This is a genomic window from Modicisalibacter tunisiensis (assembly GCF_020148005.1).
Lineage (GTDB): Bacteria > Pseudomonadota > Gammaproteobacteria > Pseudomonadales > Halomonadaceae > Modicisalibacter > Modicisalibacter tunisiensis.
In genome coordinates, this window is the sequence record NZ_JAGXFD010000001.1 from 671,552 (window position 1) to 726,123 (window position 54,572).

Annotated in this window: 58 protein-coding genes and 1 other RNA gene (1 of these 59 cut by a window edge); 29 read left to right on the forward strand and 30 right to left on the reverse strand. The window is 68.0% G+C overall.

The features are described 5' to 3' along the window. The 8 genes from KGQ91_RS03090 to KGQ91_RS03125 form a co-directional block, all read left to right on the forward strand. On the forward strand, positions 1 to 287 hold a 287-nt coding region (locus KGQ91_RS03090), incomplete at its 5' end, for a 3'(2'),5'-bisphosphate nucleotidase CysQ family protein (protein WP_318010235.1). Positions 288 to 317: 30 nt separating this feature from the next. Beyond that, on the forward strand, positions 318 to 1,577 hold the full coding sequence (locus KGQ91_RS03095) for a dTDP-glucose 4,6-dehydratase (protein ID WP_163649704.1): 1,260 nt from the start codon (positions 318 to 320) through the stop codon (positions 1,575 to 1,577). Positions 1,578 to 1,627: 50 nt separating this feature from the next. Next, the gene (locus tag KGQ91_RS03100) at positions 1,628 to 1,981 is read left to right on the forward strand and encodes a four helix bundle protein (protein ID WP_163649703.1); all 354 of its coding nucleotides are present in this window, start codon (positions 1,628 to 1,630) and stop codon (positions 1,979 to 1,981) included. Between the two features lie 80 nt (positions 1,982 to 2,061). Then, a complete protein-coding gene (gene rfbD / locus KGQ91_RS03105; protein WP_224420233.1) occupies positions 2,062 to 2,979 on the forward strand; it encodes a dTDP-4-dehydrorhamnose reductase in 918 nt (305 codons plus the stop codon). Positions 2,980 to 3,030: 51 nt separating this feature from the next. Continuing rightward, positions 3,031 to 3,606, forward strand: coding sequence for a dTDP-4-dehydrorhamnose 3,5-epimerase (gene rfbC / locus KGQ91_RS03110; RefSeq protein ID WP_163649701.1), 576 nt, complete (start codon positions 3,031 to 3,033; stop codon positions 3,604 to 3,606). Further along, positions 3,603 to 4,478 (forward strand): glucose-1-phosphate thymidylyltransferase RfbA, encoded by an 876-nt coding sequence (gene rfbA, locus KGQ91_RS03115; RefSeq protein ID WP_163649700.1) that lies wholly within the window; start codon positions 3,603 to 3,605, stop codon positions 4,476 to 4,478. The genes rfbC and rfbA overlap by 4 nt, the downstream gene beginning before the upstream one ends. Positions 4,479 to 4,531: 53 nt before the next feature. After that, positions 4,532 to 4,678, forward strand: coding sequence for a hypothetical protein (locus KGQ91_RS03120; RefSeq protein WP_163649699.1), 147 nt, complete (start codon positions 4,532 to 4,534; stop codon positions 4,676 to 4,678). A 39-nt stretch (positions 4,679 to 4,717) separates the two neighbouring features. Beyond that, on the forward strand, positions 4,718 to 5,938 hold the full coding sequence (locus tag KGQ91_RS03125) for a glycosyltransferase (RefSeq protein ID WP_163649698.1): 1,221 nt from the start codon (positions 4,718 to 4,720) through the stop codon (positions 5,936 to 5,938). Between the two features lie 91 nt (positions 5,939 to 6,029). Here KGQ91_RS03125 and KGQ91_RS03130 read toward each other — a convergent pair whose 3' ends face one another. The 4 genes from KGQ91_RS03130 to KGQ91_RS03145 form a co-directional block, all read right to left on the reverse strand. After that, a complete protein-coding gene (locus tag KGQ91_RS03130; RefSeq protein WP_163649697.1) occupies positions 6,030 to 6,884 on the reverse strand; it encodes a glycine betaine ABC transporter substrate-binding protein in 855 nt (284 codons plus the stop codon). A 37-nt stretch (positions 6,885 to 6,921) separates the two neighbouring features. Next, positions 6,922 to 8,199: a M24 family metallopeptidase gene (locus KGQ91_RS03135; protein WP_163649696.1), complete on the reverse strand. Its 1,278-nt coding sequence runs from the start codon at positions 8,197 to 8,199 to the stop codon at positions 6,922 to 6,924. A 211-nt stretch (positions 8,200 to 8,410) separates the two neighbouring features. Beyond that, complete coding sequence (locus KGQ91_RS03140) at positions 8,411 to 9,310, reverse strand: HalD/BesD family halogenase (protein WP_224416320.1); 900 nt, start codon at positions 9,308 to 9,310, stop codon at positions 8,411 to 8,413. Between the two features lie 144 nt (positions 9,311 to 9,454). Then, a complete protein-coding gene (locus KGQ91_RS03145; protein WP_224420234.1) occupies positions 9,455 to 10,339 on the reverse strand; it encodes a LysR family transcriptional regulator in 885 nt (294 codons plus the stop codon). A gap of 189 nt (positions 10,340 to 10,528) precedes the next feature. Here KGQ91_RS03145 and KGQ91_RS03150 point away from each other — a divergent pair, with 189 nt between their 5' ends. The 3 genes from KGQ91_RS03150 (at position 10,529) to KGQ91_RS03160 (ending at position 12,349) form a co-directional block, all read left to right on the forward strand. Then, positions 10,529 to 10,990, forward strand: a complete 462-nt coding sequence (locus KGQ91_RS03150) for a hypothetical protein (protein WP_224420235.1) — start codon at positions 10,529 to 10,531, stop codon at positions 10,988 to 10,990. A 343-nt stretch (positions 10,991 to 11,333) separates the two neighbouring features. Next, a complete protein-coding gene (locus KGQ91_RS03155; protein WP_224420236.1) occupies positions 11,334 to 11,786 on the forward strand; it encodes a helix-turn-helix domain-containing protein in 453 nt (150 codons plus the stop codon). Continuing rightward, positions 11,786 to 12,349 carry a PIN domain-containing protein gene (locus KGQ91_RS03160; protein ID WP_224420237.1) on the forward strand — a complete coding sequence of 188 codons (564 nt, stop codon included), beginning with the start codon at positions 11,786 to 11,788 and terminating at the stop codon, positions 12,347 to 12,349. Before KGQ91_RS03155 ends, KGQ91_RS03160 begins: the two co-directional genes overlap by 1 nt. Positions 12,350 to 12,652: 303 nt before the next feature. Here KGQ91_RS03160 and ssrA read toward each other — a convergent pair. Continuing rightward, positions 12,653 to 13,031, reverse strand: a transfer-messenger RNA (tmRNA) gene (gene ssrA, locus KGQ91_RS03165). 58 nt (positions 13,032 to 13,089) lie between these two features. Further along, positions 13,090 to 13,569 (reverse strand): SsrA-binding protein SmpB, encoded by a 480-nt coding sequence (gene smpB / locus KGQ91_RS03170; RefSeq protein ID WP_224416315.1) that lies wholly within the window; start codon positions 13,567 to 13,569, stop codon positions 13,090 to 13,092. A gap of 288 nt (positions 13,570 to 13,857) precedes the next feature. On the opposite strand from smpB, the gene KGQ91_RS03175 reads away from it, so the two are divergent. Next, positions 13,858 to 14,295 (forward strand): type II toxin-antitoxin system RatA family toxin, encoded by a 438-nt coding sequence (locus KGQ91_RS03175; RefSeq protein WP_163649690.1) that lies wholly within the window; start codon positions 13,858 to 13,860, stop codon positions 14,293 to 14,295. After that, positions 14,288 to 14,587, forward strand: a complete 300-nt coding sequence (locus KGQ91_RS03180) for an RnfH family protein (protein WP_224416314.1) — start codon at positions 14,288 to 14,290, stop codon at positions 14,585 to 14,587. Before KGQ91_RS03175 ends, KGQ91_RS03180 begins: the two co-directional genes overlap by 8 nt. A gap of 1 nt (position 14,588) precedes the next feature. Here the strand turns inward: KGQ91_RS03180 and KGQ91_RS03185 are convergent, their stop codons facing one another. Next, entirely contained in the window at positions 14,589 to 15,065 is a 477-nt protein-coding gene (locus tag KGQ91_RS03185) for an outer membrane protein assembly factor BamE (RefSeq protein ID WP_224416313.1), read from the reverse strand. A 72-nt stretch (positions 15,066 to 15,137) separates the two neighbouring features. Between KGQ91_RS03185 and fur the strand changes: the two genes are divergently transcribed. After that, a complete protein-coding gene (gene fur / locus KGQ91_RS03190; protein ID WP_224416312.1) occupies positions 15,138 to 15,569 on the forward strand; it encodes a ferric iron uptake transcriptional regulator in 432 nt (143 codons plus the stop codon). 46 nt (positions 15,570 to 15,615) lie between these two features. Here fur and KGQ91_RS03195 read toward each other — a convergent pair whose 3' ends face one another. Together KGQ91_RS03195 and KGQ91_RS03200 are read right to left on the reverse strand one after the other, a co-directional pair. Next, on the reverse strand, positions 15,616 to 16,371 hold the full coding sequence (locus KGQ91_RS03195; protein ID WP_224416311.1) for an SDR family oxidoreductase: 756 nt from the start codon (positions 16,369 to 16,371) through the stop codon (positions 15,616 to 15,618). A gap of 82 nt (positions 16,372 to 16,453) precedes the next feature. After that, positions 16,454 to 16,648, reverse strand: a complete 195-nt coding sequence (locus KGQ91_RS03200) for a hypothetical protein (protein ID WP_163649685.1) — start codon at positions 16,646 to 16,648, stop codon at positions 16,454 to 16,456. Between the two features lie 251 nt (positions 16,649 to 16,899). Between KGQ91_RS03200 and KGQ91_RS03205 the strand changes: the two genes are divergently transcribed. After that, the gene (locus KGQ91_RS03205; protein WP_224420238.1) at positions 16,900 to 17,112 is read left to right on the forward strand and encodes an RNA-binding protein; all 213 of its coding nucleotides are present in this window, start codon (positions 16,900 to 16,902) and stop codon (positions 17,110 to 17,112) included. 47 nt (positions 17,113 to 17,159) lie between these two features. Here KGQ91_RS03205 and KGQ91_RS03210 read toward each other — a convergent pair whose 3' ends face one another. Then, complete coding sequence (locus tag KGQ91_RS03210) at positions 17,160 to 17,357, reverse strand: hypothetical protein (protein ID WP_224420239.1); 198 nt, start codon at positions 17,355 to 17,357, stop codon at positions 17,160 to 17,162. Between the two features lie 297 nt (positions 17,358 to 17,654). Here KGQ91_RS03210 and ybiO point away from each other — a divergent pair, with 297 nt between their 5' ends. Next, a complete protein-coding gene (gene ybiO, locus KGQ91_RS03215) occupies positions 17,655 to 20,012 on the forward strand; it encodes a mechanosensitive channel protein (protein ID WP_224420240.1) in 2,358 nt (785 codons plus the stop codon). Positions 20,013 to 20,106: 94 nt separating this feature from the next. On the opposite strand, the gene KGQ91_RS03220 is transcribed toward ybiO, so the two are convergent. From KGQ91_RS03220 to hemC, 5 genes are all read right to left on the reverse strand, one after another. Next, a complete protein-coding gene (locus tag KGQ91_RS03220) occupies positions 20,107 to 21,474 on the reverse strand; it encodes an NCS2 family permease (protein ID WP_224416309.1) in 1,368 nt (455 codons plus the stop codon). Positions 21,475 to 21,687: 213 nt separating this feature from the next. Continuing rightward, on the reverse strand, positions 21,688 to 22,911 hold the full coding sequence (locus KGQ91_RS03225) for a heme biosynthesis HemY N-terminal domain-containing protein (RefSeq protein WP_224420241.1): 1,224 nt from the start codon (positions 22,909 to 22,911) through the stop codon (positions 21,688 to 21,690). Next, positions 22,908 to 24,323 (reverse strand): uroporphyrinogen-III C-methyltransferase, encoded by a 1,416-nt coding sequence (locus KGQ91_RS03230; RefSeq protein WP_224420242.1) that lies wholly within the window; start codon positions 24,321 to 24,323, stop codon positions 22,908 to 22,910. The genes KGQ91_RS03225 and KGQ91_RS03230 overlap by 4 nt, the downstream gene beginning before the upstream one ends. Before the next feature lie 6 nt (positions 24,324 to 24,329). Beyond that, a complete protein-coding gene (locus KGQ91_RS03235) occupies positions 24,330 to 25,118 on the reverse strand; it encodes a uroporphyrinogen-III synthase (RefSeq protein ID WP_224420243.1) in 789 nt (262 codons plus the stop codon). Continuing rightward, on the reverse strand, positions 25,118 to 26,089 hold the full coding sequence (gene hemC, locus KGQ91_RS03240) for a hydroxymethylbilane synthase (RefSeq protein WP_263478936.1): 972 nt from the start codon (positions 26,087 to 26,089) through the stop codon (positions 25,118 to 25,120). Before hemC ends, KGQ91_RS03235 begins: the two co-directional genes overlap by 1 nt. A 292-nt stretch (positions 26,090 to 26,381) precedes the next feature. Between hemC and argH the strand changes: the two genes are divergently transcribed. The 7 genes from argH to KGQ91_RS03275 are packed head-to-tail and all read left to right on the forward strand — an operon-like array spanning position 26,382 to position 32,523. Then, complete coding sequence (gene argH, locus KGQ91_RS03245; RefSeq protein WP_224420244.1) at positions 26,382 to 27,788, forward strand: argininosuccinate lyase; 1,407 nt, start codon at positions 26,382 to 26,384, stop codon at positions 27,786 to 27,788. Then, positions 27,785 to 28,000: an LPS translocon maturation chaperone LptM gene (gene lptM, locus KGQ91_RS03250; protein ID WP_163649676.1), complete on the forward strand. Its 216-nt coding sequence runs from the start codon at positions 27,785 to 27,787 to the stop codon at positions 27,998 to 28,000. The genes argH and lptM overlap by 4 nt, the downstream gene beginning before the upstream one ends. Positions 28,001 to 28,005: 5 nt before the next feature. Next, on the forward strand, positions 28,006 to 29,274 hold the full coding sequence (lysA, locus tag KGQ91_RS03255) for a diaminopimelate decarboxylase (protein ID WP_163649675.1): 1,269 nt from the start codon (positions 28,006 to 28,008) through the stop codon (positions 29,272 to 29,274). After that, positions 29,274 to 30,110: a diaminopimelate epimerase gene (gene dapF / locus KGQ91_RS03260; protein ID WP_224416304.1), complete on the forward strand. Its 837-nt coding sequence runs from the start codon at positions 29,274 to 29,276 to the stop codon at positions 30,108 to 30,110. The genes lysA and dapF overlap by 1 nt, the downstream gene beginning before the upstream one ends. 56 nt (positions 30,111 to 30,166) lie before the next feature. Next, positions 30,167 to 30,886, forward strand: coding sequence for a DUF484 family protein (locus tag KGQ91_RS03265; protein ID WP_224416303.1), 720 nt, complete (start codon positions 30,167 to 30,169; stop codon positions 30,884 to 30,886). Continuing rightward, the gene (locus KGQ91_RS03270; protein WP_224420245.1) at positions 30,870 to 31,790 is read left to right on the forward strand and encodes a tyrosine recombinase XerC; all 921 of its coding nucleotides are present in this window, start codon (positions 30,870 to 30,872) and stop codon (positions 31,788 to 31,790) included. The genes KGQ91_RS03265 and KGQ91_RS03270 overlap by 17 nt, the downstream gene beginning before the upstream one ends. Before the next feature lie 28 nt (positions 31,791 to 31,818). Next, entirely contained in the window at positions 31,819 to 32,523 is a 705-nt protein-coding gene (locus KGQ91_RS03275) for an HAD family hydrolase (protein ID WP_224420246.1), read from the forward strand. Between the two features lie 42 nt (positions 32,524 to 32,565). Here KGQ91_RS03275 and yihA read toward each other — a convergent pair whose 3' ends face one another. Beyond that, on the reverse strand, positions 32,566 to 33,150 hold the full coding sequence (gene yihA / locus KGQ91_RS03280; protein WP_224421368.1) for a ribosome biogenesis GTP-binding protein YihA/YsxC: 585 nt from the start codon (positions 33,148 to 33,150) through the stop codon (positions 32,566 to 32,568). 389 nt (positions 33,151 to 33,539) lie between these two features. Here yihA and KGQ91_RS03285 point away from each other — a divergent pair, with 389 nt between their 5' ends. The 4 genes from KGQ91_RS03285 (at position 33,540) to KGQ91_RS03300 (ending at position 37,184) form a co-directional block, all read left to right on the forward strand. Next, positions 33,540 to 34,172: a thiol:disulfide interchange protein DsbA/DsbL gene (locus tag KGQ91_RS03285; protein ID WP_224416299.1), complete on the forward strand. Its 633-nt coding sequence runs from the start codon at positions 33,540 to 33,542 to the stop codon at positions 34,170 to 34,172. An 80-nt stretch (positions 34,173 to 34,252) separates the two neighbouring features. Beyond that, a complete protein-coding gene (locus KGQ91_RS03290; protein WP_224416298.1) occupies positions 34,253 to 35,062 on the forward strand; it encodes an endonuclease/exonuclease/phosphatase family protein in 810 nt (269 codons plus the stop codon). A gap of 158 nt (positions 35,063 to 35,220) precedes the next feature. Further along, positions 35,221 to 35,778, forward strand: a complete 558-nt coding sequence (locus tag KGQ91_RS03295) for a TRAP transporter small permease subunit (protein WP_224416297.1) — start codon at positions 35,221 to 35,223, stop codon at positions 35,776 to 35,778. After that, a complete protein-coding gene (locus KGQ91_RS03300) occupies positions 35,778 to 37,184 on the forward strand; it encodes a TRAP transporter large permease (protein WP_224416296.1) in 1,407 nt (468 codons plus the stop codon). The genes KGQ91_RS03295 and KGQ91_RS03300 overlap by 1 nt, the downstream gene beginning before the upstream one ends. Positions 37,185 to 37,264: 80 nt before the next feature. On the opposite strand, the gene nuoN is transcribed toward KGQ91_RS03300, so the two are convergent. The 14 genes from nuoN to KGQ91_RS03370 all read right to left on the reverse strand — a co-directional run bounded on the left by nuoN (position 37,265) and on the right by KGQ91_RS03370 (position 52,887). After that, a complete protein-coding gene (gene nuoN / locus KGQ91_RS03305; protein ID WP_224416295.1) occupies positions 37,265 to 38,713 on the reverse strand; it encodes an NADH-quinone oxidoreductase subunit NuoN in 1,449 nt (482 codons plus the stop codon). Further along, on the reverse strand, positions 38,710 to 40,257 hold the full coding sequence (gene nuoM, locus KGQ91_RS03310) for an NADH-quinone oxidoreductase subunit M (protein WP_224416294.1): 1,548 nt from the start codon (positions 40,255 to 40,257) through the stop codon (positions 38,710 to 38,712). Before nuoM ends, nuoN begins: the two co-directional genes overlap by 4 nt. Before the next feature lie 67 nt (positions 40,258 to 40,324). Next, the gene (nuoL, locus tag KGQ91_RS03315; protein ID WP_224416293.1) at positions 40,325 to 42,184 is read right to left on the reverse strand and encodes an NADH-quinone oxidoreductase subunit L; all 1,860 of its coding nucleotides are present in this window, start codon (positions 42,182 to 42,184) and stop codon (positions 40,325 to 40,327) included. 10 nt (positions 42,185 to 42,194) lie between these two features. Continuing rightward, positions 42,195 to 42,503, reverse strand: coding sequence for an NADH-quinone oxidoreductase subunit NuoK (nuoK, locus tag KGQ91_RS03320; protein ID WP_163649662.1), 309 nt, complete (start codon positions 42,501 to 42,503; stop codon positions 42,195 to 42,197). Beyond that, entirely contained in the window at positions 42,500 to 43,045 is a 546-nt protein-coding gene (gene nuoJ / locus KGQ91_RS03325; protein ID WP_224416292.1) for an NADH-quinone oxidoreductase subunit J, read from the reverse strand. The genes nuoK and nuoJ overlap by 4 nt, the downstream gene beginning before the upstream one ends. A gap of 21 nt (positions 43,046 to 43,066) precedes the next feature. Next, a complete protein-coding gene (gene nuoI, locus KGQ91_RS03330) occupies positions 43,067 to 43,606 on the reverse strand; it encodes an NADH-quinone oxidoreductase subunit NuoI (RefSeq protein WP_224416291.1) in 540 nt (179 codons plus the stop codon). A 16-nt stretch (positions 43,607 to 43,622) separates the two neighbouring features. Next, on the reverse strand, positions 43,623 to 44,603 hold the full coding sequence (gene nuoH, locus KGQ91_RS03335) for an NADH-quinone oxidoreductase subunit NuoH (protein ID WP_163649659.1): 981 nt from the start codon (positions 44,601 to 44,603) through the stop codon (positions 43,623 to 43,625). Then, positions 44,600 to 47,347: an NADH-quinone oxidoreductase subunit NuoG gene (nuoG, locus tag KGQ91_RS03340; protein ID WP_224420247.1), complete on the reverse strand. Its 2,748-nt coding sequence runs from the start codon at positions 47,345 to 47,347 to the stop codon at positions 44,600 to 44,602. The genes nuoH and nuoG overlap by 4 nt, the downstream gene beginning before the upstream one ends. 45 nt (positions 47,348 to 47,392) lie before the next feature. After that, positions 47,393 to 48,751 carry an NADH-quinone oxidoreductase subunit NuoF gene (gene nuoF / locus KGQ91_RS03345; protein WP_224420248.1) on the reverse strand — a complete coding sequence of 453 codons (1,359 nt, stop codon included), beginning with the start codon at positions 48,749 to 48,751 and terminating at the stop codon, positions 47,393 to 47,395. Next, positions 48,748 to 49,251, reverse strand: coding sequence for an NADH-quinone oxidoreductase subunit NuoE (gene nuoE / locus KGQ91_RS03350; protein ID WP_224420249.1), 504 nt, complete (start codon positions 49,249 to 49,251; stop codon positions 48,748 to 48,750). Before nuoE ends, nuoF begins: the two co-directional genes overlap by 4 nt. A gap of 2 nt (positions 49,252 to 49,253) precedes the next feature. Continuing rightward, the gene (gene nuoC / locus KGQ91_RS03355) at positions 49,254 to 51,032 is read right to left on the reverse strand and encodes an NADH-quinone oxidoreductase subunit C/D (RefSeq protein WP_224420250.1); all 1,779 of its coding nucleotides are present in this window, start codon (positions 51,030 to 51,032) and stop codon (positions 49,254 to 49,256) included. Positions 51,033 to 51,076: 44 nt separating this feature from the next. Next, positions 51,077 to 51,757: a NuoB/complex I 20 kDa subunit family protein gene (locus KGQ91_RS03360; protein WP_224420251.1), complete on the reverse strand. Its 681-nt coding sequence runs from the start codon at positions 51,755 to 51,757 to the stop codon at positions 51,077 to 51,079. An 87-nt stretch (positions 51,758 to 51,844) separates the two neighbouring features. Beyond that, a complete protein-coding gene (ndhC, locus tag KGQ91_RS03365) occupies positions 51,845 to 52,252 on the reverse strand; it encodes an NADH-quinone oxidoreductase subunit A (protein ID WP_224420252.1) in 408 nt (135 codons plus the stop codon). A 203-nt stretch (positions 52,253 to 52,455) separates the two neighbouring features. Then, positions 52,456 to 52,887, reverse strand: a complete 432-nt coding sequence (locus tag KGQ91_RS03370; protein ID WP_163649652.1) for a YqaA family protein — start codon at positions 52,885 to 52,887, stop codon at positions 52,456 to 52,458. Between the two features lie 63 nt (positions 52,888 to 52,950). Between KGQ91_RS03370 and thiD the strand changes: the two genes are divergently transcribed. Together thiD and KGQ91_RS03380 are read left to right on the forward strand one after the other, a co-directional pair. Beyond that, on the forward strand, positions 52,951 to 53,763 hold the full coding sequence (gene thiD, locus KGQ91_RS03375; protein ID WP_224420253.1) for a bifunctional hydroxymethylpyrimidine kinase/phosphomethylpyrimidine kinase: 813 nt from the start codon (positions 52,951 to 52,953) through the stop codon (positions 53,761 to 53,763). 329 nt (positions 53,764 to 54,092) lie between these two features. Beyond that, positions 54,093 to 54,572: the 5' portion of a universal stress protein gene (locus KGQ91_RS03380; protein ID WP_224420254.1), read on the forward strand. Its footprint extends 366 nt past the window's final position; 480 of the gene's 846 nt are visible here — the first part of the coding sequence; the start codon lies at positions 54,093 to 54,095; the stop codon falls past the right edge of the window.

The window sequence follows — 54,572 nt, forward strand, 5'->3', positions numbered from 1 at the left end:
CGAGCGCCGAGACGACCGCCTGGCTGGACAGGCTCGGCCCGCACGAGATGGTGGCGATGGGCAGTTCGCTGAAGCTCTGCCTGGTCGCCGAGGGCGCCGCCGACGTCTACCCGCGGCTGGGCCCCACCTGCCTGTGGGATACCGGCGCCGCCCAGGCCGTGGTCGAGCAGGCCGGCGGCCGCGTGGAAACCCTGCAGGGCGAACCGCTGCGCTACGCGAATCCCGAAGAAACGCGCAACCCCCACTTCGTCGTGTGGGGTGGCGCGAGACGGCCAGATGCACCATAAGAAAACCATGCCGCTTAACGGGAGGTCTCGATGAACATCCTTGTCACCGGCGGTGCCGGTTTCATCGGCTCCGCCGTGGTGCGCGAGCTGATCCACCATACGTCGCATCACGTCACCAACGTCGACAAGCTCACCTACGCCGGCAACCTGGAATCGCTGGCCGCGATCGAGGACAGCCCGCGCTATCGTTTCGTGCAGGCGGATATCGTCGATGCCGAGGCCATGCACCGCGTGTTTCGGGAATGCCAGCCGGACGTGGTGATGCACCTGGCCGCGGAAAGCCATGTGGACCGCTCCATCGATGGCCCGGCCACCTTCATCCAGACCAATGTGGTGGGCACCTCGGTATTGCTGGAAACCGCCCGGGCGTACTGGCAGGCGCTCAAGCAGGATGACCCGACGAAGGCGGCCGGCTTCCGCTTCCATCATGTGTCCACCGACGAGGTGTATGGGGACCTGGGGGAGAGTGAGGCGTCAGGCGTGAGGGGTGAGGGGAGAAGCGGTGAGGCGTTAGGCGTGAGGGGTGGGGGGAGAAACGGTGAGGCGTTAGGCGTGAGGGGTGAGGAGCCTCCCCTCACCAGCGAAGCGCTCACTCCTCACCCCTCACCGGCGAAGCCGCTTTTCACTGAAACCACCCCCTATTCGCCCAGTTCGCCGTATTCCGCCAGCAAGGCGGGCTCGGACCACCTGGTCCGCGCCTGGCAGCGCACCTTCGGCCTGCCGACGCTGGTCACCAACTGCTCCAACAACTACGGGCCGTATCACTTTCCCGAGAAGCTGATCCCGCTGATGATCCTCAACGCCCTGGCCGGCAAGCCGCTGCCGGTGTATGGCGATGGCGGCCAGATCCGCGACTGGCTCTATGTGGAAGATCACGCCCGCGCGCTGGTCCAGGTCGCGACCCGGGGCACGATCGGCGAGACCTACAACATCGGCGGCCACAACGAGAAGACCAACCTGGAAGTGGTCGAGGCGATCTGCGAGATCCTGGACGAGCTGGTCCCGGCTGAGGAGAGAGGGGTGAGGGGTGAGGCACATATCCCCTCACAAGCGAAGCGCTCCCCCCTCACCCCTCACAAGGAACTCATCACCTTTGTCACCGATCGCCCCGGCCACGACCGGCGCTACGCCATCGACGCCTCGAAGATCAAGCGCGAGCTGGGCTGGCACCCGCAGGAAACCTTCGAGACCGGCCTGCGCAAGACGGTGGCGTGGTACCTGGAAAACCGGGAATGGTGGCAGCGGGTGCAGGACGGCAGCTACCAGGGGGAACGGCTGGGTGTGGTGTGAGGAGGAGTGAGGAGTGAGGAGTGAGGAGTGAGGAGTGAGGAGGAGAGCCTATGCGCAAGCACCAGCAGCTGCGAGCGTGGCAGGAATCGATGGAACTGGTTTCGACGATTTATGCTCTGACAGCCACCTTTCCTGCTGAAGAGCGATTCGGCCTGTCCAGTCAGATGCAGCGCGCCGCTGTGTCCGTACCCAGCAATATCGCGGAAGGAGCGGCGCGTGGAAGCAAGGCCGACTTTCTCCGGTTTCTCTACATCGCCAGAGGATCGCTCAGTGAAGTCGAAACCCAGCTGCTGATCGCCCAGCGCCTGGGCTATCTCAATGACCTATCGACCACCGGCCCCCAGCTTGACTCCGTGTTCAATTTACTGGGCGGTCTTATCAAACACCTCAAGTTGACCTCATGACCTACAACGCCTCATCACTTTCTAGCGAAGCACCTGCCCCTCACCCCTCACCAGCGAAGCGCTTACCCCTCACGATCCTCGTGACCGGAAGTACCGGCCAGGTCGGTTTCGAACTGCAGCGCCAGCTTTGCCTGCTGGGCACGGTGCTGGCGCCGACGCGTCGGGAGCTCGACCTGGCGGATGCCGACGCCGTGGCGCAGTGGCTGGAAACCCACCAGCCGGACGTGATCGTCAACGCGGCAGCCTACACCGCCGTGGACAAGGCCGAGGACGATCCCGAGCTGGCCCGGCGGCTCAACGCCGAGCTGCCGGCGCAGTTGGCCGAGTACAGTGCCGAACGTGGCCAGTGGCTGGTGCATTACTCCAGCGATTACGTCTACCCCGGCAGTGGCGATGCCCCCTGGCAGGAACAGGATGCCACCGGTCCGCTCAGCGTGTACGGCCGCACCAAGCTGGCCGGCGACGAGGCGGTGCAGGCCAGCGGCTGCCGGCACCTGATCTTTCGGACCAGCTGGGTGTACAGTGCGCGCGGGCACAACTTCCTGAAGACCATGCTGCGCCTGGGCCACGAGCGCGAGGCTCTGAACGTGGTGGACGACCAGATCGGCGCGCCCACCCCGGCCCGCTTGATCGCCCAGGTCACGGCCTTGGCCCTTCACGCCTCACTCGTCACGCCGCACGCCTCACCCCTCACCAGCGAAGCACTCACCCCTCACCCGGCGTTAGCCGGTACCTACCATCTGGCCCCGCGCGGCGAGACCAGCTGGTGCGGCTTCGCCCGCGAGATCTTTCGCCAGGCCGCGGCCGCCGGGGTCCCCCTGGCGACCACGCCCGAGCGCGTCGCGGCCATTCCCACGGCGGACTACCCGACGCCCGCGACTCGGCCGCTCAACTCCCGGCTGGCGGTCGACAAGCTGGAAGAGACGCTGGGCGTGCGCTTCCCGGACTGGCGCACAGGGCTGGCGTTGACGCTGCAGGAAGTCATGGACCGCGGGTGAACCGCCGATACTGAAGCAAGGACTGGGATAAAAAGGAGTGGAATACCGATCATGGGCCTTTCCATCGAGACGCTGGCCATACCCGAGGTCAAGATCATCACGCCGGCTCGCCATGGCGATGAACGCGGCTTCTTCTCGGAGAGCTGGAGCCGCCCCAGATGGCACGAGGCGGGCATAACCCTCGACTTCGTTCAGGACAACCATGCCTATTCGGCGCAAGCAGGCACGCTGCGCGGGCTGCATTTTCAGGTTCCGCCCTTTGCCCAGGCCAAGCTGGTGCGCGTGGTCCGCGGCGCCATCCTGGACGTGGCCGTGGACCTGCGCCAGGGCTCGCCGACGTTTGGCCAGCATGTCAGTGCCGAAATCTCCGCGCGCCAGGGCAACCAGATCTTGATTCCCGAAGGGTTCGCCCATGGCCTGCTGACCCTGGAACCGGATACCGAAGTGCTCTACAAGGTCACCCAGGTCTATTCCCCGGCGCACGACAAGGGCCTGCGCTGGAACGACCCCGACCTGGCGATCGACTGGCCGATCACCCGCCCGGTGTTATCCGAAAAGGATCGGCAGCAACCCTGGCTGCGGGACCTTCCACGCTATTTCGAATTACCCACCAGCGAGGCGCCATGATCTCCAAGGGCATCATCCTGGCCGGCGGTTCGGGAACCCGGCTCTATCCCATCACCCGTGCCATTTCCAAGCAGCTGCTGCCGGTCTACGACAAGCCGATGATCTATTACCCGCTGAGCACGCTGATGCTGGCGGGGATTCGCGACATCCTGATCATCACCACACCCCATGATGCGGAAGGCTTCACTCGCCTGCTGGGCGATGGCAGTCAATGGGGGCTGTCGTTGCGCTATGCCGTTCAGGCCTCCCCTGGTGGTCTGGCCGAGGCGTTCATCATCGGGCACAACTTCATCGGTTCGGACGGCTGCGCCCTGGTACTGGGCGACAACATCTTCTTCGGCCACGGCCTCACGAGCACCTTGCAGCAGGCGGCGAGGCGCGACTCCGGCGCGACGGTGTTCGGCTATCAGGTCCGCGATGCCCAGCGCTATGGCGTGGTCGAATTCGATGCGCAGGGCACGGCGCTGTCCATCGAGGAAAAGCCGTCGCGTCCGCGCTCCAACTGGGCCGTCACCGGGCTCTATTTCTACGACAACGCGGTGGTCGATATCGCCCGAGGCCTCCAGCCCAGCCCCCGCGGCGAGCTCGAGATCACCGACGTCAATAACCACTATCTGCAGCATGGCGCCTTGCAGGTGGAACGACTCGGTCGCGGCTTCGCCTGGTTCGATACCGGCACCCATGACAGCCTGCTCGAGGCCAGCAGCTTCGTGCAGACGGTCGAGAATCGCCAGGGCCAGCATATTGCCGTTCCCGAGGAGATTGCCTTCCACCAGGGGTGGATCGACCGCGAACACCTGGCGCGCCTGGCGGCGGGATTGAGCAAGAACGCCTATGGCACCTACCTGGCCGAGCTGGCCGGGGACACCTGATGCGCCGGCCTCGCGTGCCGCACCCACGGTGGCTCTTTTACCGGGCCACCGTCATGATCAGCGCCTATGTGATCGCCGAGATCGCGCCGGGCCTGGCCGCTCCGTGGCAGTGGCCGGCTTACGCCTTGGCGAGCCTGCTGCTGGCTTGGGCGCTGTCCGGCATGATTGCCCATGCCCGGCGGCATTGGCGGCGTCGCTGAGCCGGATACTGTTTTTCTTTTCTGTCGGGAGCCGTCGCGGTGAAGCCCAATAGCCGAATCCTCTTTCTACATGTCAACTTCCCCGGGCAGTTTCGCCACCTGGCTCCGGCCCTTCACCAGGCCGGCCATGACGTACGCGCCGTTACCCTGAACGCGCCCCCCGAGAGCGCGTTTCCCGTCACCCGGGCGACGCTGCCACGCGGCAACCCGCCGGACATCGACCCGCTCCTGCGCCAGCTGGACAGCAAGATCATTCGCGGGCGTGCCACCCAGGCCGTGCTGCAAGCCTGGCGCGACGAGGGCTGGGTACCGGACCTGGTCATCGGCCACGCCGGCTGGGGCGACATGATGACGGTGCGCGAGCTCTTTCCGGACAGTCGCTGCCTGGGGTGGTTCGAGTTCTATTACCAGGCCACGGGGCTGGATGCGGACTTCGATGCGGAATTCCCCGTAAGCGAGGAGGCGCGTCTGCGGATTCGCCTGAAGAACCTGTGGCCGCTCTGGATGCTGGAGCACGTCGATGCGGGGATCTGCTCGACCCACTTTCAGAAGGCCACCCATCCACAGGCCTATCACGACAGGCTGCATGTCATCCATGAAGGGATCGATACCCAACGCTTTCGGCCCAACGACAAGGTCAGGGTCTCGCTGGGGGACCGGCTGACCCTGACGCGCGACACGCCGGTGGTCACGTTCGTCAATCGCGACCTGGAACCCTATCGCGGCTATCACGTCTTCATGCGGGCACTGCCCGAGATCCTGACACGCAACCCTGACGCCCACGTGTTGATCGTGGGGGGCGATGGGGTGAGCTACGGCTCGGCACCCGGGGATGGCCGCCGCTGGAAGACGGTCTTTCTCGAGGAGGTCGCCGCCGGGCTCGACGAGCGCCGGGTGCATTTCCTGGGCAGGGTGCCGCACGACACCCTGACGGCACTGATGCAGCTGTCCCGGGCGCATGTCTACCTGACCTACCCGTTCGTGCTTTCCTGGTCGCTGCTGGAGGCGATGAGTTGTGCGGCGCCGATCATCGGCTCCGACACGGCCCCGGTTCGCGAAGTCATCACCTCGGGCGAGAACGGGTATCTGGTGGATTTCTTCGATCGCCAGGCGCTGGTCGATGCCGTCAGCGAGGCCCTGGCGCATCCCGAGGCGATGGCCCCGTTACGCGACCGGGCGCGTCGCACCATCCTCGATCACTACGACCTGCACACCCAGTGCCTGCCCCAACAGCTGGCCTTGATCGACAGCCTGCTGTGAGGGGGCCTCCCGCGCACGGGCCCGCCGAATCCCGGCGGGCCCGCTGACGAGCGACACGGCGCGGGCGTGCCCCGCGCCTGCTGTCAGGCCGTCACTTGGCCGCCAGCCATGTCTCGACCAGCTCGCGGTTGGCCGCCAGCCAGGCCTCGACGCCCTTGTCGGGATCGCCGGCGTCCTCGATGCTCAGCATCAGCTCGGCCAGCTGGGCGTGGCTCATGTGCCAGGCGTCGAGCATGGCGGTGACATCCGGGTGGGCATCGCCGAAGTCCTTGCGCGACATCCACTTGATGTCATCGCCGCCGCCGTAGGCCTGCTTCGGGTCCTTCAGGGGCTTGAGGTCGTACTGGGCGTAGGCCCAGTGGGGCTGCCAGAGCGTGACGGCGATCGGCGCCTCCTTGCGGTAGGCCTCGTCGAGCGCGGCGATCATCGCCGGGCCGGAGCTGTTCAGCTGGCGGAACGGCAGGTCGTAGGCCTCGATCGCGTCGTCGGTCTCGCCGGCGATCGCCGCGCCGGACTCGATGCCGATGACCGTCGGCTGGCCCTGATAGTCGAAGCGCTCGGCCGCGGCCTTGAGGTCCGCGATGGTGTTGATGTCGTCCAGATAGGCCGGCACCACCAGCTCGTCCTGCGCGCCCTCGTACCAGCTGTCGTGGACGTCGATGCGGTCCTTGTAGGGCCTGAGGTACTGGGCGTCGCCGTTGGGCAGCCAGACCTCCAGCGAGACGTCGATGTCGTCCTGCGCCAGGCCGCTGAAGATCACGCTCTTGCCGGTGGAGGTCAGCTCGACGTCGTAGCCCTGCTGCTCGAGCAGCTGCTGCCACAGGTGCGAGACGGCGATGTTCTCCGACCAGTTGTTGGTGCCGATGGTGATCGTGTCGGCCGCGGCAGCCGTGCCGGCGGCACCGGCCAGGGCCAGGGCGAGACAGGTGGTCTTGAGTGCGTTCATGGGCTTCCTTCAGTGGGAGTGAACGGGAGGGACGGGATCAGTCCAGCAGGTCGTCAGCGTAGCCGTAGGTCGAGAGCCGGTCGATGCCGCTTTCGGTGATCAGCACCTGCTCCTCGAGCTTGACGCCCTCGCTGCCGTCGCGGTGGCCGATGTAGGCCTCGACGCACAGCGTCATGCCCGGCTCGATGGCGCCGTCGTAGCCGACGTCGTCCCAGTCCATGTCGTGGGCGATCAGCGGCCATTCGCCGGTCATGCCGCAGCCGTGGACGATATCCAGATAACGGTTCTCGCGGTAGCCCTCGGGGATCGGCCAGGCGCGCCGCGAGTACTCGCGAAAGCTCATGCCCGGCCCGAGCAGGGCGATGTTGCTCTCCAGCTGGTCGGCGGCCATGCGATACAGCGCCTTCTGGGCCGCGCTCGGCGCGCCGGCGCCGGGAACATGGAAGGTCCGCGAGAAGTCGGTGTAGTAGCCGAAGCAGCCGACGATGTCGGTATCGAAGGCGACCAGCTCGCCGGGCGCGATGACCTTGTCGGAGCACTCCTGAAACCACGGGTTGGTGCGCGCGCCGGACGTCAGCAGGCGCGTCTCGGCGTATTCGCCGCCGGTCGCCAGCACGTGCTGGTTGAAGATCGCCCACAGCTCGTTTTCGGTCATGCCGGGACGCAGGGCCGCCTCCATGCGCGTCATCGCGGCTTCGGTCAGCGTCACCGAGCGGTGGATCAGCGCCAGTTCGTCGAGGCTCTTGACCGATTTGGCGCCCTCCATGATGACGGCCGCGTCGGACACCGCGAAGCCGGCCTCACTCAACGCGGCGAACGCCCCGGTGGGGGCCGACTCGACGCCGAGCCGTCGCCCCTGAGTGGCGGACTGCGCGAACAGCGCGCGGATGTCGTCGACGAACGCCGCGGTATGGCGGGCACAGTGCGGGCCACTGTACTGCGGCATCACCGCCCGCGCCGGGCGCACGTCGTCGAGCAGCGCGAGATCGCGGGCCAGGTGCAGGCAGGCGCTGAACTCGAACAGCACCACCGGCCCCTCGGCGGCCACGTAGAGATAGCGCGCCGGGTTGCGCTGGGAATAGACCTGCATGTTGCGGGAACCGCAGGCGTAACGGATGTTGATCGGGTCGAACAGGATCACGGCATCGAGGCCGTGGTGGCGCATCTGCTGGCGCAGCCGTTCGAGCCGATAGCGCTCGACACGTTCGATCAGGGCCGCGTCGATCGCGCGTTCGCGAAAGGCGCCGCTGGCGTAGCCATCGGCATCCAGGGTGTGGCCGGCGGGTTCGCCGGCCAGGGCAACGATCTGGGACATGGAGTTCGCTCGGTCGCTTGCAAAAAGTCGGGAATCGCTTTACCCCCACAAATCGCCACTTGGGCGCTCTCACCGTGGGAGCGAATTCATTCGTGATGAACCAGCCCTGCGGCCCCGCCATCGGGGATAAATCCCCTCCCACAAGTAGCCCATCGAGCCACTTTCCTGTGGGAGCGAATTCATTCGCGAGGCATCGCCGCCAACCGGGGCGTCAGCCCATCAGCCGGTCATGACGGCGCTGGTTGTCGGCGTCGATGTGCTGCTGGGTCACCCGGCCATAGATCTTCCGGGTGTGCTCCAGGCTGCCCATCATGTCCGGGGCTTTCGCATAGCCGAGCAGCGTGCACAGCCGCTGCCCCTTGGCGGCGGCGACGCGGTGCATCGAGTAGCGGCCCTTGAACAGCTGCAGGTCGCCGGTGTTCAGCGTCAGCGAGCGGACCTCGTCGTGATCGCCCTCGAGCACACGCTGCACGCCGGCGAAGTTCTCGTCGCCGGGGCGGCGAATGTCCGGGCAGTACTGGAACTCGCCGCCGCTTTCCGGCCGCCGGGTCATCAGGCTGACGATGAATTCGTTGGTGTCGAAGTGCCAGGGCAGCTCGGTGTCCTCGGGCATGACATTGATCACCAGCCCGGCGATGGGGTCGGCGAACTCGTGGATCACCGGCTCCTCGAGGCAGTCGGCGATGAAGCGCTGGAAGGTCGCGTTGCGGTAGAGCCGCTTGACGATCGCCTGGTCCGGGATCAGGTCCTTGGCGACGAAGCCGTTGGTGTAGTGCTGGAAGCAGCGCACCGGGTGATCCTCGGGCAGGTCGGGATCGTCCGGGGTGACATAGGGATTGACGCTGTTGTCGGAAAAGAATGCCTGGGGCGAAAGCGCCTCGCTCTCCTCGCGCAGCGCCGCGAGCCGGTCCTCGCGAATGAAGCGCGCGAGCAGCGCACAGCCGTCATCATGGAGCTGGGAACGGACACGGGCGACGGCCTCGCGGTAGGCGTCGCTGCCCGGCTGATCGAGCGGGTAGCGCTCGAGATCGATCAGGTCGGCCAGGGCGTCGTCGACGGGGGTGGCGGCGGTACCGGATTCGGGGCGGACGGAAGATGGGGACAGGGACATGAAGACCTCTCGTGCTCCTCGGTTGGATGGCCACGTGACTGGCGCCATAACCTACGCGGCGCACCGCCCCGGGCTCCAATCGGAAATTCGCCGCCGATGTCACGAGATTTTTATCAATTGCCTTCCTCCGCACCGTCAGTCACCTCAATCCGCGTCCGAATACAGCGCGCGCAGTGTGGCGGCCAGCGGCTCGGCGACTTCGCGCACCCGCGGCTCGTCGGCAAACGCCAGGTACCAGGGAACCTGCGGCATCGCCACGTCCAGTGGCCGCATCACCACACGGCCGTCACGGGCGGCATCGCGAACCGCCCAGCGCGAGAGAATGCTCACCCCCTTGCCCGCCGCGACCAGCTCGAGAATCAGCGACACCGACTCGATCTGCACCATGTGCGAGGGATAGACGCCGGCCGGCTGGAAGAAATATTCGAACTCGTGACCCGCCTCGGGAATCACGCTGTAGGTGAAGTGCCGCCCCCCATCGAACACCTCGGGCGGTACCGCCGATGCGTGCGCCGCCGGATGCCCGGGCGGCAGCACCGCCACGGGCGGCGCCTCGAACAGACGCTCGCAGGCCAGGCCGCGCTGCGTCGGCACCTCGATCATCACGGTCATGTCGACACGTCTCGACAGCAGCGCCGCGGTCATCTCGTCCAGGGGCAGGCGCACCAGGTCGATGTCCCGGTCATGGTGTTCATAGAGAAACGGCAGCGCCTTCGAGAAGGTGTCGTAGGGGCCGATGCCCAGGCGCAGCGCCGGCTCGCCGTGACGCGCCAGCTGCCAGGCCTCGAGCTCGGCACTGCGCACCCGGGGCAGGATCTCGCGCGCGGTTTCAACGAGCCGCTCGCCGGAGGCGGTCAGCACCAGCCGCCGCCCCTCGCGGGCGAACAGCGACACCCCGAGGCGGCGCTCCATCTCGCGGATGCGGTGGGTCGCGGCGGGCTGGGTCAGGCCGATCGCGGCGGCGGCGTCGTGAACGGTGCCGTGCGTGGCGATGGCATCGATCAGCACATAGAACTTGATATCGAGCATGGCGTGTTGAAGCGGCGGAAAACGGAGGTGGGATGATAACAGGCCCTCCCGGCACCACGCCGAAGCAATCCGATGGCTCGACTTAACACAGGTTCAGGCGTAGCAGGCTATGCAGGGCTATGCTGCGGGCGTTGCCGGTGAGTGACCCTTCACACCCGGCACCTTCCGAGTTGCGATAAGGAGATCATGATGACTCAGGAACATGGTTACTTCGGCCCGCAGTCTCGCCAGGTGGAACCCGGCGAGCTGCGCGCCTTCGGCGTGACGATCAACAGCCGGCACGGCCGTGCCGGTGAGCTCTGCGAGATGCTGCGCTTCGTGCAGGATGCCGCCACGCTGGGAGCGGCGGAGCACCTCCGGCGCGTCCACTTTGATTCCGACAGCGGTGTCTGCCATATCGATGTCGATGATCGGGCACCCCTGCATGGCAGTGTCGAGCACCGTCTCAATCAGGCGGCCCGCAAGCACCTGTCGCGCTTCACGCTGTGCGGTGCCAACGAGCTGGGCGAGGTGCTCGGCCGCCAGCTGGTGCCGCAGCCCGCACCGGAGGACTGGAACGCCCCGGCGGACGTGGCGACGGATGCCGCCACGACAGGCGACAGCGACGCAGTATCGGCGACGGCCGCCGGCGAGGCACCGGAATTGCGCTGAGTGCCCTATCCCGACACCCTGCTGCGCACAGGGTGTCAGAGATCGACCAGGCACCATTCAGCCGATGAGCAGCCCATATTCGGTCCACCGCTCTCGTGTTTACCCGATGGAGCTGATGGCTGCCTCCCCTGGAGGGAGAAGATTCCCAACTTACCGAGGACCGGACAGGGAGACTTGCCCAGGCCGTGGCCTCCTGTGTGAATTCACTTCCCCGAGCATGCCAGCCAGGCGGCCAATCGCTCGTTTCGGATATTGCGAATTTTGTTTATTTCGAATAGCCTGGCAAGTAACGCTAGAACACGAAACGGCAGCCAGCAGTAGCGGGCTGCGTGGAGGTCATGCCATGAACACCGCCACCCAAGATACAGTGCCCGACAACCTCGAGCTCACCCGCCTGGCCAGGGCCAGCGCCACCGAGCTCAGCCAGCTGCTCCGCGAGCGTCCCGAGAGCGACCGGGCGCATATCAAGCTGGATGGGGCAGACCTGGTGCTGCCCCGTCAGGCGTTGGTGCTGCTGCGTGACCTGCTGACCGAGATGGCCCAAGGCAATGCCGTGACCATCCTCCCGACCCACGCCGAGGTGACCACCCAGGAAGCCGCCAACATGCTCAATGTCTCGCGGCCGCATCTGGTCAAGCTGCTCGAGGAGGGCGTGATACCCTTTACCCGGGTGGGCACGCATCGGCGGATTCGCCTGCAGGATCTGCTGGCCTACAAGCGCCAGCAGGAGGAGGCCTCCGAGGTCGCCCTGCAGGAACTGGCCGACCAGGCCCAGGATCTGGGCATGGGCTACTGATGCGCTTCGTGGTCGTCTACGACGCCTGCGTGCTCTATCCCGCGCCCTTGCGGGACCTGCTGATGCGCCTGGCCACCACGGGGCTGTTCGCCGCACGCTGGACCGAGCAGATCCACGATGAGTGGACGCGCAACCTGCTCAAGAAGCGCCCCGAACTGGCGGAGGCGCTGCCGCGCACCGTCGAACTCATGGAGCGTGCGGTGCCGGACGCCCTGGTCACCGGGCACGAGCCACTGATCCCGGCGCTCGAGCTGCCCGATCCCGATGACCGCCACGTGCTGGCTGCGGCCATTCGCGCCGGAGCGCAACTAATCGTCACCTTCAACCTGAAGGACTTTCCCACCAACACCCTGGCCGATTTCGGGATTGAGGCCGTCCATCCCGATACCTTCCTGGAGCAGCAGTTCGAGCTGAGCGAGGGGCTGGTGCTCAGGACCGTCCATCGTCACCGCGCCAGCCTGCGCAAGCCGCCGAGAAGCGTCGATGAGTATCTCGATACCCTGGCCGCCTGTGGCCTGATCGTCACCGCAGACAGGCTGCGGGAATTCACCGATGTCCTGTAACGGATAGGGAAGCGCTGATCAATTGGCTAAAGTGCTCAGAGTGGCGCAATCATCGCGTCAGCGATCACATTCTGACCACCCCAGGTTGAAGTGGTCCAATTGAAGCCACGGCCCCGGCTGGCGCGGTTTCTGACGGAGTTGGGGGCATCAGGGTATCGACTTCGACGTTGTGCCCCCAGATATGCCCCCTTGGATGGGGGCATGTTAAGAAATGCTATGAAACGTCCAGACACAAGAAAGGGGCCCGGAGGCCCCTTCTCATGCGGTTTCTGAAGTGTTGTGGCACCTTCTGAAACCCTTGTTTGGTGGAGGCGGCGGGAATTGAACCCGCGTCCGCCGGCACTCGCCCATTGGCTCTACATGCTTAGTTCCGTCTTTTGTTTTAGCGTTACTGGCTCCGACGGGCAGGATCCAGCAACGCGAGCCTTCTTAAGTTTGACGATTGACGTGAAGGCGCCGCCAATCGCGATCCCATTACTTTGCGCTCATCTCCCGTCCACGATGAATGGGCACATCGCTTCGGGGCCAGGCTAACACCAGCAGGTTTTACGCTGCCAGTGCGCCCTGAGCGTAGTTTTCGTCGTTTGCGACTATTTAATCGTGATGTTGGATTTACGAGATACATCACGCTCTCGGCATGCACCGCAGGGATTGCAACCGGCGTCGAAGCCATGTCGCCCCCGTTGAACTCTCGTACTCTAGCAGATGGGGACCCGGTCGCGCCAGTTCAAGGGGCGCGATCAGTTGTTTTCACGCATGATCCGCGCCTTCTGGCGGTTCCAGTCGCGCTGCTTCTCGGTGGCGCGCTTGTCGTGGAGCTTCTTGCCCTGCACCAGCGCCAGCTCGCACTTGACGAGGTTCTTCTTCCAGTACAGCTTGAGGGGCACGCAGGTGTGGCCCTTGTCCTGGGTGCGCGAGAAGATCCTGGCGATCTCCTTGCGATGCAGCAGCAGCTTGCGGGTCCGCGTCGGGTCGGCCAGCACGTGGGTGCTGGCGGTGTTGAGCGGCGTGAAGTGGCTGCCCAGCAGCCAGGCCTCGCCATCCTTGATCAGGATGTAGGTATCGGTCAGCTGGGCCTTGCCGGCACGCAGACTCTTGACCTCCCAGCCAGCCAAGGCCAGGCCGGCCTCGAAGGTCTCTTCGATGTGATACTCGAAGCGTGCCTTCTTGTTCAGGGCGATGGTGTTGCCGCCCGGCTTGTTGGCTTTTTTCTTGGCCATGGGTCCTCTGTGTTCGCTACGCTCTGCCTGAAAAATGCCTGCGCTCGCCCATACGGCGTTAAAAATTGACTCGGGCGCGAGTCCGATCAAAATGCTCGCTTAAGCCTTGTAAACTCCGCTTTTTCGTCAATTTTTGCCTTGTCTGGCCATCGCTCGTCGATTCTTCAGGCAGCGCTTGGGTCCTGTCGACAGCCCTCCAACATGGGGCAAGGCGTGTTACCATTCAAGGGCTTGGCGTGATGATTCCCATGATACGCGCAAGCCCGAGTCAAGTCAGCGGAGAGGTGCATGCCCACGGTCAATCGGTCCGCACTGGTGCGACATTCCGCCCAGGCCATGTTCGATCTGGTCAACGATTTCGAGCGTTACCCGGAGTTTCTGCCCGGCTGCCGCCGCGCGCGGCTGATCGAGTACGACCAGGAACACCTGGTCGGCGAGCTGACCCTGGCCAAGGCCGGTGTCGAGCAGAGCTTCACCACCCGCAACGACCTGTACGCGCCCGAGCGCATCGAGCTGTCGCTGGTCAGCGGCCCGTTCCGGCGCCTGCAGGGCCAGTGGCTGTTCATGCCCATGGGCGAACAGGCCTGCAAGGTGGCGCTGGAGATGAACTTCGAGTTTTCCAATCGCCTGCTCGGCATGGCCTTCGGCAAGCTGTTCAGCCAGATGGCCGGGCAACTGGTGGAGGCATTCACGCGCCGGGCCGACGAGGTCTACGGGCGTGGCTGACGCCGTGCGGGTCGAGGTGGCCTTCGCCCTGCCGCAGCGCCAGGTGATCGTGCCGCTGAGCCTGCCGCCGGGCACCTCGGCACGCGAGGCGGTGCGACGGGCGCATCTGGAACGCCATTTCCCCGACCTGCCCGCCGAGACGTTCGCGGAGTCCGAACTGGGCATTTTCGGAAAGCGCCTCGACGCCCCCGAGCAGTACACGCTGGCGGACGGCGATCGCGTCGAGCTCTATCGCCCGCTGCGCATCGATCCCAAGCAGGCGCGCCGCCTGCGCGCCGCCCGCAAGCGCTGACTCACTGGGCGGGCGTGGCGCCCTCGACCGCCCCGGTCGCCGGCTCGCCGCCATGCGGCGCGCGGTTGGGCGTGGTGTCGAGCAGGTTGCCGGGCAGCGCGTCTTCCTCGATGGCCGGTCCCGCACTGGCATCCACCTTGAGGTCCACCTTCTTGTCGATGTCGCCGCTGGTGCGCATGTCGACCAGCCGATCGTCGGCGAAGGTCAGGGTCAGGCGCTTGTAGACCGTGCCGCCATAGGCCTTGTCGAGCAGGAAGACATAGTCCCACTGACTGGCGTCGAAGGGTGTCTCGAGCAGCGGGCTGCCCATCACGTACTGGACCTGCTTGCGGGTCATGCCCGGCTTGAGCTGGGCCAGCATTTCCTGAGTAATGAGGTTGCCCTGCGGCAGGTCGCGCTTGTAGACGCCGAAGTAGCTGCAGCCGGCCAGCAGCCCCAGGGCGAGCGAAAAGATGACTATTTTGATCAGGTTTTGCATTTGGCCCCGTTCTTCACTATCGTTGCTCTGGCCGATCATACCCGACCCACCACGATACTGCGAAGAGTTACCATGGCCGATCAGAACCATGAACTGCGCCGTGCAGGCCTGAAGGTCACCCTGCCGCGCGTGAAGATCCTGCAGATTCTCGAGCGATCGAAGGACATGGAAACCCACCTCAGCGCCGAGGACGTCTACAAGGCGCTGCTCGATGCCGGTGAGGATGTGGGTCTGGCCACGGTATACCGCGTACTGACCCAGTTCGAGGCCGCCGGCCTGGTGGTGCGCCACCACTTCGACGGCGGCCACGCCCTGTTCGAGGTCTCCCAGGAGGAACACCACGACCACATGGTGTGCCTGGAAAGCGGCAAGATCGTCGAGTTCTTCGACGAGGCCATCGAGCGCCGCCAGCAGGAGATCGCCGAGGAACACGGCTACGAGCTGGTCGACCACGCCCTGGTGCTGTACGTGCGTCCCAAGGACGCCGAGGCCCCCCGCCAGTAGGCCGGCCCATCCCCCGGCAGGACGGGCCGGCGCTGGAGCGCCCGCTTCAGGACCTGCCGGGATAGTTCTCGGAATGCCGCCCCACCCGATTGACCGATTCCCCGCCATCGACGAACAACACCTGCCCGGTGGCAAAGCGATTGTCGAGCAGATAGTCCAGCGCCTGCCCCAGCTCTTCCACCTCGCCCTGGCGCGCCAGCGGGATGCCCGCGTAGCGCCAGGCCAGGTAGTCGCTGGTGCGCTGCGCGGCCGGCAGGATGACGCCGGGGGCAATGGCGTTGACGCGGATGGCCGGCGCCAGCTCGATCGCCGCCATGCGCGTCAATTCGGCCAGCGACTTCTTCGCCAGCAGGTAGGCGGCATAGGCGTGCTGTTCGAAGGCGATCTTGTTGTCGACGATATTGATGATCTCGCCGGCATCCACCCGCCGGCCGAACGCCCGGGTGAGCAGGAAGGGCGCGAAGAGGTTGACCCCGAACTGGGTCTCGAGCTGCTCGCGGGCCGTCTCGCGAATGTCGCCGGGTGCATAGGTCGAGGCGCTGTTGACCAGCAGCGCCAGGGCAGGAAAGCGTGCGATAACCCGCTCGATCAGCCCCTCCACGTCGCCCGTGCGGAAGTCGCAGGCGAACGTCTCGCAGTCACGTCCCTGATGTCGAATCGTCGCCGCGGTTTCCCCGGCCGCCGCCGCGGAATGGTGGTAGTGCAACGCAATATCATAGCCGCGCCGGGCCAGATGCAGGGCGAAGAAGCGGCCGACGCGCGTGGCGCCGCCGGTAACGAGAGCGGCCTGGCGATCGGTCACGAGCAGGACCTCCTGGATGACGGCAAGAGACGGGAGACACCGCGCGTCGGCGGCGGTCCGCCACCAACATACGCAGCCGCCGTCAGCGCGACAAGTCCACGCCCAGCAGATGACCCAGCGCCTGAGTGGCGTAGGTCGCATGCGGTACCGTCACGCTCTCGAGATCCCCGGCCCGGCAGCGCGGGCAGGGCTGCACGCCTCGCGCGCCTCGGCGCTCCACATAGACCAGCGCCTGGCAGTGACGACATAGAAACAACGCACGGCGTGACTCGGCCATGACACCCCTCCCCTGACACCATCCCTTGCTCGTGCCGGTCTCGGCCGGCTTGATGTCTTCAGTGTGTCAGGGCCCACGCGGGCGTCTAGATGAAAACCATGACGCCGGCAGCATGAACCGAACCGGCCTCTCGCCTGTCGCAGGACTGAGAAAGGTGGCGCCGGCGGCACGATGGCGAGTCGCCCGGCATTCAACCACCCTCGAGGGATATGCCACACTGATCCTGAACCGTCACGCAAGGAGCCTGCCTCATGATCAAGCAGACCATTACCTGGCGCGAGGTGCCGGGCGAAGGCGACAACGGACCGCGCTACGAGGTCTACGACAGCGATACCGGCACCGTCATCGGCACCTATGACAGCCGCGAGGCCGCTCAGGAAGAAGTGGATGCCATGAACCGGTCCGACGTGGAAGGCCGCGGGAGCGGCCATCGCAAGCAGGAAGCCGATCCCGCCGGCGGTTGACGGCGGTCAGGCGGTCTCTTCGTATCTCACGACACGTCACGGCGCGATCAACAGGCGGCACGCTCCGCCCGGTCGCGCCAGGAGTTTCCGGCCGCCGCCATGAGCCTTTCCAGGTCATCGCCATGGCACTTGAAGGCCCGGCAGTCGGCACAGTGAATCGCCTGCTCGCTGTCCGCGGGCATCGGCAGCAGAAAGCGCTCCCCGCCGCACACGTGGCATTGCAGTTCCAGCGTTACCGTCAGCATGGTCGTCCCTTTCCGTTGTTTGCTCCGCACTCCCGGCCTCGGACGGCCCGGCCGTGCTCCCCCTGCGGGAGGCCCATGGCGTGCCGGGTTGATCTCGGCACTCTTGTGTACAAGAATTGTACACTATATAGCTATCCGGGCCCCTGCGCCATCGCCGGCATTATTCCGCCACGCCGTGACAGGGTCGTGAAAGCCACCACGACGCGCGGCTCGGGCCGCGAAGGCGGCGATGTTATCATCAGGGCCTGCTAATTCCACAAGAATGGCGAGACGCGCCACATCACATGGAGGTTCGACGTGCTGAAACCATCCCCGCGCTCCTGGCTGGGGTACGGCCTATGGCTGGCCCTGGTCCTGTTCACGCTGCCGGCGCTGGCTCAGCCGTCGGCGTCGGCATCCCCCGATGCCGATTCCGGCCCGGCCTACGCCACGCTGGCCGATCTGCTCGAGAACGACGCCTCGCGCCACCAGCTGATCGAGGAGCTGCGCCGCCTCGCCGACACCACCGGCACCGCCGGCCAGGCCGCGGACACGTCAGCCCCCGCCGCCCCGGCGCCCGAGAACATCAGCCTGGCCCGACACATCGCCGAGATGACCAGCGACATCGCCAGCGACGCCGGCACCCAGCTCCACAACCTGGGCCGGGCGCTGATGGGCATCGTCTCGCCGCAGGATCACGCCGGCCCGGGGATCGACCTGGCGGCATTGAGCAGCGCGGCGATCAACCTGACCCTGGTGATCGTCGCCACCTTCGTGGTGTTCTTCCTGCTGCGCCGGCTGATGCACCCGCTGTTCGTGCGCATCAGTCACTGGTCCCGCCAGGGCGAGACGCGCAGCGCCCTGCTGCGCCTGGTGGTGGCCGTCGCCATCGCGGCGCTGATCGACGTGGTGGTGATCGCCCTGGCCTATGTCGGCGGCAACCTGATCGCCACCTTCGCCATCGGCGAGAGCGGCAGCCTCTCCACCCAGGCCTCGCTGTTCCTCAATGCCTTCCTGGTCATCGAACTGGTCAAGGCGGCCCTGCGCATGCTGCTGTCGTCGCACTATGACGGCCTGCGGCTGATTCCCACCGATGCCGCCAACGCCGCGCACTGGAACCGCTGGCTGGCCACACTGACCGGCTTCGTCGGCTACGGCATGCTGGTGCTGGTGCCGATCGTCAACTTCAACCTGTCGCCGGCGCTGGGCAAGGGCATCGGCCTGCTGGTCATGATCCTGGCCTTCATCTATGCCACCACCATGGTGCTGCGCAATCGTCAGGCGGTGCGCGAGGCGCTCGACGCCAAGGCCGAACAGGCCACCATGAGTCCCAGCCGGGTCGGCCTGCGGCTGCTCGGCCGCGTCTGGCACTGGCTGGCCATCGCCTACTGCCTGATGGTGCTGCTGGTGAGCATCGTGCGCCCCGAGTCCGCCCTGCCCGACGTCGCCGTCGCGACGCTGCAGTCGCTGATCATCGTCGGCGTGGGCATGCTGCTTTCGGGCAGCCTGACCCAGATCATCGGCCGGCGCATCACCCTCTCCGACGAGCTGCGCCGCCGGCTGCCGCTGCTCGAGGTCCGCCTCAACGCCTACATCCCCACCTTCCTCAAGGTGATCCGCACGATCATCCTGGTCGTGGTGGCCATGCTGGTGCTCAACGCCTGGGGCGCCTTCGACCTGGCCGCCTGGTACGCCACCGCGGCGGGCCGCGACATCGTCAGCAAGGTCATCGACGTCATCGTCATCCTCGCCGTCGCCGCGGCGGTGTGGATCGCCCTGGCCAGCCTGATCGAGCACCGCCTCAATCCGGAAACCGGCAGCGGCGAGCCCTCGGCCCGCGCCAAGACCCTGCTCAGCCTGTTCCGCAACGCCCTGGCCATCGCTCTGGTGACCATGACCGCGATGATCGTGCTCTCCGAGATCGGCATCAACATCGGTCCGCTGATCGCCGGCGCCGGGGTGATCGGCCTGGCCATCGGTTTCGGTGCCCAGAAGCTGGTGCAGGACATCATCACCGGGGTGTTCATCCAGGTGGAGAACGCCATGAATACCGGCGACGTGGTCACCGTGGGCGGGGTGACCGGCACCGCCGAGCGCCTGAGCATCCGCTCGGTGGGCATCCGCGACCTGGCCGGCACCTATCACATCGTGCCCTTCTCCAGCGTCGACACCGTCTCCAACTACATGCGCGAGTTCGGCAACCACGTCGGCGAGTACGGCATCGCCTACCGCGAGAGCATCGACGACGCCATCGCCCAGCTGGAGCTGGCCTTCGAGGACCTCAAGGCCGGCGAGCACGGCCACAAGCTGCTGGCGCCGCTCACCGTGGCCGGCGTGACCGCCCTGGCCGACAGCTCGGTGAACATCCGCGTGGTGATCAAGACCACCCCGGGCGACCAGTGGGGCGTGGGCCGGGCCTACAACCGCCTGGTCAAGCTGCGCTTCGATGCCGCCGGCATCGAGATCCCCTTCCCGCATACCACGCTGTACTTCGGCGAGGACAAGGACGGCAGCGCCCCGGCGGCCAACATCCGCCTGGTCGAGAATCGTCGCCAGGCCGCGGACACCACCCGCAGCGAGCCCGTGGCCGACGGCGAGGCCCCGGTCTACCGGGTCAGCGATCCCTCGCACAGGAAGCCCGACGAGGACGACGTCGACGCGCCGCAGGAGCGCTGACACACGTCTCGGTCATTTCCCGACCGACGCAAAAAGGGGCTGCCTGCGGGCAGCCCCTTTTGCGTCGTACCCCAGTCAGTCGCGGCTCGCGGGGTTATTGCGTGGTCACCAGCATCACCGCGCTGAGAATCGCGGTGACCCACATCGCCGGCCGGATCGCCTCCAGCCGCCCGGTGCACAGCTTGATGATCACGAAGCTCAGGAAGCCGAAGGCGATCCCCAGGGTGATCGAGTAGGTCAGCGGCATCAGGATGATCGCCAGGAAGGCGGGGAAGGCCTGGTCGAACTTTTCCCACTCGATCTGGCGCACCGGCGCCATCATGAACAGCCCGACCATTACCAGCGCCGGCGCGGTGGCGACCGCCGGCACCAGCGACAGCAGCGGCGAGAGGAACAGGAACGGCAGGAACAGCAGGCCGATGACCACCGCCACCAGCCCGGTGCGCCCGCCCTGGGCCACGCCGGCGCCGGACTCGATGAAGGTCTGGGCGGCGCTGGTGCCCAGCGGCGCGGCGATCATCGAGGCGAAGGCATCGACGGTCATCGAGCGCTTGAGGTTGCGCGGATTGCCGTCCGCGTCCTTGAGATCGGCGGACTCCGCCAGCGCCAGGAAGCACGACAGCGAATCGAAGAAGTTGGTGAACAGCATGACGAAGATGAACGGCAGGTAGGCCACCTTCAGTGCGCCCCAGACATCGACCTGCAGCACCGCGCTGAAGTCCGGCAACGATGCCAGGCCGTTCCACTGCACGACGACCTCGTCGCCCCACAGCCGCCCCATCGGCAGCGCCAGCAGGGTGGTGAAGGCGATGCCCAGGATCAGCGCGCCGTTGAGGCGCAGGATGGTGAAGATCGCCGTGGCCATCATGCCCAGGAAGAAGGTGATCAGCGCCGGATCGAGATCCCCCAACGAGACCAGCGTCGCCGGGTTGGCGACCACGAAGCCGGCGTTCTTGAAGCCGATGAAGGTGATGAACAGCCCGATGCCGCAGGTGATGGCGAAGCGCAGCGAGTCGGGGATCGCCTCGATGATCGCCTTGCGCACATTGAACATCGCCAGCACCGCAAACATCACTCCCGACCAGAACACGCAGCCCAGCGCGGTCTGCCAGGGCAGCCCCGCGCCCTGCACCAGGGTGTAGGTGAACAGCGCGTTCATGCCCATTCCCGGCGCGACGAGGATCGGGTTGCGGGCATAGAGCCCCATCGCCAGGCTGCTCATGAAGCTGATCATCACGGTGGCGGACAGCGCCGCCGAGAAGGGAATCCCGGCATCGCTGAGGATCGCCGGGTTGACGACGATGATGTACATCCCCGCCAGGAAGGTCGCCAGGCCGGCCAGCAGCTCGGTCCTGAGCGTCGAGCCGCGACGCTCGATGTTGAAGTAGCGCACCAGCCAGGGCGTGCGCGGCGAGTCGGAGGGACGAGACGCCTCGAGGGACGCCGAAGTGCCTTGTTGCATGGGTCGGGTTCCATTGTTGTTGTCGATCGGATGCAAGAGCGCCTTACAGCGTATGCGATATTTGACCATTTGGACAAACAAAGACGACAGACTTTCGTATACAAACCCTGGAACCCACGCCGTGGCGACGAGGCGGCATGTCGCCCGGAGAACCCGGCCATCATAAAAAAGGGCGCCCATGTGGGCGCCCAGGAGAGCAAATCGCGTGTCGCGTCAGGGGTTCTGGTCGCTGGGCTGCGGCAGTGCCGGCAGCGACTTGTCGAGCAGCTCGACGCTCTGGCGATAGTAGAGCTGGCTCTTGTCGTGGTCGCCGAGGTTGGCGTAGAGCCGCGCCAGTTCGGCGCACACCACGCCGCTGGGGCGCTGGCGCTGGCTGGCCTCGAAGTACTCCTGCGCCTTGCCCCAGTAGGCGTTGCGCAGCGACAGGCGACCCAGGGTCAGCAGCAGGTCGGGGTCGTTGGGCCGCTCCTGCAGCCATTTCTCGGCATAGGCCAGCTGGCGGCCGGCATCGACGTTGAGCAGGCCGTAGCGCAACACCAGGCGGCTGTCCCAGTGCTCCTTGAGGGTCTGGCGCAGCAGGCGCTCGGCGACGCCCTCTTCCTTGCCGCGAACCAGCGCCTCGGCATACAGGCCGACCAGCTCCACGTCGCCGCGCAGGTAGTCGGGCATCTCCGCCCACAGGTTGCGCACCCGCTCGACATCGCCGGGCCGCCGCGCCGTCTGCAGGATCAGCTCGCGATAGGCGCGCTGCTCCAGGTCGCGGCGCTCGTCGTCGCCAATCAGCTGCTGGCGCGCCAGGCGCGGCATCAGCCGGCGGATGCCGTCCCAGTCGTTGACGCTCAGGTAGGCCTGCTTGAGCAGCTTGAGCACCTGCGGGTGATCGGGCAGCTGCTTCTCCAGGCGCGTCAGGGTGGCCAGCGCCTCCTCGAACTGCTGGCGGTCGAGCCTCAGTTGCGCCTGCACCAGCCCCACGGCGGCATCCGAGCCTTCGGTACTGAAATGGGCCCGCTTGAGCAGGGCATCGGCCTGGTCGTGGCGCCCCTGGTAGTGAGCCGCCAGGGCCGCCGAGAGGTAGTTGACCAGCGGCGTACTGGAGTCGTCGGCGGCCTTGGTCAGGGCCTTTTCGGCGCGCTTCCAGCGGCCCTCGGCGAGCGCCACCAGGCCGCGCACGGTACGACGCATGGCGTTGCGCTGGCGGGTGCGGGTGTTCCACACCTTGAGCCGGCTGACCGGACGCCGCAGGCGCATCAGCAGGCGCAGCACGAAATGCAGCACCACGAACACGGCGAACAGCAGCACCAGGCCGAACCAGAACGAGGTCTGGAAGGAGGTATCACCCACGCGCACCAGCCAGTAGCCGGGCACCGACTGCATCAGCTGGCCGAACAGCGCACCGATCGCCAGGCCGAAGACGACGACGAGAATCAGTTTCCTCATGCCGCGCCGCTCCCGGCGTCATGACGACGCTCCATGAAATCGCGCAGCTTCTGCAGCGAGGCGCTGATGTCCGGCAGTTCCGGGCGAATGGTCTTGTCGCCGAGCGAGCCGAGCTGATCCAGCGCGCTGCTCACGCCCTGGTTGCCGGTGTCGTAGTAGCCCTGAATCAGCGAGCGCGCCTTGTCCAGGCTGGCGCGGTACAGCTTGGGATCGCTCTGCAGCAGGGCCAGCTGGGCCTGCTCGAGCTGGAGACGCACGTTCTGGCGCAGGTAGGACTCCTGCTCCGGCGTGATCAGCGCCTCGAGTGCCTGATCGTGCTTGCGCACCACCACCAGGTCCTTGAGCTCCTTGCCGAAGTGCACCAGTTGCTGCTGCCAGCCGCCCTTCACCGGCGAGGTGTCGCCGGCCTGAGCCGCCTGCTGCTGGATATCCTGTTCCAGCGGCAGCTTGGCCAGCTGCTCCTGCAGCGCCATCAGCGTCAGGTAGACACCGGTGCGGTCGATCTGCGGCACCGAGTTCAGTTCACCGAGCTCCGACTGGATGGCGCGACGCACCGGGGTCAGCGCCGGATTGTCGAGCTGGGCGAGGCGCTTGTCGGCGGTCTGCAGCAGCGAGACGGCGCCCTTCACGTCACGCTCGAGCTGCAGGCGCTGATTGGCCAGGCCCAGCAGGTATTCCACCTCGGCGAAGCGCCACTCGCTGGCGTCGGTCTGCTGCTTGCTGGCCAGCTGGGCCAGCACCTTGTCGAGGGTGGCGTTCATTTCCTGACGGTACTGCTGGAAGTCGTCGCGGATCGCCTGCACGGCCTGGCCGCGCTGGCTGTCGCGCTGCTCGAGCTGGCTGCGCAGATCATCGAGCCCCTGGCGGTTCTGCGACACCTGGTCGAGCGCACTCAGACGCTGCTGCTGTTGCTGAAGCTGCTGCCAGCCCCACCAGCCGCCGACGCCCACACCGGCCGCCAGCACCACCACCAGCGCCAGGGCGATGCCGCCGGCCTTGCCGCCGCTTCCGCCGCCCGAAGACCGCGCAGTACCGCCATTGCCGGTAGGCGGCGGCGTAGCCTTGCCGTTGCCGGCGGTCTTGCCGCTCTCGCCCTTCGCCGGGGTCTGTTTCGCGCCCTGCGATGAGCCGCTGGACTTGCCGCCCGATGCCTTGTCCGCGGCGGCTTTTCCGTTCGAGGCGCTCTTGGCGTTGTTCGTCTTGCCCGCGGCAGACGTGTTCGTCGAGGCCGGCTTCGTCGACGACGACGCGGCGGCCTTGTCGCGACCACGGTCGGACGAGGCCCGCTCGGCCTTGCCATTGCCCGGCGCGGCGGACGTGTCGCCGGACGGCTGGTCACCGCCGGCCGCCGTGTCCTTGCCCCCGCCGGACGGCGAACGCGGTTCGTCCTGATCGTGTTCTTGCTTGCTCATCTGTCGCTAGCCCTTTTCAAGATCATCATGATCGGCGCCATTGAGGTTGCAGACGTCGGCCACGGCGGCTGCCAGCGCGGCCGGCGAGGCGCCTTTCGCCATCACGGGGCGCAGGAAACCCAGGTTGTCGGCCAGTGTAGCCAAACGTCGACTGGAAACGATTAGCGGTTGGTTCAACGCTGCCTTGTGACACCATCCTGCCAGATGTTCGAGCAGTTCGCCGCTGGTCACAACCAGCGCCGCGAAATCCCCCTCGCGCAGTCGTGCCTGCATCGCCGGCTCGGGCGGCCGTAACTCGCGGCGATACAGCGCCAGCCGGGTGACCCGCGCCCCGCGCTGCGACAAGGTGTCGCCCAGGGTGGGCCGACCGCCCTCCCCGGCCGCCAGCAGCACCCGCTGGCCCTCGAGAGAAGCCAGCGAGGGCAGCGCCAGCAGTGCCTCACTGGTAGTGCCCGCCGCGGCCGGCGGCAGGTGGACGCGCACCCCGAGCTCGCGATGCAACACCTCGGCACTGCCGGCGCCGAGGGCATAGAAGCGCGGCCCCAGCGGCAGCTGCGGCCAGTAGCGGTCGAGCCCCTCGGCCAGGCAGCGGGCGGCGAAGGGGCTGACCACGATCACCCGGTCCAAGTTGTCGAAATCGAGCCAGGCCTGGCGGATCGCCGGCGACTCGGGCAACGGCTCCAGGCGCATCGCCTCGAGCTCGAGCGGCTCGGCCCCCCGCGCCTCGAGCGCTCGCGCCAGCGGCACCGCGCGCTCCCCCGGGCGGGTGATCAGCACACGCGGGCGCGCCGCCATCAGGAATCGGCGTCGCCGTAGACCTGGGCCAGGATCTCGCCGGCGCCCAGGTCGAGCAGTTCCTCGGCGATGCGAATGCCCAGGGTCTCGGGCTCGGCGGCCGCGCCACGCCCCTCGGCACGCAGCACCCGGGTGCCGTCCGGCGTGCCCACCAGGGCGCGCAGCCACAGGGTACGGCCGTCATCCTCGAGCACCGCGTGACCGGCGATGGGCACCTGGCAGCCGCCCTCGAGGCGAGTGTTCATGGCCCGCTCGGCGCGCACCCGGGTGGCCGTCTCGGCATGGTCGAGCGGCGTCAGCAGCGCCAGCAGGTCCGGGTCGTTGGTGCGGCATTCGATGCCCAGCGCCCCCTGGCCGCAGGCCGGCAGGCTCACCTCGGGGGGCAGCTCGCGGGTGATCCGCTCGCCGAGCCCCAGCCGACGCAGCCCGGAAGTGGCGAGGATGATGGCGTCGAACTCGCCGGCATCCAGCTTGCCCAGGCGCGTCTGCACATTGCCGCGCAGGTTGTGGATCTCGAGATCGGGACGCGCCTCGCGGACCTGCAGGCCGCGCCGCAGGCTGGAGGTCCCCACGCGGGCGCCCTCGGGCAGGGCGTCGAGGTCGGCATGGTCGTTGGAGACGAAGGCGTCGGTGGGCTCGGCGCCCTCGAGGATCACCGACAGCCCCAGCCCCTCGGGGAAGTGCATCGGCACATCCTTCATCGAGTGCACGGCGATGTCGGCGCGGCCGTCGAGCATGGCGTCTTCCAGTTCCTTGACGAACAGCCCCTTGCCGCCGACCTTGGCCAGCGGCGCGTCGAGGATCTTGTCGCCCCGGGTGGTCATCGCCACCAGCTCGACGTCGAGCCCCGGGTGCAGCGCCTGGAGCCGATCGCGCACATGCTCGGCCTGCCACAGGGCCAACCGGCTCTGGCGTGTGGCGATGCGAAGGGTCTGGATGGCGGGCACGGTGATCTCCCTGAAAGTCGGCATGATTCGGTGGGCAATCCGGCGGTCACGGCGGCACGATCGGGGCCATGCCGCCACCTCGGCCTTGGGTGTCATCATAAAGCAGTCGCGAGACAAGGAAAAATGCGCCGTGGCGAGCGGCCCGTCAACGCCCGCCTATCGCGGCCGAGCAGTCGGGGCGATCGCGGCTGTCGCCAGGCCAGCCCCGAGTCCTGCCTGCCATCCTCGACAGCCCGCGGGGCGCGCTCGCCAGGCGCGCTGACTCTGGTACACTCGGTGCCAGACTTTCACGCAATCAAGCAGGATCGCATCCCCGATGAGTCAGCAGACCAATCAATCCTGGGGGGGGCGCTTCAGCGAACCCACCGACGCCTTCGTCGAGCAGTTCACCGCCTCGGTGAACTTCGATCGCCGCCTCTTCCATCACGACATTCGCGGCTCGATCGCCCACGCGACCATGCTCGCGCGGGTCGGCGTGCTGACCCTCGACGAACGCGACGCGATCATCCAGGGCCTCGGCGAGATCGAGCGCGAGATCGAGGAGGGCGCCTTCCCCTGGTCGGTGGCGCTCGAGGACGTGCACATGAACATCGAGGCACGCCTGACCGAGAAGATCGGCATCACCGGCAAGAAGCTGCACACCGGGCGCTCGCGCAACGACCAGATCGCCACCGACATCCGCCTCTACCTGCGCGACGAGATCGACGCCATCGATGCCGAGCTGGCGCGCCTGCGTGACGGGCTGATCGAGCTGGCCACCCGCGAGGCGGACACCATCATGCCCGGCTTCACCCACCTGCAGACCGCCCAGCCGGTGACCTTCGGCCACCACCTGCTCGCCTGGCAGGAGATGGTGGCCCGCGACCACGAGCGCCTGCGCGACTGCCGCAAGCGGGTCAACGTCATGCCGCTGGGTGCCGCGGCACTGGCCGGCACCACCTACCCCATCGACCGCCACGTCACCGCCGAACTGCTGGGCTTCGAGCGTCCGGCCGAGAATTCGCTGGATGCGGTCTCGGATCGCGACTTCGCCATCGAGTTCGCCGCGCTGGCCAGCCTGCTGCTGATGCACCTGTCGCGGATGAGCGAGGAGCTGGTGCTGTGGACCAGTGCCCAGTTCGACTTCATCGACCTGCCGGATCGCTTCTGCACCGGCAGCTCGATCATGCCGCAGAAGAAGAACCCCGACGTGCCCGAACTGGTACGCGGCAAGAGCGGCCGGGTCTACGGCCACCTGATGAGCCTGCTGACGCTGATGAAGTCGCAGCCGCTGGCCTACAACAAGGACAATCAGGAGGACAAGGAGCCGCTGTTCGACACCCTCGACACCGTCAAGGGCTGCCTGCGCGCCTTCGCCGACATGATTCCGGCGATCGAGGCCCGGGCCGACAGCATGTACGAGGCGGCTCGCCGCGGCTTCTCCACCGCCACCGACCTGGCGGACTACCTGGTGCGCGCCGGCGTGGCCTTCCGCGACGCCCACGAGATCGTCGGCCAGTCGGTGGCCTACGGCATCGAGCAGGGCAAGGACCTCTCCGAGATGACCCTCGACGAGCTGCGCCAGTTCTCGGCGGCGATCGACGAGGATGTCTTCGAGGTGCTGACGCTGGAAGGCTCGGTGGCCGCGCGCAACCACATCGGCGGCACCGCGCCGGATCAGGTGCGTGCCGCCGCCCAGCGCGCCCGCGACGCCCTGAGCGCGCTCATGGAGGCGCGGGCGTGACGGCCCGTCGCCGGCCCGGGGCGCTGCCGGCGCTGCTGCTGGCCGCCGGGGTGCTGGCAGGCTGCGGCCAGAAGGGGCCGCTGTACCACCCCGGCGACGAGCAGGCCGCCCGGCAGTACGACCCGGCGGATGCCTACACCCCGGACGACGCGACCCAGACGCCGGACGCCGCGCCGGACTCCGATGCACCGAGCGAACACAGCGGGACATAAGCAGCATGGATCATTTCGACTACCGTGACGGCCAGCTTCATGGCGAGGACGTGCCGCTGGCGACGATCGCCCAGCGCTTCGGCACGCCCTGCTACGTCTATTCCCGGGCCACGCTGGAGCGCCACTTCCGCGCCTACAGCGAGGCGCTGGCCGGGCACCCGCACCTGATCTGCTACGCGGTGAAGGCCAACTCCAACCTGGCGGTACTCGACGTGCTGGCACGGCTCGGCGCCGGTTTCGACATCGTCTCGGTGGGCGAGCTGGAGCGGGTGCTGGCCGCCGGCGGCGACCCGGCCCGGGTGGTGTTCTCCGGCGTCGCCAAGGAACGCCACGAGATGGCCCGCGCGCTGGAAGTGGGCATCAAGTGCTTCAACGTCGAGTCGCTGCCCGAGCTGGAGCGTCTCGACGAGGTCGCCGGCGAGTGCGGCGCGATCGCGCCGGTGTCGCTGCGCGTCAATCCCGATGTCGACGCCCGCACCCATCCGTACATCTCCACCGGGCTCAAGGCCAACAAGTTCGGCATCCCCGTCGACGACGCGCCGGCGGTCTACGCCCGCGCCGCCGAGCTGCCCAACCTGCGGGTGGTGGGGCTGGACTGCCACATCGGCTCGCAGCTCACCGAGCTCGCCCCCTTCCTCGACGCCCTCGACCGGCTGCTGGTGCTGCTCGAGCGGCTCGAGGCCCAGGGCATCACCATCGAGCATCTCGACCTGGGCGGCGGCCTGGGCGTCCCCTACCAGGGTGAGCAGCCCCCGGCCCCGTTCGACTATGCCCGTGCCCTGCTCGAGCGCCTGGCCACCTGGAAGGAAGGCCGGGACCTGACCCTGCTGTTCGAGCCGGGGCGCTCCATCGCCGCCAACGCCGGCGTGCTGCTGACCCGCATCGAGTACCTCAAGCCCGGCGAGACCAAGCATTTCGCGATCGTCGACGCCGGCATGAACGACCTGATCCGCCCGGCGCTGTACCAGGCCTGGCAGGCGATCCTGCCGGTGGATACCCGGCAGCCGCGCGAGACGGCCATCTACGACGTGGTCGGCCCGGTCTGCGAGACCGGCGACTTCCTGGGCAAGGACCGCGAGCTCGCCGTGGCCCCGGGCGACCTGCTGGCGGTACGCTCCGCCGGGGCCTATGGCTTCGTCATGGCCTCCAACTACAACAGCCGCCCGCGCCCGCCCGAGGTCATGGTCGACGGCGACCGGAGCTATCTGGTGCGGCGCCGCGAGACCCTCGAGGAGCTGTGGGCGGGCGAGGCACGACTGCCGGAGAATCGCTGATGCGGGTGTACTTCACCAAGATGCACGGCCTGGGCAATGACTTCATGGTGGTCGACCTGGTCACCCAGCGGGCACGCTTCGACGCCGAGCAGATCCGCCGGCTCGCCGACCGCCACTTCGGCATCGGCTTCGACCAGCTGCTGCTGGTCGAGCCGCCGCGCAATCCGGAGATGGACTTCCGCTACCGGATCTACAACGCCGACGGCAGCGAGGTGGAGAACTGCGGCAACGGCGCGCGCTGCTTCGCCCGCTTCGTGCGCGACCAGCAGCTGACCCACAAGCACAAGATCCGCGTCGAGACCCTCGGCGGTCCGCTGACGCTGCTGGTCACCGAGGACGAGCGCGTGCAGGTCGACATGGGCGCCCCGCGCTTCGCCCCCGAGGCGCTGCCCTTCACGGCCGACGCCGACCGGGTGCTGCATGCCCTCGAGGTGGACGGCGAGCGTCTCGAGATCGGCGCGGTCTCCATGGGCAATCCCCACGCCGTGCTGCGGGTCGATGACGTCGACAGCGCACCGGTGGCCCGCCTGGGGCCCCGGATCGAGCATCACCCGCACTTCCCGCGCCAGGTCAACGTCGGCTTCATGCAGGTGGCCTCGCGCCACGAGATCCGCCTGCGCGTGCATGAGCGCGGCGCCGGCGAGACCCTGGCCTGTGGCACCGGCGCCTGTGCCGCCGTGGCCAGCGGCATCCGCCAGGGCCTGCTGGAGAGCCCCGTGACGGTACACCTGCCGGGCGGATCGCTGACCATCGAATGGACCGGCGACGAAGCGGCGCCGCTGCTGATGACCGGGCCCGCCGAACGGGTGTTCGACGGCCGCGTGAACCTGCGCTGATCCTGCGCGGCGCACGCCACGCCCTGATTTCCGCGTAACTGACGAGGACGCCACCCATGCCTCCCGCGAAAGCGCCCGAACCCCGGCAGACCCTCGACCCCGAGATGGTGGCGCAGTGGCTGGCCCGCCATCCCGACTTCTTCATCGGCCGCGAGGGCCTGCTGCAGCAGCTCAAGGTGCCGCACCCGGACGCCCGTCACGGCGCCGTCTCGCTGCTCCAGCGGCTGGTGCACGACCTGCGCGAGCGGGCCGAGGGTGCCGAGCGCCATCTCGAGCAGCTGCTCGACTCGGCCCGCCACAACGAGTCGCAGTACCGGCGGACCCGCGAGCTGATCCTGGCGCTGCTCGAGGCCGAGGACAGCGATGCCCTGGGCGAGACCCTGGCCACCCAGCTGGCCGAGCGCTTCCGCACCCAGGCCGTGGCGCTGTGGTGCGCCCCCTCGCTCACCGACTGTGACCCCGCACCGCCGCAGCCGCCGCGCTTCGTGCTCGACGAGGCCAGCGGCGCCCGCCTGGCGGCGCTGCTCGACGGACGGGCCAGCCGCTGCCGGCGCCTCTCGCGCACCGACTGGAAGCGCCTGCTGCCGCACGTCGACCCGCCCTCGCAGGCCGGCTCCTGTGCCGTCACCCGGCTGACGCTGGGCGAGCCGCAGGGCTACCTGATCCTCGCCAGCCATGATGCCGAGCACTTCCGCGCCAGCCTGGACACCCTGTTCACCGAGTACCTCGGCGAGGTCGTCACACGCCTGATGGTGACCCATGCCCGCCCCGACTGACCGCCTGGACGCCGCCGTCGAGGCCTTCCTGCAGACCCTGGCCCAGGAGGCCAGCCCGGCCACGGTGGATGCCTATCGGCGCGACCTGGCGGCGCTGACCGCCTGCGTCCGCGAGGCCGGGCTCGCCGACTGGGCCGAACTGGACCGCGAGCAGGTCCGCCGCTTCCTGGGCCGCGAGCGCGCCCGCGGCCTGGCACCGCGCAGCCTGGCCCGGCGCCGCGCGGCGCTGTCGCGCTTCACCCGCGCCCTGCACGACCAGGGCGTGCTGCACCACGACCCGGTGCGCCTGACGCGCACGCCCCGCGCCCCCGCGTCGCTGCCCCGGCCGCTGGACGTCGACCAGCTGGCGCGGTTTCTCGATACCCCGCACGACGGCTCGCCGCTGGCGTGTCGCGACCAGGCGATGTGCGAGCTGTTCTACTCCAGCGGCCTGCGCCTGGCCGAGCTGGCCGGCCTCGACCTCGACCACCTCGCCGCGCACCGGGTGCGCGTGATCGGCAAGGGCGCCAAGCCCCGCCAGGTCCCGGTGGGCCAGCGCGCCAGCCAGACCCTCGACGCCTGGCTGGCGGCCCGCCCGTCCCTGGCGGCGAGCGGGGAGCCGGCGCTGTTCGTCGGTCGCCGCGGCACCCGCCTGGGCCACCGTGCCATCCAGCAGCGCCTGGCGCGGCTCGCCGTCGAGCGCGGCCTGCCGGAACACCTGCACCCGCATCGCCTGCGCCACTCGTTCGCCAGCCACCTGCTGGAATCCAGCCAGGACCTGCGCGCCGTCCAGGAACTGCTCGGCCACGTCAACCTGTCGACCACCCAGATCTACACCCGGCTGGACTGGCAGCACCTGGCGGGCGTCTACGATGCCGCCCATCCCCGGGCGCGCCGCCGCACGCCGGATACCGACGACTCATAGCCGGACCGCCCCCCAAGGAGCCCCACCGATGCGCCCCATCACCGCTTTGACCTTCGACCTGGACGACACCTTCTGGGACAACGCGCCGGTCATGGCGCGCACCGAGACCGGCCACTACGACTGGCTCCACGAGCGCGTCGGCCATGCCGAGCACTTTCCGCTGGAGGAGTATCAGCGTCGCCGGCTGGCCTTCGCCGCCCGCCACCCCGTGCGCCGCGGCGACTTCACCTGGGTGCGTCGCGAGACGCTGCGCGAGATGCTCGTCGAGTTCGGCCTGGAGGCGGCCGACGCGGCGCACTGGGCCGAGGCCGCCATCGAGCGGATGCTGGCCCTGCGCCACGAGATCGAGGTATTCGAGGAGGTACCGGCGATGCTCGACGCCCTGGGGCAACGCTATCGGCTCGGCGCGATCACCAACGGCAACGTGGACCTGACGCGCCTGGCGATCGGCCGGCATTTCCCGGTGATCATCAACGCCGGCGAGAGCCTGGCGCCCAAGCCCGATGCCCGGCCCTTCCTCGCCGCGCTGGCGCGACTCGGCCCGGTGCCGCCCTCGCAGGGGCTGCATGTCGGCGACTCCTGGCGCGAGGACGTGCTGCCGGCACGACGGCTGGGCATGCGGGTGGCCTGGATCGACAAGGACGACGAGCGCCCGGCGTCGCTGCCCGAGGGCGTGTATCGCCTGGGGCATATCCGCGAGCTGCCGGCGCTGCTGGACGGCCTGGAAGGCTGAGACACCCGCATGGACGGGCATCGGCGTCCGGTCGTGCCGCTCTCAGGCCTCGGCGGTGTCGAGCAGCCAGGCGTCGAGGCGGGCCTCCAGGGTCTCCAGCCCCTGGCGCTTGAGCGACGAGAACAGCTGGATGCTGACCAGATCCTCCCACTCGCGCAGCTGCGAGCGGACCTTGGCCAGCGCGCTCTTCGCCGCCCCGGGCTTGAGCTTGTCGGCCTTGGTCAGCAGGATGTGCACCGGCATGTCCTGCTCGTCGGCCCAGCCCAGCATCATCTCGTCGAACTCGCTGAGCGGGTGGCGCACGTCCATCAGCAGCACCACGCCCTGCAATGAACCGCGCCGCTGCAGGTAGTCGGCCAGGTGGCGCTGCCACTCGCGCTTGACCGCTTCCGGCACCTTGGCATAGCCGTACCCCGGCAGGTCGACCAGCCGGCAGGCCTCGTCGCCGGCAAGGCTGAAGAAGTTGATCAGCTGGGTGCGCCCCGGCGTCCGGGAGGTCCGGGCCAGCGCCTTCTGTCGGGATAGCGTATTGATGGCACTCGACTTGCCGGCGTTGGAGCGGCCGGCGAAGGCCACCTCGCGGCCCTGGTCGGCCGGGCACTGGCCCAGCGTCGGCGCGCTGGTCATGAAACGGGCGGTCTGGTAGTTGAGACGGGTCACGGCTTGCCTCGTCGGGCTGGGCGGAAATCGACTGGACCGGCGATTGTAGCACTCCCTCCGGCGGCTGTGAGCCTCGCACCCGGCTCGCCAAGGCCATCGCCGTTGGCTCTGACGAGGGCGCCGGGGGCAGGTTGGAGAGGGGGTTTTTGGCCATGGATGGCTAAAGTAGCGCCCATGGAGGGGTCTATAGCGCCCCTCGGAAACCTGCCGACGGATCAGCCCGAGTCATGCTGCAGCTATCTACGATTGCCCCACCCGCCGGCCTTGCCGGAACCTCCGCGCCCGCGACGACTCCAACACGCCGACGAATCTGATACCTTTAGACGCATTGCCATCATCGAAAGGAGAGTGGGCGCATGTTGAAACAGTGGATCGCGGCCGTCGCCGGCCTGGGCTTTTCCGCGCTGGTCATGGCCGCGCCCCCGGTGGCCGGCGAGGACTACAAGGTGCTCGACACGCCGGTGGAAACCTCGGTGCCCGACGGCCAGATCGAGGTGACCGAGGTCTTCTGGTACGGCTGCCCGCACTGCTACGCCTTCGAGAAGCCGCTCAACGCCTGGGTCGCCGAGCTGCCCGACGATGTCACCTTCATGCGCGTGCCGGCCACCATGGGCGACACCTGGACGGCCCATGCCCGCGCCTTCTATGCCGCCAAGTCGCTGGGCATCCTCGACAAGGTCCACGACGACTTCTTCGACGCCATCCACAAGGATGGCCGGCACCTGACCGACCCGGAGAAGGTGGCCGAGTTCTTCAGCCACTACGGCGTCACCAAGGACGAGGCGCTCAAGGCGCTCGACTCCTTCGGCGTGAAGAGCGAGCTCAACCAGGCCCATGCGCGGATGCGCGGCTACCAGATCATGGGCGTGCCGGCGCTGATCGTCGACGGCCACTACGTCGTCACGCCGCAGTCCGCCGGCAGCCTGGAAAACATGCCCAGGGTCGCCGACGCGCTGATCGACAAGGTTCGCGAGCAACGCAGCCAGTAAGGGCTTCTTGCGCGACCGGCAAACGAGGTGGGCGTTTCCGGCGCCCGCCCAATCGGGAGTCTGGAAATGACCGCCAAGCCATGACACAGGTGCACGCCTTCCACGCCGGCCCCACCGCGACGCTGCGCCTGCTGACCTTCAACCTGCAGGTGGGCATCTCGACGTCGGCCTATCATCACTACCTGACGCGCAGCTGGCAGCACCTGCTGCCTCACCCCCGGCGTCAGCGCCGGCTCGACCTGATGAGCGAGGTGCTCAAGGGCTATGACATCGTCGGCCTGCAGGAGGCCGATGGCGGCAGCTTTCGCTCGGGCAACGTCAATCAGGTGGACTACCTGGCGCAGCACGCCGGCTTCCCCCATCACTACCAGCAGCTCAACCGCAACCTGGGCCGCTTCGCCCAGCACAGCAACGGCCTGCTGTCGCGCCTGGCGCCCGCCCACATCGAGGAGCACCGCCTGCCGGGCACCCTGCCCGGTCGTGGCGCCCTGCACGCCCGCTACGGCGACGGCCCGGACGCCCTGCACATCTTCATCGCCCACCTGGCGCTCAGCCATCGCGGCCGGGTACGCCAGCTCGACTACCTGAGCGAGGTGGTCGCGCCGCTCAGGCACGTGGTGGTGATGGGCGATCTCAACTGCACCCCCGAGCAGCTCCACAGCCACTCGCGCTTCTGCAGCGCCCTGCCGCTGCGCCCGGTTCGCACCTTATTGAGTTATCCTTCCTGGCAGCCACGCCGGGCACTGGATCACATCCTGCTGTCGTCGTCGCTGGAGGCGGACAACCTGCAGGTCCTCGACCAGCTGTTCTCCGACCACCTCCCCCTGGCCATCGACATCCACCTGCCGCCCCGTTGTCAGCAGGCGCTGGGCCTCCCGTCGGACCGATGAGTCCTTGCCGCCGGCCCTGCCCCGGGCACGGCTGAGCGTCGGTCCGGCGGCCCGGCGTTCCGGCGTTCCGGCGTGGCCGTCACGCCGCCGCTCAAGTTAACGGCCGGCGTGTCGATACCACAGCAACCGACAAACATCGCCACGCAAGCGAGGGTTCCATGAATCGAGGTCCGTCCCTGCCAGCCCCGCTGGCCTGGATCGACGCCATCACCGAACGGCTGGGCAAGGCGCTCGCCTGGCTGGTCATGGCGATGATGCTGATCCAGTTCCTGATAGTCGTGCTGCGCTATCTCTTCAACTTCAACAGCATCCCCATGCAGGAATCGGTGATGTACATGCACGCCACTCTCTTCCTGCTCGCCGCCGGCTACACGCTCAAGCATGACGGGCATGTGCGGGTGGATATCTTCTATCGCACCTTCTCGCCGCGAAAGCAGGCCTGGGTCGACCTGCTCGGCACCCTGCTGCTGCTGCTGCCGTTCATGGTCTTCGTGATCGCCACCAGCCTGGGTTATGTGGGCAAGTCCTGGGCGATTCTCGAGGGCTCGCCGGATACCGGCGGCATCCACGGGGTCTTCCTGCTCAAGACGCTGATCCCGCTGTTCGCCGGCCTGATGATCCTGCAGGGCATCGGCGAGGTCATTCGCAAGAGCCTAATCATCGGCGGCCGACTGCCGCCGCAGGAAGGCCACGACCATGCCGAGGAGCGCCTCTGATGCTGGAATTCATGCCACTGGTGCTCTTCGCGCTGATCTGCCTGGTGCTGATGGCCGGCTTCCCGGTCGCCCTGACGCTGGCCGGCACCTCGCTGGCCTTCGCCGGGGTGGGCATGGGCCTGCAGTCGCTGGGTATCGACGCCAACTTCGATGCCAGCTTCCTGGCGGCCTTCCCCAACCGCCTCTTCGGCACCATGACCAACCAGACGCTGCTCGCCGTGCCGCTGTTCGTTCTCATGGGCGTGCTGCTGGAAAAGTCCAAGGTCGCCGAGACCCTGCTCGACGCCATGGCGCTGCTGTTCGGCTCGCTGCGCGGCGGCCTGGGCATCTCGGTGACGATCGTCGGCATGCTGCTGGCCGCCTCCACCGGCATCGTCGGCGCCACCGTGGTGACCATGGGCCTGCTGTCGTTGCCGACCATGCTCAAGCGCGGCTACAGCCAGTCGCTGGCCACCGGCACGATCTGCGCCACCGGCACCCTGGGCCAGATCATCCCGCCGTCGATCGCCCTGGTGCTGCTCGGCGACGTGCTTTCCTCCGCCTACCAGCAGGCCCAGCTGTCGATGGGCATCTGGAGTCCCAAGACCGTCTCGGTGGGCGACCTGTTCATCGGCGCGCTGATCCCCGGGCTGATCCTGGTGGTGCTGTACATCGCCTACGTGGCGTTCATCGCCTGGCTCAAGCCCGAGTCCGCCCCGCCGGCCGATCGGCGCGAACTGATGAACGAGCTCGGCCATCAGGGCGGGCTGACCACGCTGCTGCTCAAGGGGCTGGTGCCGCCGCTGGCGCTGATCGTCGCCGTGCTCGGCTCGATCCTCGGCGGCTTCGCCACGCCCACCGAGGCCTCGGCGGTGGGCGCCTTCGGCGCGCTGGTACTGGCGCTGGCCTACCGCAAGCTGGATCGCGCCACGCTCACCGACGTGGTACGCGCGACCACCCACGTCACCACCATGGTGTTCTTGATCCTGGTGGGCGCGGCGCTGTTCTCGCTGGTCTTTCGTGCCTACGGCGGCGAGGCGCTGGTCAAGGACATCTTCAACGACATGCCCGGCGGGGTGGTGGGCGCGACATTCATCGTCATGCTGGTGATCTTCTTCCTGGGCTTCATCCTCGACTTCATCGAGATCACCTTCGTGGTGGTGCCGATCGTCGGCCCGGTGCTGCTGGCCATGGGCCTCGACCCGGTGTGGCTGGGCATCATGATCGCCATCAACCTGCAGACCTCCTTCCTGACACCCCCCTTCGGCTTCGCGCTGTTCTATCTGCGTGGCGTGGCCCCGGAGTCGGTGCCCACCACGGCGATCTACCGCGGCGTGATCCCGTTCATCGTGCTGCAGGTCGCCATGCTCATCGCGCTGTCCTTCATTCCCGAGCTGGCCACCTGGCTGCCGGCACAGTTCAGGTAGGCGTTGAAGGATTCCGGGACAGCCCGGGTCGGGTGAACGTCCTGCCCCGCGCCGGCCGGCGCGGGGCTCGCGTCACCCGCTCAGCCCACCATCATCGCGCTGACCAGCCGCACGCCGTCGATCATCGGCGCCGGATAGATCCCCAGCACGATCACCAGCACCGCCACGACCAGCACCATCAGCCCGCCGGCCTGGACCGCCCAGTCCTCGGGGGCGTCGCGGCGCTGCATGCCGGCCTCGGCCAGGTACAGGGTGACCATCACCCGCAGGTAGTAGAACAGGCCGATGGCGCTGCCCGCGATCACCGCGCCGACCAGCCACCAGCGGCCGGCCTCGACGCCCAGCGCGACGATGTAGAACTTGCCGATGAAGCCGGCGGTGAAGGGAATGCCCGCCATCGACAGCATGGTGATGGTCAGCACCGCCGTCAGGTAGGGGCGCCGCCAGAACAGCCCGCGATAGTGGTGCAGCGCCGCCGCGTCCGAGCCGCCGTAGGGGCTCGAGATCAGCGTCACCACGCCGAAGGCCCCCAGGGTGGTGAGCATGTAGGTGACCAGATAGACCCCGGTGGCCTCCACGGAAAGGCCGTCGCCGATCACCAGCGCGGTCAGCAGGTAGCCGAAGTGGGCGATCGACGAATAGCCCAGCAGCCGCTTGAGGTTGGACTGGGTCAGTGCCAGCAGGTTGCCCACCAGCATGGTGAGCACGGCGAGCACCGCCAGCACCTCGTGCAGGGCACTGGCCTGGAAGGCCGGCGAGGCCATCACCAGGCGCAGCAGCACGGTGAACACCGCCACCTTGCTGGCGGTTGCCAGGAAGGTGGCGGCCGGCCCCGGGCCGCCCTCGTAGACGTCCGGCGTCCACATGTGGAAGGGCACCACCGACAGCTTGAAGCCTAGGCCGATGATCATCATCGCGGCCCCCGCCAGCCCCCAGACACCGATGTCATCGCCGAGCGCGGAGGTCAGGCCGGCAAAGTCCAGGTGGCCGGTCTCGGCGAACAGCAGGGCCATGCCGAACAGCAGGAAGGCGGTCGCCGCCGCCGACAGCACCAGGTACTTGATCCCCGCCTCCAGCGAACGGCGCTCCCGGTAGATATAGGCGAGCATCCCGTAGAGCGGCATGGACACCAGCTCCAGGCCGAAGAACAGCGTCGCCAGGTGGGTGCTGGCCGACAGCACCAGCCCGCCCGCCGTGGCACACAGCAGCAGCAGGTAGAACTCCTCGCGCGGGCCGTCGTAATGGACCAGGTAGGCGTGCGCCAGGGTGGTGCAGGCCAGTGCCGCGATCAGGATCAGCGCCGCCGAGAACAGCGCCAGGCCATCGATGGCCAGCAGCGGCGTGGTCAGCGGCGCCATGAACCACACCCCGATCAGCGCCAGCAGGGCCAGGTTGAGCCCCACCGCGGTGAAGGTGGCGATGCCGGTATGGTGGCGCCGCCAGGCGATCGCCAGCATCACCCCGATGGCCGTGGCGCAGACCAGGATCAGCGGCATCAGCGCCAGCAGTTGCGTCGCGGTCAACGTCATGGGGCCCCCGTCAGCAGAAGAGTGGTCGACTGTGAAACGACACCGAACAGGCGCTGCACTTCGCCCATGGCCGCGCCCGTGGTATCCAGCAGGGGCTGGGGATAGAGCCCGAACAGCAGGACCAGGCCCACCAGCGACAGCATCATCAGGTATTCGCGCCGATCCAGGTCGGCAAACACGCCCTCGCCCTGGGCCGGGCCGAAGTACACGCGCTGCATCAGCAGCAGCGAGTAGACGGCCGCCAGCACGAAGCCGAAGCTGGCGACCGCCACGAAACCGGGCGCCACCGGGAAGCTGCCGAACAGGATCAGGAACTCGCCGAGGAAGTTGGCGGTGCCCGGCATGCCCAGCGAGGCGGCGACGAAACACAGCGAGAAGCCCGGCAGGCTGCCCAGGCGCCCCCAGAGCCCGCCCATCTGACGCATGTCACGCGTGCTCAGGCGCTCGTAGAGCTGACCGCTGAGGATGAACAGTCCGGCCGCCGAGAAGGCGTGGGCCACCATCATCACCACCACGCCCTGCAGCGCCAGCTCGGTGCCGGCGTAGATGCCGATCAGCACGAAGCCCATGTGGGCAATGCTGGTATAGGCGATCAGCCGCTTCATGTCCTGCTGGCCGCAGGCCAGGATCGCGCCGTAGAAGATGCCGATCACCCCCAGGGTCATCGCCACCGGGGCGAACGCCTGGGAGGCCTCGGGGAACAGCGGCAGGGCGAAGCGCAGCATGCCGTAGGCCGCGGTCTTGAGCAGGATCCCCGCCAGGTCGACGCTGCCGGCGGTGGGTGCCTGGGCATGGGCGTCGGGCAGCCAGCCGTGCACCGGTACCACCGGCAGCTTGACGGCGAAGGCGACGAAGAAGCCCAGCATCAGCCACATCGCCGTGCTCTCCGACAGCGAGGTCTGCATCAGGGTGGCGTAATCGAAGGAATACTCGCCGGTATTGGCGTGGTGGACGAACACCAGCCCGAGGATCGACACCAGCATCAGCAGCCCGCTGGCCTGGGTGTAGATGAAGAACTTGGTCGCCGCGCGGATGCGGGTCCGCCCTTCCGAACCGCTGTGCCCCCACAGCGCGATCAGGAAGTACATCGGTACCAGCATCATTTCCCAGAAGAAGAAGAACAGAAACAGGTCGATCGACAGGAACACCCCGACCACGCCGCCGAGGATCCACAGCAGGTTGAGGTGGAAGAAGCCGACCCGCTTGACGATCTCGTTCCAGGAACACAGCACGGCGAGCATGCCCAGGAAACCGGTCAGGGCGATCAGCACCAGCGACAGGCCGTCGAGCGCCAGGTGCACGTCGATGCCGAAGCGCGGAATCCACGGCATGCGCCACTCCATCGACCAGCGTACCGCCTCGCTGGCCGTGCCGGCGTTGGCCAGGTGGTATTCCCCCTGGAACCACAGCCCCAGCGTGATCAGCAGTTCGATCAGCATCGTCCCCAGGGCGATCCAGCGAGGGGGCATGGGGCCGAAGCGTTCGGCCTGCCAGCACAGCAAGCCCCCGATGAAGGGGATCAGGATCAGCCAGAGCAGCGTCATAAGCGGTGGATTCCCTGTCGTTGAAACATCAGCGGCGTTGTCCCGCGCGCGCGGACCGATGGCATCGTCATCCCCCCAGCACCAGTACCAGCAGAATCAGTGTCGCCCCGGCCGCCATGGTGGTGGCGTAGAGCCGCAGCTTGCCGGACTGGGTCAGGCTCAGGCCGCGATGCAGCGCCCACGAGAGCCAGGCCGGCAGCAGCAGGGCACGGTCGATGAAGTCGCTGCGCAGCAGCCGGACCAGCACGCGATAGGGCCGCACGAACAGCCAGTCGTAGGCGATGTCGAAGCCCCAGGCCTGATTCCAGAACCACCACAGGCGCGCCTCCCAGCCGCCGGCCACGCGCTCGGCCAGCCAGCGCTGGCGCCGCAGGAACAGCCAGGCGGCGACGACCAGCCCGCCCAGCGACACCAGCGCCGCGACGACGCCCAGCACGGTATGGCCGGCGCCGTGGGCATCGGCCCCGGGGCCGGCCGGCAGCACGCCCTCGAGCGGCGGGTGGATCCATGCCCCGATGAAGGTGGAGAGCACCGCCAGCACCACCAGCGGCAGGCCGTGGACCGGCCCGCGCCCCGGCTCGGCATGGCGGGCATTGTCGCTGCCCGGCTCGCCGTGGAAGGTGCCGATGATCAGGCGCAGCGTGTACAGCGAGGTGAGGAAGGCGCCGACCAGCCCGGCCAGCATCAGTCCGCCATGGCCGGAGGCCAGCTCCTGCCAGAGGATCTCGTCCTTGCTGAAGAAACCGGCCGAGACCAGCGGCAGCGCCGAGAGCGCCGCCCCGCCGATCACGAAGCCGGCGTAGGTAAGCGGCAGCTTGCGCCACAGCCCGCCCAGCCGGCGCATGTCCTGCTCGTGGTGGGTACAGACGATGACCGAGCCGGCGGAGAGGAACAGCAGCGCCTTGAAGAAGGCGTGGGTCATCAGGTGGAAGATCGCCGCATCGTAGGCACCGACACCCAGCGCCAGGAACATGTAGCCGATCTGGCTCATCGTCGAGTAGGCCAGCACGCGCTTGATGTCGGTCTGCGCCAGCGCGGCGAAGCCGGCGAGCAGCAGGGTCAGCGCGCCGATCACGCCGACCAGGTAGAGCACCGCGGGGGCCAGCTCGAAGACGCCGTGCAGCCGGGCGATCAGGTAGACCCCGGCGGTGACCATGGTCGCCGCATGGATCAGCGCCGAGACCGGAGTCGGGCCGGCCATGGCGTCGGCCAGCCAGGTATGCAGCGGCAGCTGCGCCGACTTGCCCAGCGCCCCGCCGAGGATCAGCAGCGACGCGACCTGGGCCTGCCAGGCGCCCTCGGCCCACACGTCGGGGGCCCGGGCGAGGATCTCGGTGATGTCCAGCGTGCCCAGTTCGCGGAACATCAAAAACAGGCCGATCGCCAGGAAGACGTCACCCAGCCGGGTGATGATGAAGGCCTTGAAGGCCGCCCAGCCGTTGGCCGCGGTCTCGAAGTAGTAGCCGATCAGCAGATAGCTGCACAGCCCCACGCCTTCCCAGCCCAGGTAGAGCAGCAGCACGTTGTCGCCGAGCACCAGCAGCAGCATGCTGAACACGAACAGGTTCATGTAGGCGAAGAAGCGAAGCCTCCCGGCCTCGTCCTGCATGTACCAGGCGGCGAACAGATGGATCAAAAAGCCGACGCCGGTGATGATGCCCATGAGCGTCAGCGACAGCCCGTCCAGGTGCAGCCCGATGGTCGGCCGGAAGTCGCCGACCGTCACCCAGGTCCACAGGGTCATGTCGATGCTCGTCTCGCCGGACGCCAGGAAGCGCCAGCCGACCCAGGCGGCGACCAGCGCCGCCAGGCCCACGCTGGTCACCCCGACCACCGAGCTGGCGCGCGGCGACAGCCGGCCTCGCGACAGCGACAGGATCAGGGTGCCGGCCAGCGGCAGCAGGAAGGTCCAGGGCAGTAACGTCATTGGCGGCTCCTCATCCGTTCATGCGGCTGGCCGCATCCACGTCCAGCGTCTTGAAGCGATGGTGCAACTGGATCAGCAGCGCCAGGCCGATGCTGGCCTCGGCCGCGGCCAGGGTGATCACCAGCAGGAACATCGCCTGGCCCTCGGGCTTGCCCCAGCCGGTGCCGGCGACGATGAAGGCCAGCGCCGCGGCGTTGAGCATGATCTCCAGGCTCATCAGCACGAACACCATGTTGCGCCGGCAGACCAGCCCGGCCAGACCCAGGGTGAAGAGCATCGCGGCCAGCACCAGGCCGTGCTCCATGGGGATACCGCTCATGAGGCCTCCTTCCGGGCTCCGGATTCACGACTGACGGCGGGCTTGTCCGGCTCCGGCAGCCGCCCCACGTGCGACGCGGTGACCAGCGCCGCCAGCAGCAGCATGGCCGCCAGCTCGACCACCAGCAGCCAGGGGCCGAACAGCAGGCTGCCCACGGCCCGGGCGGTCAGCGTCTCGCCGCCGATCACCCGCCCGGCATCGCCGCCCCACAGCGTGGCGATCAGGGTCAGCAGCAGGATTCCCGACAGCACCGACGGCCCCAGCCAGACCCGGGGGCGCATCCAGGCGCGCTCCTGGGCGACCACCGTCTCGCCGAGATTGAGCATCATCACCACGAACACGAACAGCACCATGATCGCCCCGGCGTAGACGATCACTTCCAGGGCCCCGGCGAAGGGCGCCCCCAGGGCGAAGAACACCATCGCCACGCTGATCAGCGAGATGATCAGGTAGAGCAGCGCATGCACCGGGTTGGGGTTGGTGATCACGCCGAGGGTCGCCAGCACCGCGACCAGAGCACTCAGATAAAAGGCGATTTCCATGTCATTCCCTTCGCGTGCGGTTCAGGGGAGCAGCGTCTTGACGTCGATCGGCTCGGCCTCGTTGCGCGCCTTGCCCTTGTCCTTGCCGGCGATCGCCAGCCCCGCGACCTTGTAGAAGTGATAGTCATGGTCCTTGCCGGGGCCGTTGATCAGCAGATCGTCCTTCTCGTAGACCAGCTCCTGGCGCCGGTACTCGCCCATCTCGAAGTCCGGGGTGAGCTGGATCGCCGAGGTCGGACAGGCTTCCTCGCACATGCCGCAGAAGATGCAGCGCGAGAAGTTGATGCGAAAGAATTCGGGATACCAGCGGCCATCCTCGCGCTCGCCCTTCTGCAGCGAGATGCAGGCCACCGGGCAGGCCACCGCACACAGGTTGCAGGCCACGCAGCGTTCCTCGCCGTCCGGGTCGCGGGTCAGCACGATGCGCCCCCGGTAGCGCGGCGGCAGCGGCACCGGCTCGTCGGGGTAATTGAGCGTCTCCCGCTTGCGGAAGCTGTGCATGAAGACCATGCCCAGCGTGCGCAGTTGGGAAACGGTGCCTTTGATCACGTTCATCAGCATGGCCATCGCTCCTCGGTCACAGCGGGTCGGCGATCAGGATCACCGCCCCGGTCACCAGCAGATTGATCAGGGTCAGCGGCAGGCAGACCTTCCAGCCGAAGCTCATCACCCGGTCGTAGCGCGGTCGCGGCAACGAGGCGCGCAGCAGCACGAACAGCACCAGGAAGGCCGCCGTCTTGAGGGAGAACCAGACGATCGGCGGCAGCCAGGGGCCGTGCCAGCCGCCGAAGAACAGCGTGACGATCAGCGCCGAGACCAGCACCATGCCCACGTACTCGCCGATGAAGAACATGCCGAACTTCATGCTCGAGTACTCGACATGGTAGCCGTCGGCGAGCTCCTGCTCGGCCTCGGGCTGGTCGAACGGATGGCGGTGGGTCACCGCGATGCCGGCGATCAGGAAGGTGCAGAAGCCGAAGAACTGCGGCACCACGAACCACAGCCCCTCCTGGGCGTTGACGATCTCGCGCATGTTGAACGAGCCGGCCATGGCCACCACGCCCATCAGCGCCAGCCCCATGAATACCTCGTAGGAGAGCGTCTGCGCCGAGGCGCGCATGGCGCCGAGCAGGGCGTACTTGTTGCCGCTCGCCCAGCCGCCGAACAGCACCGCGTAGACGTTGATGCCGGCCAGGGCGAGGAAGAACAGCAGCCCGATGTTGAAGTCGGCCACGCCCCAGCCCGGGGTGATGGGAATGATCATGAACGACAGCAGCAGCGAGGCCATGGCGATGCCCGGGGCCAGCACATACAGCGTGCGGTCGGCGAAGGGCGGGATCCAGTCTTCCTTGAAGAAGATCTTGATCATGTCGGCGATCAGCTGCAGCGAGCCGAAGGGCCCCACCCGGTTGGGCCCGTAGCGGTCCTGCCACAGCCCCAGCAGACGGCGCTCGACCACCGTCATCACCGCCCCCAGCAGTACCGCGCCCAGCAGGATCACCAGCGCCTGGAGCATGGCGATCAGGCTGGCGGCGACGGGCTCCGACAACCAGTTCATGCGCGCCCCTCCTCGTTGGCTTGCGTTGCGGCCACGGCCAGACTCACCGCTTCACCGCCGGCCGGCCAGGGTCCGATCCCCGCCGGCACCCCGATGGTGCCGGCCGGCCAGCGCGCCTCGCAGCGCACCGGCAGCACGAGTGCTCCGTGCTCGCCCGCGACACGCAGCGGCTGGCCGTCGCTCACGCCCAGCCGGGCCGCGTCATCGACCGCGAGCCTGACCACCGGTGCGTCCGCCCGGGCCTGGATCGGTGCGGCGCGGGCCGAGGTCTCGTCACCGCCGAACAGCCGCGGCAGCCGCACTACCTGCCACGCATCGCCTGCGGCGCGGTGGGCGGCGGGGATGACGTCGGTGTAGCGGTAGCCGCCGGGCCGGGGCGCCAGCAGGCGCACGCCCGGATCGCCGGCGCGCAGATGGCCGCCGACCTCGTCAGTGAACTTGTTCCAGGCCTGGGGCGAGTTCCAGCCCGGCGCCCAGGCGAAGGCGACCTCCTCGCGGGGCCGGTCGAAGCCGTTGTAGCCCTCCATCGAGAAGGTGAAGGCCGAATCCGGGTCCTGGGGGGCGCGCGGCTCGCTGACGCTGATGTGGGCGCGCATGGCGGTGCGCCCGCTGTAGCGCTGCGGCTCGCGGGCCAGCTTGAGCCCGCGGACCCGGTAGTCGGCCCCCGGCGCGGCATCGACGATGGCGGCCAGATCCGGGTAGTGGCGGGCGCAGTCAAGGGTCACCGCATCCAGGGCGATGTCGCCGACGTCATGGCGCAGCACGTCGGCCCGCAGCACGTGCAGCCAGCGCCAGCTCTCGCGGATGCGTGTCTCGGGGCGCATATAGGCCGGGTCGAAGACCTGGAAGAAGCGCTGGGCGCGCCCCTCGAGGCTGACCAGGGTGCCGTCGGCCTCGGTGAAGGCCGCCGCCGGCAGGCCCAGGTGGGCCCGCTCCCAGGTGGCGGTGCGCTGATGATCGAGCACCACCACGGTCTCCGCGGCCTCCAGCGCCGACTCGATGCGGGCGCCCGGCAGGCGCTGATAGAGGTCGTTCTCCAGGACCACCACGGCGTCGGCGCGCCGGCTCTCGAGCTCGTCGAGCGCCCATTCCAGCGGTGCGCCGCCCATCAGCGTCAGCCCGGTGCTGTTGGCCTCGCGGCGTACCAGCATCAGGCTGCCCCGACGCGCCCGGCGGGCCAGGGCGCGGGCCACGTTGCCGGCGGCCTCGACGATGGCTTCCGAACCCAGCGAGCCGCCGCTGATCACCAGCGGCCGCTCGGCGGCCAGCAGGCGTGCGGCGATGTCGCGGGCCGCCTCGCGGGTGGCGGCGTCGAGGTGGTCGACCGCCGGCGCGCCGGGGTCGATCTCGTGGGCCACGGCGAAGCCCAGCCGGGCGATGTCGTCCGGCGCCAGCGTCCAGCCGGCCTCGGCGATGTCGTCCAGCTCGGTGGGAGTCGGGTAGGCGATGAACACCGGATGGTAGCGGTCCTGGCCCAGGGTGCGCACCGCGGCGTCGTTCCAGGCGGGGATGCCGCGCTCGGCGGCCAGCGCCTCGCGCCGTGCCTGGGCGGCCTGGCGCACGGCCAGGGCGACCCGGGCGGCGCTGGCGATCAGGTCCTCGCCGAGAATCAGCACCGCATCGTGATGCTCGACGTCACGCAGCGTCGGCGTGGGCAGGCCGCATTCACGGTTGAGCGTCTGCATGCGCGCCAGCAGGCGCTGCTCGGCGGCGGCGATGCCGGTCGAGAAATTGCCCTCGCCGACCAGAGCACGCAGCTGGTGGTTGCTCTCCAGGCTGGCGCGCGGCGAGCCGATGCCGATCACCCGGCGGGCGCTGCGCAGGCGGTCGGCCCCCCGGTCCAGGGCGGCATCCACTTCCAGGGTGACGCGCTCGTCGCCCCGGTCGCTGCGCCATTCCGGCAGGCGCGGCCGGTCGTCGCGGTTGACGTAGCCGTAGCCGAAGCGCCCGCGGTCGCAGAGGAAATAGCGATTGACCTCGCCGTGGTAGCGGTTCTCGATGCGCCGGATGTCGCCGTAGCGCTCGCCGGGGCTGATGTTGCAGCCCACCGCGCACTGATGGCAGAGGCTCGGCGCAAACTGCAGGTCCCACTTGCGGGTGTAGCGCTCGGAGTGGGTCTGGTCGGTGAACACCCCGGTCGGGCAGACCTCGGTCAGGTTGCCGGCGAAGGGGCTTTCCAGCACGCCCTCCTGATGGCGGCCGAAGTAGATGTTGTCGTTGGCGCCGAAGGCGCCCAGGTCGGTGCCCCCGGCGTAGTCCCGGTAGAAGCGCACGCAACGGTAGCAGGTGATGCAGCGGTTCATCTCGTGGGCGATGAACGGCCCCAGGTACTGGTTGCGGTGGGTGCGCTTGCGGAAGCGGTAGCGCCGCCGGTCGTGACCGGTCATCACCGTCATGTCCTGCAGGTGGCAGTGGCCGCCCTCCTCGCAGACCGGGCAGTCGTGGGGGTGGTTGATCATCAGCCACTCGACGACGCTGGCGCGGAACTCACGGGCCTCGTCATCGTCGATCGAGATCCAGGAACCGTCGGACGCCGGCGTCATGCACGACATCACCAGCTTGCCCCGGGTGTCGTCTTCATCCTTGAACTGCTTGACCGCGCACTGGCGGCAGGCGCCGACGCTGCCCATCGCCGGGTGCCAGCAGAAGTAGGGCACGTCGAGGCCCAGCGACAGGCAGGCGTCCAGCAGGTTGTCCGCCCCGTCCACGTCGTAGCGCTGCCCGTCCACGTGAATCGTCGCCATGCCCTTACCTCGCCTCGCAGTGAATGGATCGATGCCGGTAACGCCTCATATCTGGCCCACCGGGATGGGGTCGGCGTGCGCGGTACGCGGCGGATGCGTCACGCCGCGCTCGAACTCGTCGCGGAAGTACTGGAGCGCCGACGCCAGCGGCATCGCCGCCCCCGGGGCGTGGGCGCAGAAGGTCTTGCCCGGCCCCAGGTCGTCGGCCAGCTTGTCGAGCAGCTCGACATCGCCGCGCTCGCCCTCGCCGCGCTCCAGCGCCTGGAGGAGCTTCACCGTCCACGGCAGGCCGTCGCGGCAGGGGGTGCACCAGCCACAGGACTCGCGGGCAAAGAACTGCTCCAGGTTGCGCACCAGCGACAGCACGCTCTGGTCCTCGTTGACCACGGTCAGCAGTCCGGTGCCCAGGCGGCTGCCCAGCTTGCCGATGGTGTCGAAGTCGAGTGCCGAATCGAGATGCTCGGGCAGCAGGAAACCGGTACTCCCGCCGCCGGGCAGCCAGGTCTTCAGCGCCTTGCCGTCGCGCAGGCCGCCGGCGCGCTCGAGCAGCTCGCGCCCCGGGGTGCCGATCGGCAGCTCCCACAGCCCGGTGCGCTCGACCTTGCCCGAGACACCGAACAGCTTGGTGCCGCCGTCGTTGCTCAGCTCGCCGGACAGATCCTGGTACCACTTGGCGCCGTGGGCCATCACCGCCGGGGCATTGCAGAACGTCTCGACGTTGTTGACCACGGTCGGCTTGCCCCAGGCGCCGGACTGGCCGGGAAACGGCGGCTTGGCGCGGGGGTTGGCGCGCTTGCCCTCCAGCGAGCTGATCAGCGCGGTCTCCTCGCCGCAGATGTAGCGCCCGGCGCCGGTATGCAGGGCGATGTCGAAGTCGAAGCCGCTGCCGGCGATGTCGTCGCCCAGCCAGCCGGCGCCGCGGGCCTCGTCGAGGGCCTGCTGCACGGCGCGGGCGGCCTCGACATACTCGCCGCGCAGGAAGATGTAGCCGTAACGGGAGTGGTTGGCGTAGGCGCCGAGGATCATGCCCTCGATCAGCAGGTGCGGCTGCTGCTCGAGCAGCAGGCGGTCCTTGAAGGTGCCGGGCTCCATTTCGTCGGCGTTGCACACCAGGTAGCCGCGCGGGATACCCGGCCCCTTCATGGTCAGGCTCCACTTCATGCCCGCCGAGAAGCCGGCGCCGCCGCGCCCGCGCACGTTGGCCTCCTTCATGGTGGCGATCACGTCGTCCGGGGACTGCCGGTTGAGCACCTCGCGCACCGCGGCATAGCCGTCCTTGTCGACGTACTCGTCGAGCCCGATCCGGGCGCCGTCGTCACGCAGCCGCCAGGTCAGCGGGTGCGTCTCGGCGCGGCGCTCGGCGGCGCTCTGGCGAAGCTGGCTGTGATAGCGCGTCACGCTCATGCGAAGCCCTCCAGCAGGTCGGCCACGTCGCCGGGGGCGACGGGGCCGTAGGTGCAGTCGTCGATCATCAGCGCCGGGCCGCGATCGCAGGCCCCCAGACAGCACACCGGCAGCAGCGTGAAGCGGCCGTCGGCGGTGGTCTGGCCGAAGCCGATGCCGAGCTCGGCCGACAGCGCGTCGCGCAGCTCCTCGTAATCGTTGAGAAAGCAGGAGCTGCTGTCGCAGACCAGGATCACGTGGCGCCCCACCGGCTGGCGGAAGATCAGGCTGTAGAAGGTCGCCACGCCCTCGACATCGGCGGGCCCCACGCCGAGCACCTCGGCGATCGCCGGGATCGCCGCGTCGGGTACCCAGCCATGGCGGCGCTGGACGATCTTGAGCGCCTCGATGCAGGCCGCCTGGGGCTGCTCGTAGTGGTCGCGTTCGTGTTCGATGGCGCGGCGGTCCTCGGGCTCGATGACGAAGCCGTCGCTGGCGATGGTGCGTGCGGTGTCGTTCATGTTCAGCGATCCACGTCGGCCATGACGAAGTCGATACTCCCCAGGTGGGCGATCAGGTCGGGCACGAAGCCGCCGCGCATTACCGCCGGGATCTGCTGCAGGTGCGGGAAGCTCGGCGTGCGAATGCGCGTGCGATAGCTCATGGTGTTGCCGTCACTGGTCAGGTAGTAGCTGTTGATGCCCTTGGTCGCCTCGATCATCTGCAGCGACTCGTTGGGCTTGAGCACCGGCCCCCAGGAGACCTGCAGGAAGTGGGTGATCAGCGTCTCGATGTGCTGCAGCATCTTCTCGCGCGGCGGCGGCGTGGTCAGCGGATGGTCGGCCTTGTAATCGCCGGCGGGCATGTGGTCGACGCACTGCTGGATGATCCGCAGGCTCTGGCGCATCTCCTCGATGCGGATCTGGCCGCGGTCGAAGACGTCGCCGTTGCTGCCCAGCGGCACCTCGAAGTCGAAGTTCTCGTAGCCGCCGTAGGGGCGCTTCTTGCGCAGGTCGAAGTCGCAGCCGGTGGCGCGCAGGTTGGGCCCGGTGACGCCCCAGGCCAGCGCCTCGCGGGTGGTGTAGGCGGCGATGTGCCGGGTGCGCTCGCGGACGATGGCGTTCTCCATCATCGCCCGCTCGTACTCGACGAGCCGCCTGGGCATCCAGTCGAGAAAGCCCTGGACCAGGGTATCCCAGCCCCTGGGCAGGTCCATCGCCGTGCCGCCGATGCGGTACCACGCCGGGTGCATGCGGAAGCCGGTGATCGCCTCGATCACCTCGTAGGCCTTCTGGCGGTCGGTGAAGGTGAAGAACACCGGGGTCATCGCCCCCAGGTCCTGCAGGTAGGTGCCCAGGAACAGCAGGTGGCTGGTGATGCGGAACATCTCGGCCATCATCACTCGAATGGTCTTGGCGCGCTCGGGCACCTCGATGCCGGCGAGCTTCTCCACGGCGAGGATGTAGGGCAGGTTGTTCATCACCCCGCCGGTGTAGTCGATGCGGTCGGTGTAGGGGATGAAGCTGTGCCAGGACTGGCGCTCGGCCATCTTCTCGGCACCGCGGTGGTGGTAGCCGATGTCCGGCACGCAGTCGACGATCTCCTCGCCGTCGAGCTGCAGCACGAGGCGAAACGCCCCGTGCGCCGAGGGGTGGTTGGGCCCGAGGTTGAGGAACATGAACTCGGTGTCCTCGTTCTCGCGGCGCATGCCCCACTCCTCGGGCTTGAACTGCAGCGCCTTCTGCTCGACGTCCTGGCCCTCGACGGTGAGCGTGTAGGGGTCGAACTCGGTGGCCCGGGCGCCGTGGTCCTTGCGCAGCGGGTGACCGTTCCAGGTCGGCGGCATGAGCAGCCGCGTGAGGTGCGGATGCCCGGCGAAATCGATGCCGAACATGTCCCACACCTCGCGCTCGTACCAGTTGGCGTTGGGGTAGAGCGAGACCACGCTGGGGATCTTCAGGTCGCTCTCGGCGAGCGCCACCTTGAGCATCACGTCGCGGTTCCGCGCGATCGACATCAGGTGATAGAAGACCGTGAAGTCCGATGCCGGCAGGCCACGGCGGTTGGCCCGCAGTCGCTCGTCGGTCGCCGACAGGTCGTAGAGCATCTCGAACGGCTCGGGCATGTCGCGCAGGAACTTGAGCACCTCGCTGAGCGACTCGCGGGGAATCCACACCACCGGCATGCCGGTGAGCGTGGCCTGCTCGAGAACGGCGTGGTCGCCGAGGCGCTGGCGGAGCGCGCCGACGACCGGGTCGTCGGCGGCGGCCGCGTGATCGGGGGTCGGTGTGTCAGCGCTCATGAGCGTCGGCAAACTCCTGCGGCGGAAGAAGAAACGATCACCTGTCAGATGCTGTCGGGCGTGCGCAGCTCGGTGGCCTGGATGCGCCGGTCGTGGTGCTTCTCGCGCTGCGAGGGCATCTCGGCGCGGTAGACGCCCTGATCGCCGACCACCCAGGACAGCGGGCGGCGCTCCTCCTGGATCGAGTCCTGCAGCAGCTGCAGCCCCTGAAGGAAGGCCTCGGGACGCGGCGGGCAGCCCGGCACGTAGACGTCCACCGGCAGGAACTTGTCGACGCCCTGCACCACCGAGTAGATATCGTACATGCCGCCCGAGTTGGCGCAGGAGCCCATCGAGATCACCCACTTGGGCTCGAGCATCTGGTCGTAGAGCTGCTGGATCACCGGGGCCATCTTGATGAAGCAGGTGCCGGCGATGACCATGAAGTCGGCCTGGCGCGGGGAGGCGCGAATGACCTCGGAGCCGAAGCGGGCGATGTCATGGGGCGACGTAAAGGCCGTGGTCATCTCCACGTAGCAGCAGGAAAGTCCGAAGTTGTAGGGCCACAGGGAGTTCTTGCGTCCCCAGTTGACCGTCGCGTTGAGCACCTCGTCGAGCTTGCCCATGAAGACGTTGCGATGCACCTGCTGCTTCATCGGGTCTTCCTCGAGGCGCTTGCGCTCGCCGAGCGGGTAGCGGGCGTCCGCTGCCACAGCGTCTTCTGCACGCGTCAGGGTGTAGGGCATGCGTTTCCTCCAGCGAACGTTGTGCAACTACGTACTGCGTGTTGGACGGCCGGGACATGCAACCTCCCGGCCGGAGCGGCCGGCCACTCAGGAGCCGGGGTCGCGCATCTTGCGCTTGGGCGCCCATTCCAGCGCCCCCACACGGCTGTCGTAGACCAGGCCGGCCAGCAGGATGACGATGAACACCGCCGCCCCGGCGAAGCCGGCCCAGCCCACCTCGCGAACCGACACGGCCCAGGCGAACAGGAACACGGCTTCGATATCGAAGATCACGAACAGCATCGCGACCAGGTAGAACTTGACGGAAAAACGCTGGCGAGCGCTGCCGGCACCGATGATGCCGGACTCGAAAGGCAGGGATTTGCTGCGCCCCTTGCTGCGACCACCCAGCAGGCTGGAGGCGCCCATCATGAAGACGCACAGACCAAAGACGGCAATGACGAACAGGGCCACGGCCCAGTGCTGCGCGATGCTCGAAGCGGCGTCCTGGCTCATACACTCCCTCGTCCGGACCATGAACGGTCGGCGGGCCGCACTGCCACGACACGGGTGAGTGCCGGGGCCGGCCTGACCAACCAGTACGCGTTAAGCATAGGAGAGCATTAGATAAATGTCAGAAACAAGCCGTACTTTTGGCGTACCGGGGTGAAGTGAGAATCGTTTCCGCAGTGCAGCAAAGGCGTAGCGCCGTGACCGCCTCACTGGCAATACCCGCCCAGCCAGTGTTCCGCCAGCCAAAGCACCACGGCATAGCGTGCCCCCTTGCCGGCCAGGATCAGCAGCGTCGCCTGCCCGAAGGGCAGCCGCAGCAGCCCGGCGACCACGGTCAGGGCATCGCCCACCACCGGCAGCCAGGCCAGCAGCAGGCTGAATCGCCCCAGCCGGGCGTAGGTGCGCTCGCCGCGCGCCAGTGCCGGCGCCGACACCGGAAACCAGCGGCGTCCGGCCAGGTGGCGGGCGTAGCGCCCCAGGGCGACGTTGACCAGGCTGCCCAGGGTATTGCCGAGAGTGGCCACGGCCCACAGCAGCCCCACGGCCTCGCCCTGGCACCACTGGCGGGCCAGCCAGACCTCCGAGCCGCCGGGCAGCAGCGTGGCGCTGGCCAGGGCGACGAGAAACAGGCTCAGCATGGCCGCCCCGCCGCCGGATCGGCTAGGCTGTAGCCCCGTTCACAGTTGAGGATCCGCGTGACGATGTCCGATGCCTCCCGCATTGCCAATGTCCTGACCATCGCCGGCTCCGACCCGTCGGGCGGCGCCGGCATCCAGGCCGATCTCAAGACCTTCTCGGCCCACGGCACCTACGGTACCAGCGTGATCACCGCGCTGACCGCCCAGAACACCTGCGGCGTCACCGGCGTGCATCCGGTGCCGGTCGACTTCATCGCCGCCCAGCTCGAGACCCTGCTCGACGACGTGGCGATCGACGCGGTGAAGATCGGCATGGTCGCCAGTCGCGAGGTTGCCGAGACGATTCGCGAGCGCCTCGAGCGCCGCCGGCCGCGCTGGATCGTGCTCGACCCGGTGATGGTCGCCAAGAGCGGCGACCTGCTGGTCGACGACGCCGGCATCCGCGCGGTGCGTGACATTATCGTGCCCCTGGCCGACCTCATCACCCCCAACCTGCCCGAGGCCGCGGTGCTGCTGGGGGACTCCGAGGTGACCTCGGCCGAGGCGATGGAAGCCCTGCAGCCCGCCCTGCGCCGGCTCGGCGCGCCCCACGTGCTGCTCAAGGGCGGCCATCTGGCCGGCGAGCGCTGCCCCGACCTGCTGATCTCGCCCGAGGGCGCCAGCTGGCTCGAGGCCGAGCGCATCGCCACCGACAACCTGCACGGCACCGGCTGCTCGCTGTCGTCGGCGATCACCGCGCGCCTGGCCCGCGGCGATTCGCTCGTCGGCGCCGTGCAGCACGCCAAGGTGTGGCTCAGCCAGGCACTGCACGACAGCCACCGCCTCGACGTCGGCCGGGGGCGCGGGCCGGTCCATCACTTCCACGCCTGGTGGTAGACGGAACGATACGGGCTAGCCCGGCTGCGCGGGCTTTCCCGTCGACAGGTCTACGCGGGGCGCTATGCCCCCCCTCCCTGGGCGCTACTTTGGCCATCTGACCGCCATGGATGGCGGAAATGCCGGAATGGAAAGGAACACTTTCCGGCCATGGCCAAAAACCCCCACTACGACCTGTCCCCGGGCGCCTAGCCCCATGGCCGACTGAGAGTATCCTGCCACCACGCCGCACTTGCGGGGGTCGGCGGGGCGCACCATGCTGCAGTGACGGGTAACGTCCGCTTCGGCAGCCGGGTCTGCCGGAGCCAACTTCACGGGAGGATACCGCCATGTCCCGGACGCTGCTCTTCGCCTGCGACCTGTCCGCCGAAAATCGCGCCGGCTTCGCCCGGGCCATTCGCCTGGCCGGGGAAACCGGCGCCCGTCTCGACGTGCTGCATGTCCTCGACCCCCACCTGCCCCGCCAGGCACTACATGACCTGGAAAGCGCGGTGGTGGCCGAGATGGAGCGCACCCTGACCGACCTGCGCGAGGACTATGCCCTCCCCTCGCCGGACACCCTGATCCAGACGGTGGCCGGCACCCCCTATGCGGAGATCGTCCGCGAGGCCCACGAGCGGCATGCCGACCTGATCGTGCTCGGCACGCATCGCAAGCGCGGGCAGCCCGACCTGGTGGCGGGCACCACGCTGGCCCGGGTGATGCGCAACGCCCCCTGCCCGGTGTTCTCGATCAGCCATCCGGCCCATCAGGAATGGCACGACATCCTGGTGCCCATGGACTTCTCGCTGCCCTGCCGGCACACCCTG

Bases quoted from the DNA above. Each gene is read 5' to 3' on its own strand.
- nuoN (WP_224416295.1), bottom strand. From the start codon at position 38,713: ATGACGTTGACCGCGACGCAACTGCTGGCGCTGATGCCGCTGATCCTG.
- nuoI (WP_224416291.1), bottom strand. From the start codon at position 43,606: ATGCTGATGAACGTGATCAAAGGCACCGTTTCCCAACTGCGCACGCTG.
- KGQ91_RS03205 (WP_224420238.1), top strand. From the start codon at position 16,900: ATGATCAAGCAGACCATTACCTGGCGCGAGGTGCCGGGCGAAGGCGAC.
- KGQ91_RS03265 (WP_224416303.1), top strand. From the start codon at position 30,167: ATGCCTCCCGCGAAAGCGCCCGAACCCCGGCAGACCCTCGACCCCGAG.
- hemC (WP_263478936.1), bottom strand. From the start codon at position 26,089: ATGCCGACTTTCAGGGAGATCACCGTGCCCGCCATCCAGACCCTTCGC.
- nuoL (WP_224416293.1), bottom strand. From the start codon at position 42,184: ATGACGTTACTGCCCTGGACCTTCCTGCTGCCGCTGGCCGGCACCCTG.
- KGQ91_RS03370 (WP_163649652.1), bottom strand. From the start codon at position 52,887: ATGCTGAGCCTGTTTCTCGTCGCCCTGGCCAGCGCCACGCTGCTGCCC.
- KGQ91_RS03160 (WP_224420237.1), top strand. From the start codon at position 11,786: ATGCGCTTCGTGGTCGTCTACGACGCCTGCGTGCTCTATCCCGCGCCC.
- nuoE (WP_224420249.1), bottom strand. From the start codon at position 49,251: ATGAACGACACCGCACGCACCATCGCCAGCGACGGCTTCGTCATCGAG.
- KGQ91_RS03295 (WP_224416297.1), top strand. From the start codon at position 35,221: ATGAATCGAGGTCCGTCCCTGCCAGCCCCGCTGGCCTGGATCGACGCC.
- fur (WP_224416312.1), top strand. From the start codon at position 15,138: ATGGCCGATCAGAACCATGAACTGCGCCGTGCAGGCCTGAAGGTCACC.
- KGQ91_RS03290 (WP_224416298.1), top strand. From the start codon at position 34,253: ATGACACAGGTGCACGCCTTCCACGCCGGCCCCACCGCGACGCTGCGC.
- KGQ91_RS03100 (WP_163649703.1), top strand. From the start codon at position 1,628: ATGCGCAAGCACCAGCAGCTGCGAGCGTGGCAGGAATCGATGGAACTG.
- KGQ91_RS03270 (WP_224420245.1), top strand. From the start codon at position 30,870: ATGCCCGCCCCGACTGACCGCCTGGACGCCGCCGTCGAGGCCTTCCTG.
- thiD (WP_224420253.1), top strand. From the start codon at position 52,951: ATGTCCGATGCCTCCCGCATTGCCAATGTCCTGACCATCGCCGGCTCC.
- nuoJ (WP_224416292.1), bottom strand. From the start codon at position 43,045: ATGGAAATCGCCTTTTATCTGAGTGCTCTGGTCGCGGTGCTGGCGACC.
- lysA (WP_163649675.1), top strand. From the start codon at position 28,006: ATGGATCATTTCGACTACCGTGACGGCCAGCTTCATGGCGAGGACGTG.
- KGQ91_RS03200 (WP_163649685.1), bottom strand. From the start codon at position 16,648: ATGGCCGAGTCACGCCGTGCGTTGTTTCTATGTCGTCACTGCCAGGCG.
- nuoF (WP_224420248.1), bottom strand. From the start codon at position 48,751: ATGAGCGTGACGCGCTATCACAGCCAGCTTCGCCAGAGCGCCGCCGAG.
- KGQ91_RS03225 (WP_224420241.1), bottom strand. From the start codon at position 22,911: ATGAGGAAACTGATTCTCGTCGTCGTCTTCGGCCTGGCGATCGGTGCG.
- nuoK (WP_163649662.1), bottom strand. From the start codon at position 42,503: ATGAGCGGTATCCCCATGGAGCACGGCCTGGTGCTGGCCGCGATGCTC.
- KGQ91_RS03145 (WP_224420234.1), bottom strand. From the start codon at position 10,339: ATGCTCGATATCAAGTTCTATGTGCTGATCGATGCCATCGCCACGCAC.
- KGQ91_RS03360 (WP_224420251.1), bottom strand. From the start codon at position 51,757: ATGCCCTACACCCTGACGCGTGCAGAAGACGCTGTGGCAGCGGACGCC.
- KGQ91_RS03220 (WP_224416309.1), bottom strand. From the start codon at position 21,474: ATGCAACAAGGCACTTCGGCGTCCCTCGAGGCGTCTCGTCCCTCCGAC.
- ndhC (WP_224420252.1), bottom strand. From the start codon at position 52,252: ATGAGCCAGGACGCCGCTTCGAGCATCGCGCAGCACTGGGCCGTGGCC.
- KGQ91_RS03095 (WP_163649704.1), top strand. From the start codon at position 318: ATGAACATCCTTGTCACCGGCGGTGCCGGTTTCATCGGCTCCGCCGTG.
- nuoM (WP_224416294.1), bottom strand. From the start codon at position 40,257: ATGACGCTGCTCTGGCTGATCCTGATCCCCTTCATCGGGGGCTTGCTG.
- KGQ91_RS03230 (WP_224420242.1), bottom strand. From the start codon at position 24,323: ATGAGCAAGCAAGAACACGATCAGGACGAACCGCGTTCGCCGTCCGGC.
- nuoG (WP_224420247.1), bottom strand. From the start codon at position 47,347: ATGGCGACGATTCACGTGGACGGGCAGCGCTACGACGTGGACGGGGCG.
- KGQ91_RS03285 (WP_224416299.1), top strand. From the start codon at position 33,540: ATGTTGAAACAGTGGATCGCGGCCGTCGCCGGCCTGGGCTTTTCCGCG.
- KGQ91_RS03300 (WP_224416296.1), top strand. From the start codon at position 35,778: ATGCTGGAATTCATGCCACTGGTGCTCTTCGCGCTGATCTGCCTGGTG.
- yihA (WP_224421368.1), bottom strand. From the start codon at position 33,150: ATGACCAGCGCGCCGACGCTGGGCCAGTGCCCGGCCGACCAGGGCCGC.
- KGQ91_RS03275 (WP_224420246.1), top strand. From the start codon at position 31,819: ATGCGCCCCATCACCGCTTTGACCTTCGACCTGGACGACACCTTCTGG.
- KGQ91_RS03210 (WP_224420239.1), bottom strand. From the start codon at position 17,357: ATGCTGACGGTAACGCTGGAACTGCAATGCCACGTGTGCGGCGGGGAG.
- KGQ91_RS03155 (WP_224420236.1), top strand. From the start codon at position 11,334: ATGAACACCGCCACCCAAGATACAGTGCCCGACAACCTCGAGCTCACC.
- rfbA (WP_163649700.1), top strand. From the start codon at position 3,603: ATGATCTCCAAGGGCATCATCCTGGCCGGCGGTTCGGGAACCCGGCTC.
- nuoH (WP_163649659.1), bottom strand. From the start codon at position 44,603: ATGAACTGGTTGTCGGAGCCCGTCGCCGCCAGCCTGATCGCCATGCTC.
- KGQ91_RS03140 (WP_224416320.1), bottom strand. From the start codon at position 9,310: ATGTCCCTGTCCCCATCTTCCGTCCGCCCCGAATCCGGTACCGCCGCC.
- smpB (WP_224416315.1), bottom strand. From the start codon at position 13,569: ATGGCCAAGAAAAAAGCCAACAAGCCGGGCGGCAACACCATCGCCCTG.
- KGQ91_RS03175 (WP_163649690.1), top strand. From the start codon at position 13,858: ATGCCCACGGTCAATCGGTCCGCACTGGTGCGACATTCCGCCCAGGCC.
- rfbC (WP_163649701.1), top strand. From the start codon at position 3,031: ATGGGCCTTTCCATCGAGACGCTGGCCATACCCGAGGTCAAGATCATC.
- dapF (WP_224416304.1), top strand. From the start codon at position 29,274: ATGCGGGTGTACTTCACCAAGATGCACGGCCTGGGCAATGACTTCATG.
- nuoC (WP_224420250.1), bottom strand. From the start codon at position 51,032: ATGAGCGCTGACACACCGACCCCCGATCACGCGGCCGCCGCCGACGAC.
- KGQ91_RS03235 (WP_224420243.1), bottom strand. From the start codon at position 25,118: ATGGCGGCGCGCCCGCGTGTGCTGATCACCCGCCCGGGGGAGCGCGCG.
- KGQ91_RS03135 (WP_163649696.1), bottom strand. From the start codon at position 8,199: ATGTCCCAGATCGTTGCCCTGGCCGGCGAACCCGCCGGCCACACCCTG.
- KGQ91_RS03150 (WP_224420235.1), top strand. From the start codon at position 10,529: ATGACTCAGGAACATGGTTACTTCGGCCCGCAGTCTCGCCAGGTGGAA.
- argH (WP_224420244.1), top strand. From the start codon at position 26,382: ATGAGTCAGCAGACCAATCAATCCTGGGGGGGGCGCTTCAGCGAACCC.
- KGQ91_RS03120 (WP_163649699.1), top strand. From the start codon at position 4,532: ATGATCAGCGCCTATGTGATCGCCGAGATCGCGCCGGGCCTGGCCGCT.
- KGQ91_RS03130 (WP_163649697.1), bottom strand. From the start codon at position 6,884: ATGAACGCACTCAAGACCACCTGTCTCGCCCTGGCCCTGGCCGGTGCC.
- KGQ91_RS03185 (WP_224416313.1), bottom strand. From the start codon at position 15,065: ATGCAAAACCTGATCAAAATAGTCATCTTTTCGCTCGCCCTGGGGCTG.